Origin of the sequence: Thermus scotoductus DSM 8553 (assembly GCF_000381045.1) — a bacterium.
GTDB classification, from domain to species: Bacteria; Deinococcota; Deinococci; order Deinococcales; family Thermaceae; genus Thermus; species Thermus scotoductus.
In genome coordinates this window covers 1-53,682 of sequence record NZ_KB905738.1, presented here as the reverse complement: position 1 = coordinate 53,682, position 53,682 = coordinate 1, and the positions used below count along the sequence as shown (strand labels likewise).

At 65.3% G+C, this 53,682-nt stretch carries 56 protein-coding genes; 26 read left to right on the top strand and 30 right to left on the bottom strand.

What is annotated here, in order from left to right; genetic code table 11:
- Window positions 1–271: zinc ribbon domain-containing protein (locus F604_RS12600; RefSeq protein WP_026328991.1), on the top strand; the 271-nt coding region annotated here is incomplete at its 5' end.
- 12 nt (window positions 272–283) lie between these two features.
- Here F604_RS12600 and F604_RS0105340 read toward each other — a convergent pair.
- The 5 genes from F604_RS0105340 to truB all read right to left on the bottom strand — a co-directional run bounded on the left by F604_RS0105340 (window position 284) and on the right by truB (window position 5,115).
- The gene (locus F604_RS0105340) at window positions 284–1,102 is read right to left on the bottom strand and encodes a hypothetical protein (protein ID WP_019550741.1); all 819 of its coding nucleotides are present in this window, start codon (window positions 1,100–1,102) and stop codon (window positions 284–286) included.
- A 62-nt stretch (window positions 1,103–1,164) separates the two neighbouring features.
- A complete protein-coding gene (locus F604_RS0105335) occupies window positions 1,165–2,730 on the bottom strand; it encodes a DAK2 domain-containing protein (protein WP_019550740.1) in 1,566 nt (521 codons plus the stop codon).
- Window positions 2,723–3,064, bottom strand: coding sequence for an Asp23/Gls24 family envelope stress response protein (locus F604_RS0105330; RefSeq protein WP_019550739.1), 342 nt, complete (start codon window positions 3,062–3,064; stop codon window positions 2,723–2,725). Before F604_RS0105330 ends, F604_RS0105335 begins: the two co-directional genes overlap by 8 nt.
- A gap of 1 nt (window position 3,065) precedes the next feature.
- Window positions 3,066–4,175 (bottom strand): alanine dehydrogenase, encoded by a 1,110-nt coding sequence (ald, locus tag F604_RS0105325; RefSeq protein ID WP_015718118.1) that lies wholly within the window; start codon window positions 4,173–4,175, stop codon window positions 3,066–3,068.
- A 1-nt stretch (window position 4,176) separates the two neighbouring features.
- A complete protein-coding gene (gene truB, locus F604_RS0105320; protein ID WP_019550738.1) occupies window positions 4,177–5,115 on the bottom strand; it encodes a tRNA pseudouridine(55) synthase TruB in 939 nt (312 codons plus the stop codon).
- Between the two features lie 45 nt (window positions 5,116–5,160).
- Here truB and F604_RS0105315 point away from each other — a divergent pair, with 45 nt between their 5' ends.
- The 5 genes from F604_RS0105315 to F604_RS0105295 are packed head-to-tail and all read left to right on the top strand — an operon-like array spanning window position 5,161 to window position 9,103.
- Window positions 5,161–5,946, top strand: a complete 786-nt coding sequence (locus F604_RS0105315; RefSeq protein ID WP_019550737.1) for an enoyl-CoA hydratase/isomerase family protein — start codon at window positions 5,161–5,163, stop codon at window positions 5,944–5,946.
- A 1-nt stretch (window position 5,947) separates the two neighbouring features.
- Window positions 5,948–6,658 (top strand): pseudouridine synthase, encoded by a 711-nt coding sequence (locus F604_RS0105310; RefSeq protein WP_019550736.1) that lies wholly within the window; start codon window positions 5,948–5,950, stop codon window positions 6,656–6,658.
- 5 nt (window positions 6,659–6,663) lie between these two features.
- Window positions 6,664–7,200, top strand: a complete 537-nt coding sequence (gene hpt, locus F604_RS0105305) for a hypoxanthine phosphoribosyltransferase (RefSeq protein ID WP_019550735.1) — start codon at window positions 6,664–6,666, stop codon at window positions 7,198–7,200.
- Window positions 7,197–7,865: a queuosine precursor transporter gene (locus tag F604_RS0105300; protein WP_019550734.1), complete on the top strand. Its 669-nt coding sequence runs from the start codon at window positions 7,197–7,199 to the stop codon at window positions 7,863–7,865. The genes hpt and F604_RS0105300 overlap by 4 nt, the downstream gene beginning before the upstream one ends.
- 11 nt (window positions 7,866–7,876) lie before the next feature.
- Complete coding sequence (locus F604_RS0105295; RefSeq protein ID WP_019550733.1) at window positions 7,877–9,103, top strand: adenylosuccinate synthase; 1,227 nt, start codon at window positions 7,877–7,879, stop codon at window positions 9,101–9,103.
- 66 nt (window positions 9,104–9,169) lie between these two features.
- Here F604_RS0105295 and trpD read toward each other — a convergent pair whose 3' ends face one another.
- The 9 genes from trpD to F604_RS0105250 form a co-directional block, all read right to left on the bottom strand.
- Entirely contained in the window at window positions 9,170–10,159 is a 990-nt protein-coding gene (gene trpD, locus F604_RS0105290; protein WP_019550732.1) for an anthranilate phosphoribosyltransferase, read from the bottom strand.
- On the bottom strand, window positions 10,147–10,728 hold the full coding sequence (locus F604_RS0105285; RefSeq protein WP_019550731.1) for an anthranilate synthase component II: 582 nt from the start codon (window positions 10,726–10,728) through the stop codon (window positions 10,147–10,149). The genes trpD and F604_RS0105285 overlap by 13 nt, the downstream gene beginning before the upstream one ends.
- Window positions 10,725–12,113 (bottom strand): anthranilate synthase component I, encoded by a 1,389-nt coding sequence (gene trpE / locus F604_RS0105280; protein ID WP_019550730.1) that lies wholly within the window; start codon window positions 12,111–12,113, stop codon window positions 10,725–10,727. Before trpE ends, F604_RS0105285 begins: the two co-directional genes overlap by 4 nt.
- 160 nt (window positions 12,114–12,273) lie before the next feature.
- Window positions 12,274–13,824: an L-glutamate gamma-semialdehyde dehydrogenase gene (gene pruA, locus F604_RS0105275; protein WP_019550729.1), complete on the bottom strand. Its 1,551-nt coding sequence runs from the start codon at window positions 13,822–13,824 to the stop codon at window positions 12,274–12,276.
- A 13-nt stretch (window positions 13,825–13,837) separates the two neighbouring features.
- Window positions 13,838–14,761, bottom strand: a complete 924-nt coding sequence (locus tag F604_RS0105270; RefSeq protein WP_019550728.1) for a proline dehydrogenase — start codon at window positions 14,759–14,761, stop codon at window positions 13,838–13,840.
- The gene (locus F604_RS0105265; RefSeq protein ID WP_019550727.1) at window positions 14,758–15,420 is read right to left on the bottom strand and encodes a GntR family transcriptional regulator; all 663 of its coding nucleotides are present in this window, start codon (window positions 15,418–15,420) and stop codon (window positions 14,758–14,760) included. The genes F604_RS0105270 and F604_RS0105265 overlap by 4 nt, the downstream gene beginning before the upstream one ends.
- A gap of 76 nt (window positions 15,421–15,496) precedes the next feature.
- Window positions 15,497–16,309 carry a hypothetical protein gene (locus tag F604_RS0105260; protein WP_019550726.1) on the bottom strand — a complete coding sequence of 271 codons (813 nt, stop codon included), beginning with the start codon at window positions 16,307–16,309 and terminating at the stop codon, window positions 15,497–15,499.
- Window positions 16,275–16,997, bottom strand: a complete 723-nt coding sequence (locus F604_RS0105255; RefSeq protein ID WP_019550725.1) for a CsgG/HfaB family protein — start codon at window positions 16,995–16,997, stop codon at window positions 16,275–16,277. The genes F604_RS0105260 and F604_RS0105255 overlap by 35 nt, the downstream gene beginning before the upstream one ends.
- 126 nt (window positions 16,998–17,123) lie before the next feature.
- Window positions 17,124–18,023, bottom strand: a complete 900-nt coding sequence (locus F604_RS0105250; RefSeq protein WP_026328988.1) for a DUF4032 domain-containing protein — start codon at window positions 18,021–18,023, stop codon at window positions 17,124–17,126.
- A 108-nt stretch (window positions 18,024–18,131) separates the two neighbouring features.
- Between F604_RS0105250 and F604_RS0105245 the strand changes: the two genes are divergently transcribed.
- Together F604_RS0105245 and F604_RS0105240 are read left to right on the top strand one after the other, a co-directional pair.
- On the top strand, window positions 18,132–19,319 hold the full coding sequence (locus F604_RS0105245) for a glycine C-acetyltransferase (protein WP_019550723.1): 1,188 nt from the start codon (window positions 18,132–18,134) through the stop codon (window positions 19,317–19,319).
- A complete protein-coding gene (locus F604_RS0105240) occupies window positions 19,320–20,564 on the top strand; it encodes a TaqI-like C-terminal specificity domain-containing protein (protein WP_019550722.1) in 1,245 nt (414 codons plus the stop codon). It abuts the gene before it with no gap.
- On the opposite strand, the gene F604_RS0105235 is transcribed toward F604_RS0105240, so the two are convergent.
- Window positions 20,551–20,937: a hypothetical protein gene (locus F604_RS0105235; protein WP_026328987.1), complete on the bottom strand. Its 387-nt coding sequence runs from the start codon at window positions 20,935–20,937 to the stop codon at window positions 20,551–20,553. The two genes, F604_RS0105240 and F604_RS0105235, sit on opposite strands and share 14 nt — an antisense overlap.
- A 170-nt stretch (window positions 20,938–21,107) precedes the next feature.
- Here F604_RS0105235 and F604_RS0105230 point away from each other — a divergent pair, with 170 nt between their 5' ends.
- The 10 genes from F604_RS0105230 (at window position 21,108) to F604_RS0105185 (ending at window position 33,952) form a co-directional block, all read left to right on the top strand.
- On the top strand, window positions 21,108–23,015 hold the full coding sequence (locus F604_RS0105230; RefSeq protein WP_019550720.1) for a DNA topoisomerase subunit B: 1,908 nt from the start codon (window positions 21,108–21,110) through the stop codon (window positions 23,013–23,015).
- 48 nt (window positions 23,016–23,063) lie between these two features.
- Window positions 23,064–25,409, top strand: coding sequence for an ATP-dependent helicase HrpB (gene hrpB / locus F604_RS0105225; protein WP_019550719.1), 2,346 nt, complete (start codon window positions 23,064–23,066; stop codon window positions 25,407–25,409).
- A gap of 63 nt (window positions 25,410–25,472) precedes the next feature.
- A complete protein-coding gene (locus tag F604_RS0105220) occupies window positions 25,473–25,865 on the top strand; it encodes an SCP2 sterol-binding domain-containing protein (protein WP_019550718.1) in 393 nt (130 codons plus the stop codon).
- A complete protein-coding gene (locus tag F604_RS0105215; protein WP_019550717.1) occupies window positions 25,862–26,896 on the top strand; it encodes an alcohol dehydrogenase family protein in 1,035 nt (344 codons plus the stop codon). Before F604_RS0105220 ends, F604_RS0105215 begins: the two co-directional genes overlap by 4 nt.
- A gap of 324 nt (window positions 26,897–27,220) precedes the next feature.
- Window positions 27,221–27,655, top strand: coding sequence for a hypothetical protein (locus tag F604_RS0105210; protein WP_019550716.1), 435 nt, complete (start codon window positions 27,221–27,223; stop codon window positions 27,653–27,655).
- Between the two features lie 51 nt (window positions 27,656–27,706).
- Window positions 27,707–28,717, top strand: a complete 1,011-nt coding sequence (locus F604_RS0105205) for an LptF/LptG family permease (protein ID WP_019550715.1) — start codon at window positions 27,707–27,709, stop codon at window positions 28,715–28,717.
- Window positions 28,714–29,757: an LptF/LptG family permease gene (locus F604_RS0105200; protein WP_019550714.1), complete on the top strand. Its 1,044-nt coding sequence runs from the start codon at window positions 28,714–28,716 to the stop codon at window positions 29,755–29,757. Before F604_RS0105205 ends, F604_RS0105200 begins: the two co-directional genes overlap by 4 nt.
- Entirely contained in the window at window positions 29,754–32,267 is a 2,514-nt protein-coding gene (locus F604_RS0105195) for a hypothetical protein (protein WP_019550713.1), read from the top strand. Before F604_RS0105200 ends, F604_RS0105195 begins: the two co-directional genes overlap by 4 nt.
- On the top strand, window positions 32,264–33,265 hold the full coding sequence (locus tag F604_RS0105190) for a hypothetical protein (protein ID WP_019550712.1): 1,002 nt from the start codon (window positions 32,264–32,266) through the stop codon (window positions 33,263–33,265). The genes F604_RS0105195 and F604_RS0105190 overlap by 4 nt, the downstream gene beginning before the upstream one ends.
- 3 nt (window positions 33,266–33,268) lie before the next feature.
- Window positions 33,269–33,952 carry an SDR family oxidoreductase gene (locus F604_RS0105185; RefSeq protein ID WP_019550711.1) on the top strand — a complete coding sequence of 228 codons (684 nt, stop codon included), beginning with the start codon at window positions 33,269–33,271 and terminating at the stop codon, window positions 33,950–33,952.
- On the opposite strand, the gene F604_RS0105180 is transcribed toward F604_RS0105185, so the two are convergent.
- The 8 genes from F604_RS0105180 to trmB are packed head-to-tail and all read right to left on the bottom strand — an operon-like array spanning window position 33,873 to window position 40,084.
- On the bottom strand, window positions 33,873–34,208 hold the full coding sequence (locus F604_RS0105180) for a VanZ family protein (RefSeq protein WP_081624237.1): 336 nt from the start codon (window positions 34,206–34,208) through the stop codon (window positions 33,873–33,875). The two genes, F604_RS0105185 and F604_RS0105180, sit on opposite strands and share 80 nt — an antisense overlap.
- A 43-nt stretch (window positions 34,209–34,251) precedes the next feature.
- Window positions 34,252–34,653 carry a methylmalonyl-CoA epimerase gene (gene mce, locus F604_RS0105175; RefSeq protein WP_019550709.1) on the bottom strand — a complete coding sequence of 134 codons (402 nt, stop codon included), beginning with the start codon at window positions 34,651–34,653 and terminating at the stop codon, window positions 34,252–34,254.
- Between the two features lie 9 nt (window positions 34,654–34,662).
- Complete coding sequence (locus F604_RS0105170) at window positions 34,663–35,604, bottom strand: 4Fe-4S dicluster domain-containing protein (RefSeq protein ID WP_019550708.1); 942 nt, start codon at window positions 35,602–35,604, stop codon at window positions 34,663–34,665.
- Complete coding sequence (locus F604_RS0105165; RefSeq protein ID WP_019550707.1) at window positions 35,605–36,669, bottom strand: bifunctional 3-deoxy-7-phosphoheptulonate synthase/chorismate mutase; 1,065 nt, start codon at window positions 36,667–36,669, stop codon at window positions 35,605–35,607.
- Between the two features lie 33 nt (window positions 36,670–36,702).
- Complete coding sequence (gene tatC / locus F604_RS0105160; RefSeq protein ID WP_019550706.1) at window positions 36,703–37,446, bottom strand: twin-arginine translocase subunit TatC; 744 nt, start codon at window positions 37,444–37,446, stop codon at window positions 36,703–36,705.
- Window positions 37,443–37,694: a TatA/E family twin arginine-targeting protein translocase gene (locus F604_RS0105155; RefSeq protein ID WP_019550705.1), complete on the bottom strand. Its 252-nt coding sequence runs from the start codon at window positions 37,692–37,694 to the stop codon at window positions 37,443–37,445. Before F604_RS0105155 ends, tatC begins: the two co-directional genes overlap by 4 nt.
- Window positions 37,695–37,735: 41 nt before the next feature.
- Window positions 37,736–39,097, bottom strand: a complete 1,362-nt coding sequence (glmU, locus tag F604_RS0105150; RefSeq protein WP_019550704.1) for a bifunctional UDP-N-acetylglucosamine diphosphorylase/glucosamine-1-phosphate N-acetyltransferase GlmU — start codon at window positions 39,095–39,097, stop codon at window positions 37,736–37,738.
- A 21-nt stretch (window positions 39,098–39,118) separates the two neighbouring features.
- Window positions 39,119–40,084, bottom strand: a complete 966-nt coding sequence (trmB, locus tag F604_RS0105145; RefSeq protein ID WP_019550703.1) for a tRNA (guanosine(46)-N7)-methyltransferase TrmB — start codon at window positions 40,082–40,084, stop codon at window positions 39,119–39,121.
- A gap of 72 nt (window positions 40,085–40,156) precedes the next feature.
- Between trmB and F604_RS0105140 the strand changes: the two genes are divergently transcribed.
- Window positions 40,157–40,762: a DUF4388 domain-containing protein gene (locus F604_RS0105140; protein WP_019550702.1), complete on the top strand. Its 606-nt coding sequence runs from the start codon at window positions 40,157–40,159 to the stop codon at window positions 40,760–40,762.
- Window positions 40,759–41,733: a response regulator gene (locus tag F604_RS0105135; RefSeq protein ID WP_019550701.1), complete on the top strand. Its 975-nt coding sequence runs from the start codon at window positions 40,759–40,761 to the stop codon at window positions 41,731–41,733. The genes F604_RS0105140 and F604_RS0105135 overlap by 4 nt, the downstream gene beginning before the upstream one ends.
- Here F604_RS0105135 and F604_RS0105130 read toward each other — a convergent pair.
- From F604_RS0105130 to F604_RS0105120, 3 genes are read right to left on the bottom strand one after another with little or no spacing between them, the layout of a single operon-like run.
- Window positions 41,730–43,517 carry a menaquinone biosynthesis decarboxylase gene (locus F604_RS0105130; RefSeq protein WP_019550700.1) on the bottom strand — a complete coding sequence of 596 codons (1,788 nt, stop codon included), beginning with the start codon at window positions 43,515–43,517 and terminating at the stop codon, window positions 41,730–41,732. The two genes, F604_RS0105135 and F604_RS0105130, sit on opposite strands and share 4 nt — an antisense overlap.
- Before the next feature lie 42 nt (window positions 43,518–43,559).
- Window positions 43,560–43,889, bottom strand: a complete 330-nt coding sequence (locus tag F604_RS0105125; protein WP_026328985.1) for a YraN family protein — start codon at window positions 43,887–43,889, stop codon at window positions 43,560–43,562.
- Between the two features lie 26 nt (window positions 43,890–43,915).
- The gene (locus F604_RS0105120; RefSeq protein ID WP_019550699.1) at window positions 43,916–45,268 is read right to left on the bottom strand and encodes a PASTA domain-containing protein; all 1,353 of its coding nucleotides are present in this window, start codon (window positions 45,266–45,268) and stop codon (window positions 43,916–43,918) included.
- 61 nt (window positions 45,269–45,329) lie between these two features.
- Between F604_RS0105120 and F604_RS0105115 the strand changes: the two genes are divergently transcribed.
- Entirely contained in the window at window positions 45,330–45,872 is a 543-nt protein-coding gene (locus F604_RS0105115; protein ID WP_015718158.1) for an NAD(P)/FAD-dependent oxidoreductase, read from the top strand.
- Window positions 45,873–45,958: 86 nt separating this feature from the next.
- On the opposite strand, the gene F604_RS0105110 is transcribed toward F604_RS0105115, so the two are convergent.
- Both F604_RS0105110 and F604_RS0105105 read right to left on the bottom strand, forming a co-directional pair.
- Window positions 45,959–46,729: an SDR family NAD(P)-dependent oxidoreductase gene (locus tag F604_RS0105110; protein ID WP_015718159.1), complete on the bottom strand. Its 771-nt coding sequence runs from the start codon at window positions 46,727–46,729 to the stop codon at window positions 45,959–45,961.
- Window positions 46,730–46,733: 4 nt separating this feature from the next.
- A complete protein-coding gene (locus F604_RS0105105) occupies window positions 46,734–47,861 on the bottom strand; it encodes an alanyl-tRNA editing protein (RefSeq protein ID WP_019550698.1) in 1,128 nt (375 codons plus the stop codon).
- A gap of 19 nt (window positions 47,862–47,880) precedes the next feature.
- On the opposite strand from F604_RS0105105, the gene F604_RS0105100 reads away from it, so the two are divergent.
- Genes F604_RS0105100 through F604_RS0105085 form a run of 4 tightly spaced genes read left to right on the top strand, consistent with a single transcriptional unit; the run spans window position 47,881 to window position 50,487 of the window.
- The gene (locus F604_RS0105100; protein WP_019550697.1) at window positions 47,881–48,300 is read left to right on the top strand and encodes a HEPN domain-containing protein; all 420 of its coding nucleotides are present in this window, start codon (window positions 47,881–47,883) and stop codon (window positions 48,298–48,300) included.
- Window positions 48,281–48,610, top strand: coding sequence for a nucleotidyltransferase domain-containing protein (locus F604_RS0105095; protein WP_019550696.1), 330 nt, complete (start codon window positions 48,281–48,283; stop codon window positions 48,608–48,610). The genes F604_RS0105100 and F604_RS0105095 overlap by 20 nt, the downstream gene beginning before the upstream one ends.
- The gene (locus F604_RS0105090; protein WP_019550695.1) at window positions 48,607–49,323 is read left to right on the top strand and encodes a pseudouridine synthase; all 717 of its coding nucleotides are present in this window, start codon (window positions 48,607–48,609) and stop codon (window positions 49,321–49,323) included. The genes F604_RS0105095 and F604_RS0105090 overlap by 4 nt, the downstream gene beginning before the upstream one ends.
- A gap of 24 nt (window positions 49,324–49,347) precedes the next feature.
- Window positions 49,348–50,487 carry a VanW family protein gene (locus F604_RS0105085; protein ID WP_019550694.1) on the top strand — a complete coding sequence of 380 codons (1,140 nt, stop codon included), beginning with the start codon at window positions 49,348–49,350 and terminating at the stop codon, window positions 50,485–50,487.
- Here the strand turns inward: F604_RS0105085 and F604_RS0105080 are convergent.
- Window positions 50,429–50,689 (bottom strand): hypothetical protein, encoded by a 261-nt coding sequence (locus tag F604_RS0105080; protein ID WP_019550693.1) that lies wholly within the window; start codon window positions 50,687–50,689, stop codon window positions 50,429–50,431. The two genes, F604_RS0105085 and F604_RS0105080, sit on opposite strands and share 59 nt — an antisense overlap.
- A complete protein-coding gene (gene topA / locus F604_RS0105075; RefSeq protein ID WP_248644132.1) occupies window positions 50,689–53,196 on the bottom strand; it encodes a type I DNA topoisomerase in 2,508 nt (835 codons plus the stop codon). Before topA ends, F604_RS0105080 begins: the two co-directional genes overlap by 1 nt.
- 271 nt (window positions 53,197–53,467) lie before the next feature.
- Between topA and F604_RS0105070 the strand changes: the two genes are divergently transcribed.
- The coding region (locus tag F604_RS0105070) for a helix-turn-helix domain-containing protein (protein ID WP_019550691.1) at window positions 53,468–53,682 on the top strand (215 nt) is incomplete at its 3' end.

The following is a 53,682-nucleotide window of genomic DNA, read 5'->3' as shown; positions in this document are numbered from 1 at the left end:
TCTCGCAATCCTCGCCTACAAAGCGGAAGAAGCTGGTAGGCGAGTCATCAAGGTAGACCCCAAGTACACCAGCCAGGACTGCCCGGTGTGCGGCCATAGGGAGAAGAAGCCTCTCTGGGTGCGGGCGTACACCTGTCCCCAGTGTGGGGCGCTTCTCCACCGGGATGTGGCCGCTGCCCAAAACATCCTGGCTAGGGCCTGGACGGGGCCTTCGGGGGAGACCCCGCGTGCTTTCCCGCAGGGAAACACCCCGAGAAGCCCCGGACTTTAGTCCGGGGAGTCGTCACGGACAGGGGTTAGAGGAGATCTCCAGGCTGTACCGCCCGCTATTCTCCTCGTCAAACCCGGCCCGGGCCAGACCCCGGTCACGCACCACGAGAAGGGTGGCTGGGCTGATCTGGGCGCAATTCATCACGGGATCCAAGGTCAGGGGGTTGGGGTCTGCGGGGGAAAGGTAGAGGCGGGCCACCAGGTCCAAGGGACCGGAGTAGGTAAGGCGCAGGTACCCCGTGGCCGAGGCCACGTCATAGCGGTCAAACTCGCCCACGAACTCTATGGCCCCCTGCTTGGTCCCGGTGGTGAAGGCTTCCCCGTTTCCTGCAGGGTTGGGGGTAAAGGCGTCGGCGTACAGGGTCACCTGGTCCTCGCTTAAGGCGTAGTTTTCCACCCTTAGGTAAAAGACCTGGCCTTCCTGGCCCTTAAAGTTCAGGCGGTACCCGAGGTCGGTGGTGATCTGGGGCCGTAAGGAAAGGGGCGCAAGCTCCTGCCTGGCGGCAAACCAGTTCCGGGCCACGCTCACCGCCTGCACCACCCCCTGTTGGTCCAAAAGCACCAGGCGAAGCCGGGCCCTTAGTTGGAGATCGGCGGAAACCGCACTTACCCGCACCGCCCCATCCTGAGGAAGAACGATACGGTACACCCTCACCCCGGGGCGGAGCTCCCCACCGCTTTCCTGGGCAGGGGGAAGTTGGGCAATGACATCCCCTCCTACGGGCAGGTCCCCGCTCACCGGTGGAGCGCCTTGCAGGTTACAGGCCGTAAGCACCAAGGCCACAAGGCCGGCAAGAAAACCCCTGGCTATTCCTGGCCTATCCCACCACATAAATCCCCCTTCTCCTTAAGGATACCTAGGGAAAGGGGGAAGGAGCTTAGGCTTTCTTTAGGCTACTCCAAAACCCCCAGGTAGGCGTAGAGCTCGGGCCCGCCGGGAAGGATCTCCACCACGAGCCCCGGGAACTTCCTGGCCACTTCCTCGGCCTTTTCCTTGGGGGTGTTGGGACCCAGGAAAAGGGTGAGGATCTCCTTACCTTCCCCGGCCAGGCGGATAAGGCCCTCCAGCACCTCCTCGGGGGTTTCCCCCATGAGGACCAGCCTGCCATCTAGAAGCCCGATGGGCTTATCCTTCAGGACCTTTACCCCGTCCACCTCGGCGTCCCGGCTGGCCCAGGTGACCTCGAGGGTCACCGCCCCCTTCATGGCTTCCTCCATCTCCGGAAGAAGCTCCTCCGCTTCCACCTCGGGAAAGTAGCGCACGGCCGCCGCCAGGCCCTGGCCCAGGGTGCGGGTTTTGAGCACGTACACCTCTTTGCCTAGCTCCTTAGCGAGCTCCGCCGCCTTCTCCGCCGCCAGGAAGACGTTGGGGTTGTTGGGCAGGAGGATCACCTTGGGGCTGGCCACGCTCCTGATGGCGGAAAGCAGGTCCTCCACGCTGGGGTTTTGCGTCTGCCCTCCCGCCACCACCCGGGCCCCCAGGCTGCGGAAGACCCGACTCGGGCCATGCCCCAGGGCCACCACCACCAGGCCCGTGGGGGGAGGGGCTTCCTCCCCGGCCCCCGCCATGGCCAGGATCTCCGTGTGTTGCTCGGTCATGTCCTCCACCTTGGTGCGCACCATGCGGCCGAAGCGGGCCACGGTGGCCAGGAGGCCATCGGGGTCGTCGGTATGGATGTGCCCCTTCATATAGCCCTCGGCCCCCACCAGAAGCAGGGAATCCCCGAAAGGCGCCACCACCTCCCGGATCCGCTCTACGGGCACCTCCACCCCCTCCATGAGGAACTCGGTGCAGTAGCCAAACTCCTCGGTGGCGAAGGCGGTCTGGGCGTAGCGCTCCACCTTGGGGGGCTCGGGCAGGGGGAGCCTAAGGAGGTATCCCCGGATGCCTTCCAAAAAGCGCACGTACCCCGCACCCCCAGCGTCCACCACCCCCGCCTGCTTCAGCACGGGAAGGAGGTCCGGGGTCTTCTCCAGGGCCCTTTGGGCTGCACCAAGGGCATTTTCCAGGGTTTCCTCGAGGGTCTCCCCTTGGGCCCCTTCCCCAGCCGCCCGGGCCACGGTGAGGATGGTGCCCTCCACCGGCTTCATCACCGCCCTATAGCCGGTTTCCGCCCCCAGGCGCAGGGCCTCAGCCAGGGTGGGAGCATCCAGCACCTCCTTTTTGCGGAGGACCTCGCTGAACCCCTTCAGGATCTGGGAAAGGATCACCCCGCTGTTCCCCCGGGCTCCCAAAAGGCTCCCGTAGGCGATGGCCCGGGCCACCTCGGGCATCTTGGAGGTGTCGGCCAGATCCAGCTCCCGCCGGGCGGACTGGAGGGTGAGGTGCATGTTGGTGCCCGTATCCCCATCGGGGACGGGGTAGACGTTGAGGGCGTTGATCTCCTCCACGAACACGGAAAACCAGTCCGTGGCATAGCGGAAGGCCTCGGCCACTTCCTCCGGCCTTAGGCTACCCACGCCCCACCCCCACCACGTGCACCCGCACCTGGGAAAGCTCCACCCCGGCCAGTTTTTTGGCAGCAAAGGCTACCCGCTCCGCCAAGGACTCCACCACCGTGGGAATCCGGGTCCCCACCGCCACCACCACGTAGAAGTCCGCCGTGTACTTACCCGGGTTGGCAGGGTCCTGGCGCACCACCACGCCCTCGCTGGCCTCCTGCCGCCCCAGGATGCGCACCACCTGGTCCTTAAGCCCTGCCGGAGCCATCCCCACCACCCCCGGCACCTCATGGGCCGCCAGGGCCAGAAGGGAGGCCAAAGCCCTTTCGGTTACCGTCACCCGTCCTTGCATCCTACCTCCTTAGGGCCTCCTCCGGGGGAGTATAGGGCAGGCCGAAGGCCTCCGCCACCCCGGGATGGGTGAGAAGCCCTTGGTGGGTGTTCAAGCCCCTAAGAAGAGCGCCATCCTCCAGGAGGGCTTGAAGGCCCTTCTCCGCCAGCTTCAGCACGTAGGGGAGGGTCTGGTTGGTGAGGGCAAAGGTACTGGTCCTGGGCACCGCTCCCGGCATGTTGGCCACCCCGTAGTGCACCACCCCTTCCACCACATAGGTGGGCTCGGCGTGGGTGGTGGGGCGGATGGTCTCCACACATCCCCCTTGGTCCACGGCCACATCCACGATCACCGAGCCCTCCTTCATGAGGGGAAGCATATCCCGGGTGACCAGCTTGGGGGCCTTGGCCCCCGGCACCAAGACCGCCCCGATGAGGAGGTCGGCGTGCTGGATGCTCTTCTTGATGTTGGCCTCGGTGGCGGTGAGGGTGATGACCCGGCCCCCAAAGATATCGTCCAGATACTGGAGGCGCTTGTGGTTCACGTCCAGGATGGTCACCTGGGCCCCCATGCCCAAGGCGATCTTGGCGGCGTTGGTGCCCACGGTGCCACCCCCCAGGATGACCACGCTGGCCGGGGCCACCCCGGGAACCCCCCCGAGAAGTACCCCCCGCCCCCCGTGGGGCTTCTCCAGGAACTGGGCCCCCACCTGGGGGGCCATGCGCCCCGCCACCTCGCTCATGGGCACCAGGAGGGGCAGGGAGCCATCGGGAAGCTGCACGGTTTCGTAGGCTATCCCCGTGACCCCGCTTTGCAGCATGGCCTCGGTGAGAAGGCGGTCAGCGGCCAGGTGCAGATAGGTAAAGAGGATAAGCCCGGGGCGCAAAAAGGGATACTCCTCAGGGAGGGGCTCCTTCACCTTCACCACCATCTCCGCCCCCCAGGCCTCTTCCCGGCTCACCAGCTCGGCCCCCGCCCGCTCGTACTCGGCATCGGATAGGCCGGAGCCCACACCCGCCCCCCGCTCCACCAAGACGGTATGCCCCCGCTTGACCAGGCTTTCCACCCCACCTGGGGTCATGGCCACGCGGTTTTCCAGGGTCTTGATCTCTTTGGGTACGCCGATCACCATACTACGCCTCCTTGACAAAGACACGCCTTATCTTGAGCTTGAAGCCATCCCCCTCGGCGATGGCTAGAAGCCTTCTCCGGGAATCCACCAAGGCCACGTAGCCCAGGGCGGGAATGGGCAGCGGAACCCCCTCCAAAACGCGCCGGGCCTCGGTGTGGGAAAGCTCCACCACGGGAAAGGGCAGAATATCGGTTTCAGGGATGGCCTTTTCCGGGGAAAGCTCGGAAAGCTTCACCGCCCGTTCCAGCCCCACCTTGCCGATACGGGTGCGCACCAACCCCGAGAGAAAGGCCTTGGTTTTGAGCCTTTCCCCCAGGTCCCGGGCAAAGGCCCGCACATAGGTGCCGGGGCCCACCACCAGGCGGATCACCGCGGTGGGGTAAGGCCCCAAGGGCCTGGGAAGCTCCACCTTGCGCCCGCCCTTTTCCGCAAGCCGCCAGCCCTTGGCCGAAGGAGCGATGGGATGGGGTATGGGTTCAGGATCCAAGGCCAGGAGTTCCACCTCCAGGTACTTTACCGGCCTCGGGCCAAGCTCCAAGGGCTTCCCCTCCCGAGCGGCCTCGTAGGCCCTTTTCCCCCCCACCTTGATGGCGGAGTAGAGGGGAGGCACCTGCTCCTTGAGCTTCAAAAAGGAAGGGAGAACGCTTTCCAAGTCCTTGCGGTCAAAGCGCACCGGCGCTTCCTCGCTCACCGGCCCTTCCGCATCCAGGGTGGGAGTGGTGGCCCCGAAGGAAACCCAAGCGATGTACTCCTTGTCCTCCCCCGAGAGGAAGGGAACCAGCTTGGTGCTCTCGTCGGAAACCAGAAGGAGAAGGCCCGTGGCCAGGGGGTCCAGGGTTCCCGTATGCCCCACCCGGCGGGTACCAAGAAGGCGCCTCGCCTCCTCCACCGCATCATGGGAGGTGAGGTGGAGGGGCTTGTCCACCGCATAGAGGGCCATGCCTAGGGGATTGTATCACCACCCGCCAGGGGAAAGAATGGAGGCATGGACCTAGAAGGCCGTTACCCCAGCCTTTCCTTCACCTGGCCCCGGCCCGGGGTGCTGGAGATCACCCTAAAAGGGGAAAAGCTTAACGCCTTGGGCCCCGAAGCCCACCGGGACCTGGCCCGCATCTGGCAGGATTTAAGGGAGCTGGAAGGGATAAGGGCGGTTCTCCTAAGGGGCGAGGGTGGGGTCTTCTCCGCCGGGGGTTCCTTCGCCCTCATCGAGGAAATGCGCTCCTCCCACCAAGCCTTGATGCGGGTCTTTTGGGAGGCGAGGGAGCTGGTGCTCGGGCCCATGGACTTCCCCAGGCCGGTGGTGGCCGCGGTGGAGGGGGTGGCGGTGGGAGCGGGGCTGGCCTTGGCTCTGGCCAGCGACGTGGTGGTGGTGGGCAAGAAGGCCAGGCTTCTGGACGGTCACCTTAGGCTTGGGGTGGCAGCCGGGGACCATGCGGTCCTCCTGTGGCCCCTCCTGGTGGGCATGGCCAAGGCCAAGTACCACCTCTTCCTGAACGAGCCCCTGACGGGAGAGGAGGCGGAAAGGCTGGGCCTCGTGGCCTTGGCTGTGGAGGACGGAAGAGTTTACGAAAAGGCCCTCGAGGTGGCCACGCGCCTGGCCGAAGGCCCTAAGGAGGCCCTAAGCCTCACCAAGCACGCCCTGAACAACTGGTTCCGCACCTTCGTGCCCCACTTTGAGGTGTCCTTGGCCCTGGAGTTTTTGGGGTTCCAAGGAGAAGCATTGGAAGAAGGGCTACGGGCGCTTAAGGAAAAGCGCAAACCCCAGTTCTAGCATGGAGAAACCCCTGCGCCTACAGGCCTTCCTGGCCCGCGCCGGCGTGGGAAGCCGCAGGAAGGCGGAGGAGCTTATCCGCCAAGGCCGGGTGCGGGTGAACGGAAAGGTGGCCGTCTTGGGGCAAAAGGTGAACCCGGGGGACGTGGTGGAGGTGGACGGGAAACCCGTGGAACCCCCCCGGGAAAGGATCGTCCTCGCCCTCCACAAGCCCAGGGGCTACACCACCACCCGCCATGACCCCCACGCCCAAAAGACGGTCTATGACCTTCTGCCCAGTATCCCGGGCCTGCACCCCATAGGCCGCCTGGACCGGGACTCGGAGGGGCTCCTCCTCCTCACCAACGACGGCCACCTGACCCTCCGCCTCACCCACCCCCGCTACGGGGTCAAGAAGGTCTACCGGGTCTATACCGAAAGGGGCACCCTACCCCTGGCCATTTGTCAGCGGCTTTTAGAGGGAGTGGACCTCGAGGATGGCCCTGCCCGGGCCCTGGCCTGCCGGCCAGCTCCCGGGGGTGCCCTCCTCACCCTGGCGGAGGGCCGGAAGCGGGAGGTACGAAGGATGTTGAAGGCCGTGGGCTACCCGGTGAAGAGGCTCATCAGGCTCCAGGTGGGACCCATCTACCTGGGCCACCTACCCCCGGGGAAGTGGCGGCGACTTTCGCCAAGGGAGGTGGAAGCCCTTTTACGGGAAACCCCGGTAGAATAAGGGCCATGTTCACTGCGGGGAACGGACCCGTGCAAATCCCAGCCGAGGCCATAGAGAAGCGGGTAAAAGAGCTGGGAGCCCAGATCGCCCAGGACTACCAGGGGAAAACCCCCCATCTGATCTGCGTGTTGAACGGGGCCTTCATCTTCATGGCCGACTTGGTCAGGGCTATCCCCCTGCCCCTGACCCTGGACTTCATCGCCATCAGCTCCTACGGGAACGCCTTCAAGTCTAGCGGCGAGGTGGAGCTCCTTAAGGACCTCCGCCTCCCCATCCATGGCCGGGATGTGATCGTGGTGGAGGACATCGTGGACACCGGGCTCACCCTCTCCTACCTCCTGGATTACCTCGAGGCCCGCAAACCCGCCTCGGTGCGGGTGGCCGCCCTCCTCTCCAAGCCCAGCCGGCGCCAGGTGGAGGTGCCCATCCACTACCTGGGCTTTGAGATCGAGGACGCCTACGTCTACGGCTACGGCCTGGACCGGGCCCAGTTTGACCGCAACCTGCCCTTCATCACCTCCATCCGCCCGGAGGAAGAATGAAGTACCTGGACCTGATCGCCGTTCTCTTCGCCGCCGTGCTTTTGGTTTCCAACGTGGCCTCCACCAAGCTGGTGGTGCTGGGGCCCTTCACCTTTGACGGCGGCACCCTGCTTTTCCCCTTGGCCTACATCTTCGGGGACGTGCTCACCGAGGTCTACGGCTACCGCCGTAGCCGCCGGGTTATTTGGCTTGGCTTTTTCGCCCTCCTCCTCGCCACCCTCACCTTCCAGGGGGTAGCCGCCCTCCCCGCCCCCAAGGATGAGGAAAGCCAGCGCTTCGCTCAGGCCTTCGGCCTCCTTCTGGGCCTTACCCCCAGGATCGTCCTGGGAAGCCTCCTGGCCTACTTCGTGGGGGAGTTCGCCAACGCCTACGTCCTGGCCAAGCTTAAGGTGAAGACGGAAGGGCGCTTTTTCTGGCTAAGGGCCCTCACCTCCACCCTGGTGGGCCAGGGGTTGGACACCGGCATCTTCCTCCTGGTGGCCTTCTACGGGGTCTTTCCCAAAGAGGTGCTCCTTGCGGTCTTCCTCTCCAACTACGTGTTCAAGGTGGGGGTGGAGGCCCTCATGCTCCCCATCACCTACGGGGTGGTGGGCTTCCTTAAGCGGGTGGAAGGGCTTGACGTCTACGACCGGGACACGGACTTCAATCCCTTCCGCTTGGCGTAAGCTTTAAGGGGATGCCGGGAGTCGCCATCATAGGAGCCCAGTGGGGGGACGAGGGCAAGGGTAAGGTGGTGGATGCCCTCGCTCAGGAAGCCGATTACGTGATCCGCTACCAAGGCGGGGCCAACGCGGGCCACACGGTGGTGGCGGAGGGGCGGGTCTTCAAGCTGAACCTCTTGCCCTCAGGGGTCATCCATCCCCATGCGGTGAACATCCTGGGGGACGGGATGGTCATAGATCCCTTCCGCTTCCAGGAGGAGCTTGCGGCCCTGAGAAAGGAGGGGTTTAACCCTCAGGTGCTGGTTTCGGAACGGGCCCACCTGGTCCTTCCCCACCACAAGCACGTGGAAAGCCGCCATAACTTCGTGGGCACCACCGGCCGGGGCATCGGCCCCGCCTACTCCGACCGGGCCAGGAGGGTGGGGATAAGGGCCGGGGACCTCTTAAAGGAGGAGGCGTTAAGGGAACGGGTGCGCCGCCTCCTTTTGGAAAAACCCAACTCCACCCGGGAAGCGGGCTGGGACACGGAGGAAAAGGCCCTGGCCGACCTTTACCGGATGCGGGAGGTCCTGGCCCCCTTCGTGGCGGACACCGGAAGCCTCTTGCGGGAGGCCCTGAAGCGGGGCAAGCGCCTTCTCTTTGAGGGGGCCCAGGCCACCCTCCTGGACCTCAACTACGGCACCTACCCCTACGTGACCAGCTCCCACCCCACGGTGGGAGGCATCCTGGTGGGCACAGGGCTAAACCACAAGGCCATCACCAAGGTCTACGGGGTGGCCAAGGCCTACGCCACCCGGGTGGGGGAAGGCCCTTTCCCCACGGAGCTTCAGGGGGAGCTGGCCCATTATTTAAGGGAAAGGGGCGGGGAATACGGCACCACCACGGGCAGGCCCAGGCGGGTGGGCTGGCTGGACCTGGTGGCCCTCAAGTACGCCTGTGAGGTGAACGGCTTTGACGGCCTGGCCATCACCAAGCTGGATGTGCTTTCCGGCCTGGAAAAGGTGAAGGTGGCGGTGGAGTACCTGGATGGGGCCCGGCCCGGGGAGGCGAGCCCTGAGGCCGTGCGCTACCTGGAGCTGGAGGGCTGGGGGGACCTTTCCGGGGTGCGAAGCCGGGAGGACCTTCCCCCCTCCTTAAGGCGCTACCTGGAGCTTATTGAGGAATACACCGGGGTGCCCGTGGTCCTCTTCTCCACAAGCCCAAGACGGGAGGACACCTTCGGGGCGGTGAGCTGGGTCTAAGGCCACCCCAACCCACCCTGGCCTTCGCCAGGGTGGGAGGCCCTGGCAGATCCCGTCTCCAGGGCCCTACCCCCTTAAGAAGGCCACGTACCGCTCCAAAAGCCCGTAGGCCTCCCCGGAGGCCAGGACCTCCTGGGCCAGGCGCACCCCCTCCCGCAGGGTGGCCGCCTTGCCCGCCGCGTAGAAGCCCGCCCCCGCCGCCAGGGCCACCCCTTGGGCGTGAGGGCCTTTCTCCTCCCCCCTTAGGATCCTTTTGGCCAGCTCGGCGTTCTCCACTGGGGAGCCGCCCTTTAGGGCCTCGAGGGGATACGCCTCCAGCCCCACCTCCTCGGGGACCAGGGTGTAGGCTCCCTTCCCCACCTCCACCACCTGGTTCTCCCCCAGGATGAGCTCGTCCGCCCCCTCCCCATGGACCACCAGCCCCTTGGCCCCCAGGTGCCCCAGGGCCTCGGCCATGGGGGCAAGCCACCGGGGGCTGAAAACCCCAAGGACATACCGGTCGGCCCCCGCAGGGTTGGTGAGGGGGCCAAGCAGGTTGAAAACCGTGCGAATACCCAGCTCGGCCCTCACGGGGGCCACGTGGCGCATGGCGGGGTGGAAAACCCGGGCGAAGAGGAAACCAAAGCCCAGCGCCTCAATGGCCTCCCCCACCCGCTCAGGGGAAGCCTCCAGGTTCACCCCCAGGGCCTCGAGGAGATCCGCCGAGCCCGCCCTTGAGCTGGCCGCCCGGTTTCCGTGCTTGGCCACCGCCACCCCTCCCGCCGCCGCCACCAGGGCACCCAGGGTGGAGAGGTTCAAAAGCCCCTTGTGGTCCCCCCCGGTGCCCACGATGTCCAAAAGCGGCCTGCGGCTTACGGGAATGCGCCGGGCCGCTTCCCGCATGGCCCGGGCCATGGCGGCGATCTCCGAGGGGGTCTCCCCCCTCAGGGCCATGGCGGTGAGCACCCCCGCCACCTGCACGGGGGAAAGCTCCCCGGCCATCATGGCCTGCATGAGGCCGTGGGCCTCCTCCTCGGTGAGCACCTCCCCCAAAAGCGCCTTCTTCACTGCCTCCATGGGTCCTCCAGAAAGTTCTTAAGGATGATCTTACCCGCTTCCGTCAGGTAGCTTTCCGGGTGGAACTGCACCCCGTGGGTGGGGTACTGGCGGTGGCGGAAGCCCATCACCGTTCTCTTTCCCGCCTCTTCCACCCAGGCGTTCACCAAGAGGTCTTCCGGCACCTCCTCCACCACCAGGGAGTGGTAGCGGGTGGCGGGGAAGGGGTTGGGAAGACCCCGGAAGATGCCGGTGCCGTCGTGGTGGATCTCGCTCACCTTTCCGTGCATGATCACCGGGGCGGGCACCACCTTGCCTCCGAAGGCCATGCCGATGGCCTGGTGGCCCAGGCAGACCCCCAGGATGGGGTAGCGGGGGGCGTAGCGGCCGATCAAGGGCAGGGAAAGCCCCGCCTCCAAGGGGGTGCAGGGACCCGGGCTTATGAGGATGCGGTCAGGGTCCAGGGCCTCCACCTCCTCGAGGGCGAACCGGTCGTTCCGCCAAACCACGGGGCTTGCCCCAAGCTCCCCCAGGTACTGCACCAGGTTGTAGGTGAAGCTATCGTAGTTGTCGATCACCAAAACCTTCATAGCCCCTCCTCCGCCATCTCCACCGCCTTCAAAAGGGCCTTCGCCTTGTTCCAGCACTCCTCGTACTCCTTTTCCGGCACCGAGTCCGCCACAATGCCCGCCCCCGCCTGCACGTGCATCCACCCACCCGCGATCACAAAGGTACGCAGGGTCAAGGCCACGTCCATGGCCCCATCGTAGGCCAGATAGCCAAAGCTTCCCCCATAGGGCCCCCGGCGGTGGGGCTCCAGCTCTTCGATGATCTCCATGGCCCGGATCTTGGGGGCTCCCGAAACCGTGCCCATGGGGAGGACGCTGGCCAAGGCATCCAAGGGGGTCTTGCCCTCCGCCAACATCCCTTCCACCGTGGACACCAGGTGCATCACATGGGAGTAGTACTCTACGTGCAAGGGCTCCAGGACCCGCACCGTGCCGAAGGCGGAAACCCGGCCGATGTCGTTGCGGGAAAGGTCCAGGAGCATCACGTGCTCGGCCCTTTCCTTCTCGTCCTTTAGAAGCTCCTCCGCAAGCCTTCTATCCTCCTCCTCGTCCCTCCCCCGGGGCCGGGTGCCGGCGATGGGCCTGGTGACCACCTTGCGGCCATCGGAGCGGAGGAGGCTTTCGGGGCTCGCCGAAACCAAGACCACCTCCCCCAGGTCCAGGTAGCCCATGTAAGGGCTAGGGTTCACGCTCCTCAGGGCCCGGTATAGGGCAAAGGGATGCACGGTAAGAGGGGAGGAAAGCCGTAGGGAGAGGACCACCTGGAAGATGTCCCCAGCGCGGATGTACTCCAAGGCCCTTTCCACCGCCCTTAAGTACTCCTCCCGGCTCATGTCGGGCTCAAAGCGGGCCCTCCCCCCCGGCCTCTCCCCCGGCACCCCTGGCAGGGGACCCTTAAGCTTTTTCTCGGCCCAAAGAAGGCGGGCTTCGGCCTCCTCGAGGTCCCGCCCCGGGGCCACCAGGTGCAGGAGGTTTTTCAAGTGGTCAAAGACCGCCACCACCTCGGGCTCCACGAAGAGGAGGTCGGGGAGGCCCAGGTCGTCGGGCTTTAAGGAGGGCAGGCGCTCGTAGGAGCGGATGAGGTCGTAGGCGGCGTACCCCACCACCCCCCCGAAGAAGGGGGGAAGGTCAGGGTGGCGCTCCAAGGGGGCCCGGACCGCCTGGTAAAGGGTACGCAAGGGGTCTTGGGTCTCCACCCGTTCCCCGTTTATGGTGAAGATTCCATCCTTTAAGCGGAAGGTGCGCCGGGCCCCCACCCCGATGATGGAAAAGCGGCTTTGCCTTCCCCGCTCCACCGACTCCAGAAGAAAGCTCACCGGGGCCTTCTCCGAAAGCTTCAGGTAAGCGGTCACCGGGGTTTCCAGGTCCGCCAAGAGGGTTTTGCGAAAAGGCCTTATGGTTTCCATGCCGCTCCTTACAAAAACCCCGGGGCCTAGCCCCGGGGAAACACGCCCATCCGCCCCCGGGGACCTAACCGGGCCACCAAAGGGCGGGAAGCGGGCTCATGTTCCCAGAATAGCCCAAGCCCCCCCTGGCGTCCAGGGGGAGCCGGGCCTCAAGGAAGCCTCAGAACCTTTCGGCCACCGTCTTCATCTGCAGGAAGTGCAGGAGGTAATCGGGCCCCCCGGCCTTGGTGTCGGTGCCGGAAAGGTTGAAGCCGCCAAAGGGCTGCACGCCCACCAGGGCCCCGGTGATCTTGCGGTTGAAGTAGAGGTTTCCCACGTGGAACTCCCGCCTGGCCCGCTCCAGGTGCTCCCGCTTGCGGGAGTAAACCCCACCCGTGAGGCCGTAGACGGTGTTGTTGGCCACCTCGAGGGCCTCCCCGAAGTCCTTTACCCGGATCACGGAAAGCACGGGGCCGAAGATCTCCTCCTGGGCGATTTTGGCCGTGGGGGACACCTCGGTGAAGATGGTGGGAGCGATGAAGTAGCCCTCCCCTTCCAGGCGCTCTCCCCCAAGGACCAGCTGGCCTTCCCCCTTGCCGATCTCGATGTAGGAAAGGATCTTCTCCTCCTGGGCCTTGCTGGCCACGGGGCCCAGGTCGGGGTTCTCCTCGGCCGGGCCCACCACCAGGCGCTCGGCCCGCTTCAGAACCCTTTCCATCAAGGGCTCAAAGGCCTTCTCCGTGACGATGAGCCGGCTTGCCGCCGAGCACTTTTGGCCCTGGAAGCCGTAGGCGGAGATGAGGATGCCCTCGGTGGCCGCGTCCAGATCCGCGGTTTCGTCCACGATGATGGCGTCCTTGCCACCGAGCTCCAGGAATACCCGCTTGATCCAGCGCTGGCCCGGGGCCAGCTTGGCGGCGGCCTGGTTGATCCAAAGCCCCACCTCGAGGCTCCCGGTGAAGTTGATGAACCGGGTCCTGGGATGCTCCACCAGATAGGCCCCCACCTCGCTTCCCTTGCCGGGCAGGAAGTTCACCACCCCTGGGGGGAAGCCTGCCTCGTGGAGGATCTCAAAGACCTTGGCGGCGATGACCACCGTGTCCTCCGCGGGCTTGGCCACCACGGTGTTCCCCACCGCCACGGGCCCAGCCAGCATGCCGGTGAAGATGGCGATGGGAAAGTTCCAGGGGGCGATGACCACCCCAGCCCCCAAGGGTATGTAAAAGCTTTCGTTATCCTCCCCGGGGTAGGGCACCACCTCCACGGAAGGGTACTTGTACTTGAGGGCCTGGCGGGCGTAGTACTCCAGGAAGTCGATGGCCTCGGCCACCTCGGCGCTGGCCTCCAGCCAGTTCTTGCCGATCTCGTAGACCAAGGTGGCCTCCAGCTCCCGCCGCCTCCGCTTCATGAGGGCCGCCGCCTTTAGGAGGAGGCGGCTCCGGTCCTCCTGGGGCCAGTCCTTCCAGGTTTTAAAGGCCCGCCAGGCAGCCTCCAAGGCCGCCTCCGCCTCGGCCACCCCCGCCTTGGCGGTACTCCCCACCACCTCGCTGGGGGCCGAGGGGTTTAGGGACTGGATCTTCTCCTGGGTATCCACCCAGGCCCCATCGATGTAGAGGCCATAATGGCGGCCAAACTCGGCCCTAACCCGCCTTAAGGCCTCCCGCATCTCCCGCTTGGCCTCCTCCGTCTGAAAGGTCTCTATGGGTTGGTTGCGAAAAGGTTCCACCGTCATGCCACACCTCCTTTTAGCCCCCCAAGAGGCTTCGCAACACTAAAAACAGGTTTTCGGGCCGTTCGGCGATGCGCCGGCTTAGGTAGGGGTACCAGTGGGTGCCGTAGGGCACGTAGGCACGCACGGTGTACCCCTCCTCCGCCAGGCGCCTTTGCTCCTCGGGGCGGACCCCGTAGAGGAACTGGAACTCAAACCGGTCCTTGGGCACGCCCATGGCCCCGGTGTATCGCTTTACCTCAGCGATGAGCCTGGGATCGTGGGTGGCGAAGGCCACGTAAAGCCCTTCCTTCAGGGCTAGCTTCCCCAGGTGCAAAAACTCGGCGTCGATGAGGCGCTTATCCTGGAAGGCCACCTCCTTGGGCTCCCGGTAGGCTCCCTTCACCAGGCGCAGGTTGGGCCGGTAAGGCAATAGCTCCCAGAAATCCTTTTCCGTGCGGAACAGGTAGCTTTGCAAAACCACCCCCACCCCGCTGAAGCCCTCCTCCCGCAAGGCCTTGTAGATGCGCAGGGTGGCCTCCACCCGGGGAGAGTCCTCCATGTCTATCCGCACGAAGACCCCCTTGGGCTCCGCCTCCCTAAGCATTTCCCGAAGAAGTTCCAAAGTCAGGGCCTCGGAGAGGTCCAGCCCAAGCTGGGTAAGCTTTAAGGACACGTATTTGGGCCAGGGGCGCCCGGCCACCGCCCGGATGAGCTCCAGGATCCCCTTCTGGAAAGCGCGGGCCTCCTCCTCGCTTCTCACCATTTCTCCCAGGAGGTCCAAGATGGCGTGGACTCCCTGGGCCTCGAGTCTTTCCGCTACCACGAGGGCTTCTTCCAAGGTCTCCCCCGCCACATAGCGCCGCACCAAGCTCCTGGCCCGGGTCTTGATGAGGGCCTCCACCTTGGGGTTCCCGGCCACGGAAAGCACCGCCTGCCGATAGAACAAATCCAGGTTCATATCCCTCCTTTCCTAAGCCTGACCGCCACCAGGTCGCGGAACCGGTACACGTGGGCCTCCACCGCTCTTTTGGCCCCTTCGGGGTCCCGCCTCCTCAGGGCCTCGAGGATGGCCTGGTGCTCCTTGCGGGTGGCCTCCTCCTGGGAAAGGGTGGGCAGGGTGCTCCGGACCAGGGCCAGGCTGGAAAGGAGGTCCTCGTAGAGGCGGTAGAGGGTCTTGTTCCCGGAAAGCCGCACCAAGGCCCGGTGGAACTCCAAGTCCCGGCGCATCTGCTCGGGGTAGTCCTCAGGGGGAGCTTCGTCAATGGCTTCAAGGCGGGCCTCGAGGTCGGCAAGCTCCCAAGGGGTGGCCCTAAGGGCTGCCTCCCGTGCCGCCTCCCCTTCCAGAAGGGCCCGCACCCCGTAGACCTCCTCCACCTCCTCCGGGCTGAAGATCCGCACCCTGGCCCCCCGGCCCGGCACCAGCTCCACCAGGCCCTCCTCGGCAAGGCGCATGAGGGTTTCCCGCACGGGGGTGCGGGAAACCCCGAGCTCTTGGGCCAAAAGGGGCTCGGAAAGCCTTTCCCCCGGGGCGAAACGCCCGGAGAGGAGGAGGTCTTTAAGGTGGCCGTAGACCGCCTCGCGCACCTGGTTGGGTCGGCGGAAGCCCAGGGTCTGCATCCTGTATACAGAGTAAGGACGATCCAGGGCCAAAATCAAGGGCGGGGAAACCCCCGCCCCTCAAAATCCATCCCCCTCAGCGTACCCGGGCCTCTATGGCAAAGCCGCTCACCTCCGTAATCTCTAAGGGGAGGAGCTGAAGGCTTTCTAGAAGCGCTGCCAGCTCGTCCACGGACCCTTGGAAGACCACCTCGGCCTCGAGGACGCCGTTGGCGAAGCTTTTACGCTCAGCCGAGACCACACCCTTCTGAGCTCCAAGCTCCCTTAGGAGCACGGAAGCATCGGTGAAGCCCTTAAGGCCAGTTACCGTCAAGCGAACCACGGGGCTGGCTCCCGAAGCGGAAAAGTTTTGCTTGCGCAATTCCTGCCCCACCTGTCTGCCCAGGTTGCGCAGGGCCGCAAAAGCCGCTTCCCGCTCGGAGGTACCGGTCCCTGTCTGGGACGGACTCCAACTGCCCACCACTTGGCCTGTACTGGCCATCACCAGCCGCACGTCCGCCGTAGCCTTGTAGGTGTAGAAGGTGGCCACGTTGGTCTGAGTGGCAAGGACGCGGGAGGTGAAGACCCGGCTTACCACCAAGGCGTCAGCCTTAAAGTTGGTGGCCAAGGTGATGGCCGCCAAGGCGTCCCCCTGCACCAGGCGGGTGAGAAGCTGCCGGTCCGCCACCCTTTGCACCTGGGCGGCGTCCAGCACCCGAAAGCCCCCCTGCAAGAGTTCTTCCCGTAAAGCCGCCTCGTAAAGACCCGCCTCCTCATCCCACCAATGCTCACCTTGGCTCACAAGGACGAGGGTTTTGGGCCCTTGGCCCAAGGCCATCCCCAAAATCAGGGTGGCCAGAAGGAGAAAAAGGCGCCTAAGGCTGCTGGTAAGGTTTTCCGTCCGGCGCATACTTGAAGTAGCTCCTGGGTGTACGCTTAATGATCTCCTCCACCGCCTTAGAGGTCATCACAGCCAAGGCTTTGCCCATGGGGGTCTTCTCGTACTGCTTCAACCCCCCCCCAAGGGCAGCGCCCGGACCCAAGATCCCCAGGAGACCCCCGTAATCCACATCCGTGGCCTCGCCCTCCACGCGGAAAGCGGAAACGATAGCGCCGCTTTGGGCGTCCACGATCCGCATGTCCACCGCAACGTACGAGCGTTTCTGTCCACCACCGAAGGCACCCAAGAGGCCCCCCAGAATACCACCACCACCCCCCCGGGTACCGCCCGCATCGGGCTCAAAAGCGGTTATGGAACCCACCACCAAAAGCTCAGCCCCCTGCAAGTTGAGGGGTTTGCCCCCGAGGTAGGCTTCTTGTTGAATTTGCGCAAGCACCGAGCGGTCGTAGAGAATGAAGTGGTTGGTGTTGATCAGGGCGGTCATCAAGAGCTCTGAGATGGAAGCCCCAACGCCCGGAGGGCACTGGGCTGCCGCGCAGATGAAGTTGGCCACCACCGCTTTGGCCCGTGGCCCCGTGTAGTTGGCATAGGGATTTTCGCCCTCCAAGCCTGAAGAAGTCTTGGTGGTGACGCTGGGAGCGCAAGCCGCTAAAACCGCCAATAAAACCACACCAAGAAGGCCAAGGCCTTTTCTCATAGGGTTCACCTCACTCCTAGGCACCTAGGATAATTTCTAGGCACCTACTTTAGGATTTTAGTGCTCTCGTAAGGAACGGTCAAGTACAGATGAACAACCATCAAGACATGCCAGGGCTAAGCTTGCCTATTTACCCCACCGAGCCCTTAGCCACGCCTTGAGCCCACCCCCCATCCGCTTCCACCAGGGCCCAAACCGGGCCTCGTACGAGCGGGCGGCCTCCTCGGGGCCAAGGTCCGCCCCCAGTTCCTGGGCCAGGAAGTAGCGGTGGTCCATCACCCATAGGTAGAGGTCGGCCTCGGTGCGGCCGGGAAATTCCCGCAGCAAACCCAGGCGGCGGATGGCCTCCACGGTGGGCTTGTAGAGGTTCTCGTACCAGTCCACCACCGCCTCCTCCCAGGGGATCTCCCGGTTCTCCTCGAGGCCCTTGAAATACTGCCGTGTGGCGATATGGTCCAGGAGGAGATCGTACCGGCCCAGGGTGGTGAAGCGGATCTCCTCCACCTGAGGAATGAGCTCTTTAAGCCGGGTCTTCTCCAAGAAGTGGGCGTACTCCCCCTTGAGGATGAGGTCCTTTAGCGTGTCCGAAGCCTCCACGGGCACCGGGACCTCCAGGGCGATGACGTAGGCATCGATGAACCTCTGCCCCGTGGCCCTGGCCAGGGCCACCCGGTGGTTCCCGTCCTTGACGAAGTAGGCCTCCCCCACTTGGTAGACCTCTATGGGGGGAAGCTCCACCCCCTCCAGCTGCAGGACCCGGAGACGCTTCCAACGCTCCAGGGTGTGGGGGGTCTTGGGAAGGAAGCGGTGGTCAAAGTCCTCGTAGCGGTCCACGGAACCCACCACCTTGGCCACCTCAATGGTGCGTAGGCCCAGGGGGTGCTCCCCTTTGGGCCTCAGGGCAAGGACCTGGTGAAAGGGCAGGAGCAGGTTGGGCTCGCCCTTGAGGCGGTGGAGGAGCTCGTGAAGGGCAGCGCGCCATTCCAGGCGCTCTGCCTCGGCTTGGGCCTGCACATGGGGTCTCATGGAAACGCTACCACCCCCTTCTTAGGGTAGACCACACCGGTCAGAAGATGGTAAGGGGGTGAACACGCGCCCCTGGACAAGGGGAAGCCGAGGGGGTTAGATAGGACCATGGGCTTGGACCTAAGGACCCGCGTGCAGGAAGAGCTGGAACGGCTTAAGCAAGAGGGCCTCTATATCCGCCCCAGGGTCCTCGAGGCTCCCCAGGAACCCGTAACCCGGGTGGAGGGACGGGAGGTGGTGAACCTCGCCTCCAACAACTACCTCGGCTTCGCCAACCACCCCTACCTGAAGGAGAAAGCCCGCCAGTACCTGGAAAGGTGGGGGGCAGGTAGCGGCGCCGTGCGCACCATCGCCGGCACCTTCACCTACCATCTGGAACTGGAGGAGGCCCTGGCCCGCTTCAAGGGCACGGAAAGCGCCTTGGTCCTGCAATCGGGTTTCACCGCCAACCAGGGGGTGCTGGGGGCCCTCCTCAAGGAGGGGGACGTGGTCTTCTCCGACGAGCTGAACCACGCCAGCATCATTGATGGCCTCCGCCTCACCAAGGCCACCCGTTTGGTCTTTCGCCACGCCGACGTGGCCCACCTGGAGGAACTCCTGAAGGCCCACGACACCGAAGGCCTCAAACTCATCGTCACCGACGGGGTCTTCTCCATGGACGGGGACATCGCCCCCTTGGACCGCATCGTGCCCTTGGCCAAGAAGTACGGGGCGGTGGTCTACGTGGACGATGCCCACGGCTCCGGCGTCCTGGGGGAAAAGGGCAAGGGCACGGTGCACCACTTCGGCTTCCACCAGGACCCCGACGTGATCCAGGTGGCCACCCTCTCCAAGGCCTGGGCGGTGGTGGGGGGATATGCCGCCGGGGCGTTAGAGCTCAAGGACCTCCTCATCAACAAGGCCCGGCCCTTCCTCTTCTCCACCAGCCACCCCCCGGCGGTGGTGGGGGCTTTGCTGGGTGCCTTAGAGCTCATCGAGAAGGAGCCCGAGCGGGTGGAAAGGCTTTGGGAAAACACCCGCTACTTCAAGCAGGAGCTTGCCCGCATGGGCTACGACACCCTAGGAAGCCAGACCCCCATCACCCCGGTACTCTTCGGGGAGGCCCCCTTGGCCTTTGAAGCGAGCCGCCTCCTCCTGGAAGAAGGGGTCTTCGCTGTGGGCATTGGCTTTCCCACGGTGCCCAGGGGGAAAGCCCGAATCCGCAACATCGTCACCGCCGCCCACACCAAGGAGATGCTGGACAAGGCCCTCGAGGCCTACGCGAGGGTGGGGCGTAGGCTCGGTATACTCCGATAAATGCTCTTCCCTCCTTCCCTGCCCCAAGACGCCTCCGAGCGGAGCCTAGGCCGGGTGGCCACCCCCCCGGAGGTGGTCCGTTTCATGGTTTCCCTGGCGGAGGCCCCCAAGGGGGGGAGGATCCTCGAGCCCGCCTCAGCCCACGCCCCCTTCCTGCGGGCCTTCCGAGAGGCGCACGGCTCAGGCTACCGCTTCCATGCGGTAGAGGTGGACCCCCTGGCCTTGGACCCGCCCCCCTGGGCCGAAAGCCACCTGGCGGACTTCCTCCTCTGGGAGCCCCACGAGACCTTCCACCTCATCCTGGGGAATCCTCCCTACGGGGCCCTGGGGGCGGGAGCCCGGCTGGACCCAAAGCGGCGGAGGCTTTACCGAAGTCGCTTCGCCACCTGGCACGGGCGCTACAACCTCTACGGGGCCTTCCTGGAGAAGGGGGTGAGGCTCTTAGCCCCTTCGGGGATGCTGGTCTATGTGATCCCCGCGGGGTGGATGGTCCTTTCGGAGTTCCATAAGCTCAGGGCCTTCCTGGCCCGGGAGGGGGAGACGGAGGTCTACTACCTGGGCCGGGCCTTCCCCGGGGTCAAGGTGGTGGCCGCGGTGGTCCGGTTCAGGAAGGGGGGAAGGGGCTTAAAGCTCTACGATGCGGAAGGCCCCCTCTTCCATAGCCCCGTCCTCCTTCTGGAAGACCCCGCCTGGCAGGGGGAGATGATCCGCTTCCCCGACCCCAAGGCCCTGGAGATGGAGAGCAAGGGGGTGCCCCTGGGGGCGCTTTTCCTCCCCCACTTCGCCGCCCGGAGCCCGGAGATCCGATCCCACCCCCTCACCCGCACCGCCCCGGGTCCCGGCCTGGTGCCGGTGCTCACCGGGAGGAACCTGAAGCCTTCGCGCATTGACTACGAAACCCCCCATTCCGGCCTCTACTTCCCCAAGGAGGCCGTAGGGCTCCTCAAGCCCTTCTACGCCATCCCCCACCTGGTAGTGGCCCACACCAAGGGGACCAAGGTGGTGGCCGCCTGGGACGAGAGGGCCTACCCCTGGCGGGAGGAGTTCCACCTTTTGCCCAAGGCAGGGGTGAGGGTGGACCCGGAAGGCCTGGTGTCTTACCTGAATGGCCTCGAGGTCCAGGCCTACTACCGGGGGCTTTACCGGGAGGTGGTGCCCCATCTCACCCGGGAGATGCTCTTGCGGATTCCAGTGCCCAGGGATTTGGCCTTGAACCAGGTCCCCTTTGCCGCTAGCGCCCGGTGAAGTAAACGCGAAGGACAAGCCCCACGGCAAAGAGGAGGCCCAAGGCCACAAAGAGTTCTGGGCGCTTGGGAGGGTCCTTCAGGCCTTTGTAGAACCACCCTCCCGGCTCGAGGCCCCCCAGGTAGTGAAGCCCCGCCGCCAGAAGGAGACCGTAAAGGAGGTGCAGGCCATCCTTGGGCCTGAGGCCCGCCAGGAAAAGGGCAAACCCCAGGGCCACCTGAAGGATGGCCACCCAAGCCACCCCCCGCAAGGCCCGAAAGAAGCCCCCGGGCAGGGGCCGAAAAAACCCCTGCAAGCCCACCAAGGCCAAGGCGGGCACCGCCAGGAGGAGCAAAGCCCCCAAGGAGGCATGCAGGAAAAGCAAAACCGGCATGGGGCCATGATAAGGCACCCCAAAGCGGTTCATTTGGGGTAGGGGCCCCAAAGCGGAGGGCATCCCGGACATTATTGGTAATATTACCAATCTCCTCCCCGGGAACACGCGCCCTCTTGGCCCATCCTTAAGGGAAAAGTGCCGCATTCCTTCTGTGGTATACTAAGGGGGTGAGTTACGACGCTTCCGCCATTAAGGTACTCAAAGGCCTAGAGGGGGTACGCCACCGCCCCGCCATGTACATCGGGGGCACGGGGGTGGAGGGGTACCACCACCTCTTCAAGGAAATCCTGGACAACGCCGTGGACGAGGCCCTGGCGGGCTACGCCACGGAGATCGTCACCACCCTCAATCCCGATGGCTCCCTCACCGTGGAGGACAACGGCCGGGGCATCCCCGTGGACCTGATGCCCGAGGAGGGCAAGCCCGCGGTGGAGGTGATCTACACCACCCTGCACTCCGGCGGCAAGTTTGACAGCAGCGCCTACAAGGTCTCAGGGGGCCTCCACGGGGTAGGGGCCAGCGTGGTGAACGCCCTTTCCGAGTGGACGGTGGTGGAGGTGTTCCGGGAGGGAAAGCACCACCGGATCGCCTTCAGCCGGGGCGAGGTCACCGAACCCCTTGCCCTGGTGGGGCCCGCTCCCAAGGGCAAGACCGGCACCCGGGTTACCTTCAAGCCCGATCCCCTCATCTTCGGGAACCAGGCCTTTGACCCCAGCAAGATCAGGGCCCGCCTGCGGGAGGTGAGCTACCTGGTGGCGGGGCTCAAGCTGGTCTTCAAGGACCTCATCCACGGGCGGGAGGACGTCTACCTGGACAAAGGGGGGGTGGCCTCCTTCGCCAAGGCCCTGGCGGAAGGGGAGGAGCTTCTTTACGAAAAGCCCTTCCTCCTCAAGGGGCAGGAGGGGGAGGTGGAGGTGGAGGTGGGCCTCATCCACACCAAGGGGTACAACGCCGAGATCCTCACCTACGCCAACATGATCCCCACCCGGGACGGCGGTACCCACCTCACCGCCTTTAAGAGCGCCTACAGCCGGGCCCTGAACCAGTACGCCAAGAAGGCGGGCCTAAACAAGGAAAAAGGCCCCCAGCCCACCGGGGACGACCTGCTGGAGGGGCTTTATGCCGTGGTGAGCGTAAAGCTACCCCAACCCCAGTTTGAGGGCCAGACCAAGGGAAAGCTTTTAAACCCCGAGGCGGGGAGCGCCGTAAGCCAGGTGGTCTACGAGAAGTTTTTGGAGATCCTCGAGGAGAACCCCCGCATCGCCAAGACCATCTACGAGAAGGCCCTGCGGGCCGCCCAAGCCCGGGAGGCTGCCCGGAAGGCCCGGGAGCTGGTGCGAAGGCAAAACCCCCTGGAGTCCGACGACCTTCCCGGGAAGCTGGCCGACTGCCAGACGGAAAACCCGGAGGAAGCGGAGCTTTTCATCGTGGAGGGGGATTCGGCCGGGGGAAGCGCCAAGCAGGGCCGCGACCGGCGCTTCCAGGCCATCCTGCCCCTTAGGGGCAAGATCCTCAACGTGGAAAAGGCGGGGCTTTCCAAGGCCCTGAAAAACGCCGAGGTGCGGGCCATGGTGGCGGCCATCGGGGTGGGGATCGGGGGTACGGGCGACGAAGCCCACTTTGACCTCGAGGGCCTCCGCTACCACAAGATCATCATCATGACCGACGCCGACGTGGACGGAAGCCACATCCGCACCCTCCTCCTCACCTTCTTCTACCGCTACATGAGGCCCCTGATTGAAAGGGGGCACGTGTACATCGCCCAGCCGCCCCTTTACCGCCTGCAGGTGGGGAAAAAGGTGGAGTACCTCTACTCCGACGAGGAGCTTGCCGCCCGCCTGAAGGAGCTAGAGGGGAAAAGCTACGAGGTGCAGCGCTTTAAGGGTCTCGGGGAGATGAACCCCGAGCAGCTTTGGGAAACCACCATGAACCCGGAGAAGCGGGTTTTGAAGAAGGTGGAGCTCCAGGACGCCCTCGAGGCCAGCGAGCTCTTCGAGAAGCTCATGGGACAGGAAGTAGCCCCCAGGAGGGAGTTCATCGAGGAGCACGCCCGCTACGCAGAGCTGGACATCTGACGATGAGGGAAGAGTCCCTGGCTCCTTAGCCGAGACCCATTCCGCTCCATGCCCTACCCGCCCGACCACCCCGGGGATTGGCTGGAGGAAGCCACGGCCCTCCTCCTTCAGGAAGGCCGCCTTCTGCTGAAGGCCTACCCTGGGGCCGGAAAGAGCACCCTCTTCCCTCTCCGGCTCTTAAAGGCCTTGCCGGGCAGGATCCTCCTCTTTGAACCCCGGCGGGTGGCGGCCCGGGCCGTGGCGGCCAGGCTTGCGGAAAACCTGGGGGAGCCCCTGGGGAAAACCGTGGGCTACCGTGTGCGGCTGGAGGGCAAGGAAAGCCAGGAAACCCGCCTTTTGGTGATGACGGAGGGCCTGCTTCTCCGTCATCTCCTGGAAAGCCCCCACCTTCCTGGGGTTTCGGCGGTACTCCTGGACGAGGCCCACGAGCGCCATCTAGAGAGCGATCTGGCCCTAGCCCTACTCCTTCGGGTCCAGGCCACCCTAAGGCCCGACCTCAAGATCGCCTTGCTTTCCGCCACCCCCGACGAGGCCTTGGCCGCCTTAGCAGGAAGGGTCCTCGAGGTGGAGGGGGAAAGCCACCCGGTGGAGGTCTTTCACCTGGAAAGACCCTGGGAAGGCCCGCTGGAACCCCTGGCTGCCCGCTATGCCCGCAAGGCCTTTCTGGAGGGAGAAGGGGATGTCCTGGTCTTCCTTCCGGGGAAAGGGGAGATAGAGCGCACGCAAAGGCTTCTTTCGGATCTTCCCGCCTTCCCCCTCCACGGGGGGTTACCCCTCCAGGAACAGGCCGCCCTGCTCCGGCCTGGACCCAGGAAGATCGTCCTGGCCACGGATGTGGCGGAAACCAGCCTCACCCTTCCCCAGGTGCGTGCCGTGGTGGACTCCGGCCTGGCCAGAAAACCCCGCTTTGACCCCAGAACCGGCCTCACCCGCCTGGCCCTGGTGCGCATCCCCGAGGAATCCGCTAGGCAACGGGCGGGCCGGGCCGGACGCACCGGACCCGGGCGGGTTTACCGGCTTTACCCCAAAGGCCCCTTTCCCCCCAAAAGGCCGGAGATCCTGGAGGCCGACCTTTCCCGGGCCCTCCTGGTGGCTCTGGCCCTGGGCGAGAAGCTGGAAGACCTCCCCCTGCCCACCAAGCCTCCCCGAGGGGCCTTGCAAAGCGCCTGGAACCTCCTGGAACTCCTGGGAGCGGTCCAAGGGAATGGGCTAAGCCCCCTGGGAAGGCGGATCCTCTCCCTCCCCACCCACCCCCGCCTGGCCCGCATGGTGCTGGAAGCGGAAAGGCTGGGCCTTCTCCCCCTGGCCGCCGATCTCCTGGCCCTCCTGGAGGAGCGAAATCCCCTGGAGGGGGAGCCGGACCTGATGCTCCATTTAGAAGGCCTCCTCGAGGCCCGGAGGGAAAGGCGGGGTGCCTTTTTGGCCCACGAGCAGGTTTCCGCCCTCTGGCGGGGACGCTTTGGCCTGCTCTTTCCCGAGAGCAACTCCCCTGGCACGATAAAACCCCAGCAAAGCCTTCCGGCTCCGGAAGAAGTGGGCCAGCTCCTCCTGGCCGCCTATCCCGACCGGGTGGCCAAGCGGGTAGCCCCAAAGCGGTACAAGCTCTCCTCCGGGCCCCTTATCCAGCTATCCGGTGACGGCCCCGCCTACTTGGTGGCCCCCTGGGCCGACCTGGGCCCCCAGGGAGGAAGGGTTCTTCTTTACGCCCCCCTGGCCGAGGAGGCTCTCTTCAAGCGGGCCGAACTGGTCCTTTGGACCGGATGGGAGGAAGGAAGGCTCCGGGGCTATCTGGAGCAGCGCTACGGTACCCTGGTGCTGGAACGGGTGGCGGTGGACCCAGGCCCCCCCACGGCCAAGCACCTCGAGGAGGCCTTAAACGGCCAGCTACCCCTCCCCGAGGAGGCCCGGCAGGTCCTCCTGCGCCTCTCCTTCCTCCGAGCCCACGGGATAGAGGTGCCCGAACTCTCGGAGCAAGCCTTGCTTCGCGATCTTTCCTGGCTCCTCCCCTGGACCCAGGGGGTGCGGAAGGTGGAAGACCTCCTGGCCCTGCCCTGGAAGGAGATCCTTTTAAGCCTCCTGGGGGACAAGCGGGAGCTTCTGGAGAGGCTGGCGCCGGAAAGCCTAGCCCTGCCCTCGGGCAAGCGCAGGCGCCTCACCTACCGGGAAGGGGCCCCACCCCTTCTTTCCCTGCGCATCCAGGAAGCCTTTGGCCTTCGGGAAACCCCCAGGGTGCTGGAAGGCCGGGTAGCGGTGGCGGTGGAGCTCCTTTCCCCCGCGGGCCGTCCAGTCCAGGTGACCCAGGACCTAAAAAGCTTCTGGGAAAACCGCTACCCCGAGGTGCGCCGGGAACTCATGCGCCGCTACCCCAAACACGCCTGGCCGGAGACTCCCTGAAACAACCCCTACCCAAGGTTTGGGGGCTAGGTTTATACTCGGTTTAAGCAAAGGGGGGAAGCCATGGAGCTTTTCCAGGAAGCTTGGGCCCAAGCCTACTGCCGGAAGCTGAACGAAAGCGAGGCCTACAGGAAGGCCGCCGCCACCTGGGAAGGAAGCCTGGCCCTGGCGGTGCGCCCTGACCCCGCCCTGGGGTTCCCCAAGGGAGCGGCTGTGGTGCTGGACCTGTGGCACGGGGCGTGCCGGGGGGTGCAGGTGGTGGAGGGAGAGGCCGAGGCCGACTTCGTCATAGAGGCCGACTTGGCCACCTGGCAGGAGGTGTTGGAGGGCCGCCTCGAGCCCCTCACCGCCTTAATGCGGGGCCTTTTGGAACTGAAAAGGGGAAGCATCGCCGCCTTGGCCCCTTACGCCCAGGCGGCCCAGGAGCTGGTCAAGGTAGCCCGGGAGGTGGCATGAAAGCCCTCGTCTACCACGGGCCCTTCCAGGTGGCGGTGGAAGAGGTGCCGGAGCCCAAGCTGGAGGCGGAAACCGACGCCATCGTCCAAGTGGAACTGGCCGCCATCTGTGGCTCGGACCTGCACATCTACCACGGCAAGATCGCCGGGGTGCTGCCGGGCACTGTCTTGGGCCATGAGTTCGTGGGGCGGATTGTGGAAAAGGGCCCCCTGGTCCCCTTCCCCCTAGGGGAAAGGGTGGTGGGGAGCTTCCAGGTGGCCTGCGGGGACTGCCCGGCCTGCCGTAAGGGGCAGTACTTCGCCTGCCTGAAAGGAGGGGTCTTTGGCTTCGGCTTGGCCCTGGGCAACCTCCAGGGAGCCCAGGCGGAAAGGGTTCGGGTTCCCTTCGCCCGGCAAAGCCTTTTTGCCATCGGGGGCCTGCCCGCGGAGGAAGCCATCCTGGCGGGGGATATCCTCACCACCGCCTACGGGGGCGTAAGGCCCTTCCTCTCTCCTGGGATGAGCGTGGCGGTGGTGGGCTCGGGGCCCGTGGGCCTCATGGCCCAGATGGTGGCCCATGCTCTGGGCGCTGGACAAGTCTACGCCATAGACCCGGAGGAAACCCGCCTGGAAAAGGCCGCGGCCCTGGGAAGCCTGCCCGTCAACCCCAAGGCGGAAGACCCCGTGGCCCGGGTGCGCAAGGAAACCCAGGGCTTGGGGGTGGATCTGGTGGTGGAGGCGGTGGGCGGGGATGGGGAGGCCTTGAAGCTGGCCCTCCGCCTGGCGGGGCCCGGGGGCATCGTGTCCAGCCTCGGGGTGCCCACCGCCGAGGAGCTGGAATACCCTTGGCTGGCCGCTTTCAGCCGGGGCATCACCTTGAAAAGCACCTTGGCCAACATCCCCCGCTGGATCGAGGAGGTTCTGGCCCTGCAACGGGCGGGAAGGCTTAAGGGCAGCTGGGTGTTCAGCCACCGCCTGCCCCTCGAGGAAGCCCCTGAGGGCTACCGCCTCTTCCACGAGCGGCAGGCCACCAAGGTGGCCCTGGTGCCCTAAAACAAAACCGCCGCCCGCAGGCGGCTTCTTCCTCTGACGGGCCATCCCCACGCGTGTGGGGACTACCTCTATTCTAGCCTACTGCTTTATTATACCACGGCTTACCGGTATGTAAAGGGGTATGCAGCAAAACCCGTCCCCAACAGGGCAGAAGACCCCCAATCACCCTTCCTCATGACCCCAAGGCCAGGGAGTCTAGGGAGCCTTTGGAGTTCCCCTGGAAGGAATCCGTATTAGGGCACAGGCCAGGACAATGTAACCTCGCTCCCGGCCCTCCCCGAAAACTGGGGCTAACCTCGAGGCAAGGCAAAGGAGGTAAAGGCCATGGCCCGGTATCTGGTGGTGGCCCATCGCACGGCCAAAAGCCCCGAGCTGGCCGAGCTTCGGAGCCAAGACCCCGTGGACAAGGGCCCCGAAGGGGCTAGGTTGGCTAGGGAGTCCCGCTTTGTCCTTCTGGTACCCGCCGTCCCCCCGGCGGGCTGGGTCTACGAGGAAGGCGAGATCCAAAGGCGGGCCAAGGAGGAGGCGGAGGCCGCCAAGGCGGCCCTCGAGGCCCAAGGAATCGCCATAGAGGAGGCCAAGCCCGGGGATGTCTCCCCCATCCTGGCCCTGGAGGAGGAGCTCATGGCCCATCCCGGGGAGTACCAGGCCATCGTCCTGGCCACCCTGCCCCCGGGGCTTTCCCGCTGGCTCCGCCTGGACGTGCACAGCCAGGCGGAGCGCTTCGGCCTGCCCGTGATCCACGTGATCGCCCACTGAGCTCCCGCCTCCTGCGCTTGTTTCTCATCCTGGCCCCGTATACTCGGCCTGGTGCTGGGCCGGTATGTCCTCAAGGAGGTCCTGATCCCCTACCTGGTGGGGGTCCTGCTTTTCGCGGCCCTCCTCACCTTTGACCTCCTCTCCAGCCTCTCCGGGGTGCTCCTAAGCCGGGGAGCCGGCGTGGAGGCCATCCTAAAGCTCATCCTCTACCGCCTGCCCTGGACCCTGAGCCTGGCCCTTCCCCTGGGCCTGGTCTTCGCCATCTTGGTGGGTCTTGCCCGCCTCATCCGCCAATCGGAGCTGAAGGCCGCTTACGCCGCAGGCGTACCCCCCTGGGCCCTTTTGAAACCCCTGGCGCTTCTGGCCCTTCTGGTTAGCCTCTTCAACCTCGTCAACCTGGCCGAGCTTCGCCCCCGGGCCCTCGAGGCCTACGACCAGCACCTGGCCCGGCTCCTCTACGGGGAAGGAGGCCTAAGCGGGGTGTTGCGCAAGCAGCTTTACGCCGCGGAGGGCCTTGGGGTCTACTACGCGGAGGAGGTACGGCCCGAGGTGGGGCAAAACCGCCTCTACGGCATCCGGGTGGTGGACGAAAGGGGCCGGATCTATAGCGGCCAGGAAGGAGTCTGGGACAAGGAGGGGTGGCACTTCCGAGGGTACGTCCTGGAGGGAGGAAAGCCTAAGCCCTTTGCCGGCACCCTTCCCTTCCCCACCCAGTTCCGCCCCAAGGAAAGCCTGGGCTCCCGCGATCCCTACGACTCCACCACCCTGCGGGAGCTTTGGGAAAGGAGCCAGGTGGAGCCCAGTGCCCGCTTCGCCCTGTACCGCCGGCTTTCGGATGCCCTCGGGGGCTTCTTCCTGGGCTTGGTGGCAGCTGCCTTGGGGCTTTCCTTCCGGGAGGCCGCCTGGGCCTTCCTCAGCATCGTCCTCCTCATCTTCGGCTACTACGTGCTCTGGACCCTGAGCGCCCAGCTCGCCCGCTACGACGTGAACCCCCTCCTGGCCTTCCTCCCCAACGCCTTCTTCGCCGCCTTGGCCCTTTACCTCACCTGGAGGCTCAGATGAAGACCCTGGACCGCTACCTCCTGCGCGAGGTCCTGGCCCACTTCAGCCTGGGGCTTGCGGTCATCGTCCTTCTCTTCCTGGCCGGGGCGGTCTACGAGGTCCTGGCCCCTTTGGTGGCCAAGGGTGCGGATCCCTACACCCTTCTCCTCTACCTCTTCTACCGCACCCCCGAGGCCCTAGTGCGGGGAGCCCCCGTGGCCTACCTCTTCGCTCTACTCTTCCTCCTCTCCCGCCTGGGCGAGGACTCGGAGCTCAAGGCCCTCCTGGCCCTGGGGATAAGGCGGGAACGCGTGCTTTTACCCCTTTTGGGCCTCGGGGCGCTCCTGGCCCTTTTGGGCTTCCTTTTGGGGGAAAGCCTGGTGCCCAAAGCCCTGGCCCAAGGGCAGGACCTCCTTCGCAGGCAGGTGCTGGAACGGCCCAGGGCCCTTCTCACCCCGGGCACCACCTTCCAGGACGCCAAGGGCAGGGTGGTCTACGTGGGGGAGGTGGCCGGGGATAGAATCGGGAAACTTAGAATCCTCTCGCGGGAGGAGGTGGTCTTGGCGGAGGAAGGAAGGTTCCAAGGAGGGGTCTTGCGGGTGGAAAGGGGCCTAAGGATCACCTACGAAGGGGATAGGCCGAGGACCGTAACCCGCTTCCAAAGCGGGGAGCTGGTCCTCAAGGACCTAACCTTTGAGCCCTGGCAAAACCCCGCCAACCGCATGACCCTATGGGAGCTTAAAAGGGAGGTGGAGAGGCTTAGGCAGGCGGGGGTGAAGGCGGGCCTCGAGGCCACCACCTACTACCGCCGCTACGCCGAGCCGGCGGCCAGCCTGGTCTTCGCCCTCTTCGCCACGGGCCTCGCCTTCTACCTCCTTGGGGGAAGCCGGAGCCTGGGGCTTGTGGGGGTGGCGGTCCTCACCTTCTTCTACTACGCCACCTGGAGCGTGGGGCGGATCATGGGGGAGCAAAACGCCTTGGATCCCATTTTGGCCGCCTGGGGGCCCAACCTGTTCTACGGGATCCTGGGCCTCCTCCTCTTCCTGGGAGGGCGGAGGTGAGCCGGCCCTGGCCTGGGGCTATCCGAAAAGCCACTTTTGGGCTGGCCGCGGTCCTGCTCCTCTTCTCCCTGGCCCTGGCCCAGGAGAAGGTGTTGAGGATCCTGGAGGCGGAAAAGCTGGAGCTAAGGCAGGAAGGAGGGGAGGAGGTCTACGTGCTCACGGGAAACCCCGTGCGCCTGGAGCGGGACGGGGAGGCCATCGAGGCGGGAAGGGCCACCTACTTTCGCACCCGTAAGCTCCTTTTCCTCTCGGAAGGGGTGCGCTACCGGGACCGGGAGGGAAGGCTTGTGGAGGCGGAGGAACTTCAGATAGACCTCTCCGACGAAAGCTTTGACGCCCTCGAGGTGCGCATCGAGGCCAAGGACCTCCTGCTCACCGGCCCCCTTTGCCAGCGGGTGGCAGGGGCCATCCTCCTGGAAAACGGCTACGCCACCCCTTGCGCCTCGTGCGGCCAGGAGGTACCCGACTACGCCTTCCGCGCCCGGGAGATCGTCCTGTACCCAGGGGACCGGGTGGTGGCCCGGGGGGTGGTGGTGCTGGTGCAGGAGAAACCGGTTCTGGAGCTTCCCGTCCTCCTCCTCTTCCTCTCCGAGCGCCGGCCCCGGTTCGAGGTGGGCCAGGACGAAGGGGGCTTTTACCTGAAGGCCGCTTTGCCTTACGTGGCCGACTTCGGCCTGGGATTCACCCTCCTCTCCTACTACCAGGGCCGGGGCTACGGCTTCGGCTTTGACCACTACGGCACCGGGGAGGCCAAGGAGCGCTACTTTTTCCTCCACACTCCCCCGGACACCTTCCAGTACCGGGGGGAGTACGCCCTAAAGCGGCAGGGGTTTTCCCTCAGCGCCCTGGTGGAGCGGGACGATACCCGGGACAAGATCTCCCGCTTCCGCCTGGAAGCCCTTCTCCCCGGCATCCCTACCCCCCAGGACTGGCGGTATGCCCTAAGGCTTGAGGGCTTCCTGGACCACGACCCCGCCACCCCACCCCCCCGCACCCTCCAGCGCCTGCCCGAGGTGGAGGCCCAAAGCCCTGTGTTCCGGGAAGGTCCTTTTAGCCTGCAGGCAAGCTTCGTCCTGGGCCGCTACCTGGCGGAGACCAACCCCCTAAACCGCTCCACCCGGGCCCTCGGGCCCTATGCCGAGGCGGGAAGAGCCCTCCTTTCCCATAGCGAAAGCCTTTCCCTCTCCCCCTGGCCCGGGGCCACCTTCCGGGCCGAGAACCGCTTCCGGGGGTTTTACTACACCACACAAAACCCCGATGGGGAGCGCGAGCGGCAGGTGGACTGGACCACCTCGGCCAGCCTGCGGCAAAGCCTGGGGGGATTCAGCGTGGAGGTGGGCTATGCCCGAAGCGTCCAGGAGGGGGAAACCCCCTTTCGCTTTGACGCCCTACCCCAAAGGCGAAGCCACCAGGCCACCTTGGCCCTGGGTTTCCAGGAAAGACCCCTTTCCTTGAGCCTGAAGGCGGGCAGGAACCTGGAGGAGGAAAGGTACCTCCCCCTGGAGGCCCAGGTCCTCCTGCAGGACCAAGGCTACAGCCTCACGGTGGGGCACAAGCGGGGCCTCGAGGGGGAAGGCCCCTTGGAAACCCGCCTCGAGGCGGGCTTCACCCCTTATCCCCTCTCCCTCAAAGCTAGCCTCCGCTTCGACCACCCGAAGGCCCTCTTTGACCCCCTCCTCCTGCAAGCAGGCTATGCCCTTCCCGGAGGAAGCCTCAACCTCACCCACCGTCACGACCTGAACGGCAAGGGAGCCCTCACCACCGACCTCACCTATGCCCTGCGGGAGGGAGTTACAGCCTACACCCTGCAAGGCCGGCGGGACTGGGAGGTGGACACCCTGGCCCTGCAAGGCCAGGCCATCCTCGGTCCGGAAAGCCTCTCCTTGCGGACCACCCTGGATCCCAAGGCCCTGGGCTACGCCCTGGGCTACCGCTTTGGGGCCGTTCCGGGACCCCTATTGGACCTGGAGCTTTCCGGACGGTACCAGGAGGGCTTCCGGGCCACCAACCTGCGCCTGGGCTTGACCCAGGCCCTCCCCGAGGTGGGCTTCCGCCTAAACGCCAACCTGCACCTGCCCGAGGTGGAGGATAAGGACATCTACCTCAAGGACGCCACCTTCAGCGGCGGCATGGAGCTTTGGAAGCCCGTGCCCGCGGACGAGGCGGGGGAAGGAGCCATCCCCGGGCTTTCCCTCTCGGGAAGCCTCACCTACACCCGAAGGCCGCAAACCCCCGAGGGCTACGGCCTGGCCTTACGCAGCTTCGGACCCACCCTCACCTTCCTGGGCAGGGAAAACACCAAGCTCCACCTGGCGGCCCTTCTCACGCAAAACCTTCCCGGAGAACCCTTAAAACCCCGCTTCATCCTGGTCCTGGACCGGTGTTGCTGGGCCATGCGCTTCACCCTGGACGCCGCCAAGGGGAGCGTGGGCCTGGCCTTCCTCTACGGGGGACAGGCGGCAGGGCTTCTCCTTTCCGAGGAGGGCGTGAAGTTGGGAGGTGGCCGGTGAAAAAGCTTTGGCCCCTATCCCTAGCCCTCTTGGCCCTTGCCTTAAGCGCCTGCACGGGAAGCCAGGAGCCTCCCCTGCCCGCCCTGGTGGCCATGGGAGGGGAGGGGGAGGTGCGCTTCTTCCGGGCCCGGGACCTCCAGGCGGGCGCGGCAAGCCCCGTGGCCACCTGGTCTACCCCAGGCCTTCAGGACCTGGCCAACTCCAACGCCTTTCGAAGGCTTTACCTTCTCTTCCCGGACCGCCTCGAGGCCTACTCCACCCAGGGCTTTAGCGAAAACGGAGCACCCCAGGCCTCCCCCACCACGGCCAACCTCCCACCCGGGGTGGACTGCACAGGGGGGTATCTCCGCCTTGGCCAAAACCGGCTTTTGGCCCACTGTCCAAACGCCACCCGGGCCTTCCTCTGGAGCCTGGATGCCTCAGGGAATCTGGAAGAAGCGGACCTCACGGGCCTTCCCTCCGGGGTACGCCTGGCCCTTTTCCCCCAAGGGGGGCAGGAACTCCTGGCCTATATGAGCCGGCAAGCCCTGGGCTACCGTCCTGCCCTGAATCCCACCGGCACCCCCAGCCTGGAGAAATCCCTGGACCCCCAGGCGGACCAAGGACCCTATGACCTTCAGCCGGACCGCCTTCAGGGACGGCTTCTCGGGCTTGCCGCCACCCTGGCCGAGGTACGGCTTTACACCCTGGAAGGCGAGTCCCTCTCAAGCCGCAAGGTTCTGGCGGATTTTCCCCGGCCTAGCCGCCTGGCCCTGGATCCCGTGGGGGGAGGGGTGGCCTATGGGCAAGGATTCCAGGTGCTCTTTCCCCGGGAGTCCCCCGTGCAGCGGCAGTTCCACACCTATACAGCCGGGCTCGTGGGCCAGGATGGCTACCTTTACCTGGTCCAGGGGCAGGCCCTGGAGGTCTACGATCTGGTACCCTCCCCGCCCCTTTTCCTGCGGAGCCTGAACCTGGGCTTCAGTCCCACCACCTTGGCCTTCATCCCGGTAGAATGAGGCATGCTCCAAGGTAAAGCCTTCTTGGTCACGGGGGCCGGGGGGGCCTTGGCCCGGGCGGTGATCCCCGCCCTGCACCGCGCCGGGGCCCGGCTTTTCCTCTCCGACCCCCGGGAGGAACGGATGGCGGAACGGGCCCGGGCCTACGGGGCCAAGACCTTTGTGGCCGACCTCACCCGGCTGGAGGAGGCCGAGGCCTTGGCCCGCTTCGTGGAGCGGGAGGCTCCCCTTTTCGGGGTGGTGCACACCGTGGGCGGGTTCGCCGCCGGGCGCTTTTTGGACTCGGACCCCGGGCTTTACGACTGGCTTCTGGACCTGAACCTGCGCACCACCTTCAACCTCCTCAAGGCCACCCTGCCCTACCTGGAGGCTCGAGGCGAGGGGTTTTTCGCCGCCATCGCCGCCGGCCCCGCCTGGACGGGGGCCGGCCCAGGAAAAGCCCTCTACACCATGGCCAAGACCGCCTTGGCCAGCCTCATCCGCTCCCTCCAGGGGGAGGTGCAGGGAGTGCGCTTCCTCCTCGTCTACCCCATGGGTACCCTGGACACCGAGGCCAACCGGAAGGCCATGCCGGAGGCCGACCCCAGCCGCTGGATCGCCCCGGAACTCATCGCCGAGGCCATCCTCCTGGCCGCCTCCGCCAAGGGCGGAAGGCTCCTGGAGCTCCCCATCTACCCCCCCACCTAGCCCCCAGACAAGCTCCTAGAAAGTCCGCCACAAGGTCCCAGCCGAAGGCCTCCCGTCCGGGAACCCAGCTTTGGTGCCACTCGTCCACCACCCCGTAGAGGGCGGCCAGGAGGAGGGCGGGACGGAAATCCCCGAAGGCCACCCCCAGGAGGAAGCCCAAAAGCCCGTAGGCCAGGAAATGGGCACCCTTGTCCCAGGGATGGGGCAGGCCCATCCCGGTGGCGGGCTGGTCCGAAAGCCACCAGAGTAGCCCCATCTCCCCCAGGGCGAGGAGGGCCGGCACCCAGCGGAACCCTGGCCTACGCACCCTCCGTCTCCACCAGTTCCCAAAGCACCCCGAGGCCAAAGCCGGGGTGGAGGAAGGCCACCCGGTGCCCGCCAAAACCCGGCCGGGGGACCTCGTCGATGAGCCTGGCTCCCACCCCCTTCAGCCGGGCAAGCTCCTCCTCAATCCGGGAGGTGGCAAAGGCCAGGTGATGAAGCCCAGGGCCCCGCTTGGCCAGAAAGCGCCCCACCGGGGTATCCGGCCCCAAGGGGGCGAGGAGCTCCAGAAGGGTCTCCCCTTCCCCCCGGAGCAGGGCCACCCGCACCCCCTGGGAGGCCACCTCCCCTTCCGCCACCACGCCAAAGCCCAAAAGCCCGTAACGGGCCTTGGCCTCCTCTAAGTCCTCCACCGCAATGCCCACGTGGTGCAGCCGCATGGGAGGATTCTACAGGTCGTACCAGGGGGGCTTCCCCCGGTAAAGCTCCAGCTCCTGGAAAAGCTCCTCCTTACCCGCCTCCTCGAGGCGGATCACCTGGGGCGGGCAGCTTTCCACACAGGCCCCACAGCCCGTGCAGGCCTCCACCTTGAGCCTGAGGACATACTCCTCCCCCTCCCGCACCCTATAGACCGCCTCCGTGGGGCAGACGTTGGTGCACACCGGGCAAAGGGTGCATCCCTCCTCCACCAGGATCCTGGGCCAGCGCACCTCGGAAGCCCGCCTGGCCGCCAAAAGGCGCAGGCGAAGCTCCGCCGGCATACCCTTTTCCTCCTCCGGGGCAGGAAGGGGAAGCTCCGGCACCAGGTCGGCGGCGGTGCGCTTGGCGCTTCCCAAAAGGGCCTGGAAGAGCTCCCGCCGCCCCACCTTCTCCCCGGGAAGCTCCCCTTGCAGGACCTCCACCTCCACAGGGTGGTAGCGCTGGGCCTCCTCCACCATCCTTTCCAGGTGCTCGGGCACCGCAGGCCCCCCGATCCTACAGGAGGCGCAATCCCCCCGGGCCAAGACCACCTTCCCGAAACGGCTACCCGCCTCCGCCAAAAGCCCCGGGGTCAGGCGGCCCAGGCACAACACCTCCTCCCCCTTGCCCTCGGCCTTGGAGCAACGGATCTGCCCCTTGCCCCGGATCAGGGCCTCCTGGATGCCTCCCAAGGGATACTCCAGGGCCACCCCAGGGCAGACCCCCGTGCAGAGGCCGCACCCGGTGCAGAGCACCTCGTCCAGCTCCACCCGGAAGCTTTCCAGGCGCACCGCTCCCTTGGGGCAGGCCTGGTAGCAGCGGTCGCACCCCCCCACGCTGTTCTTGTAGAGGAGACAACGAGCCTCCGTGTAGCGGGGCCTGGGGTCCGTGGCCTTGAGGAAGGCGTTCAGAAGGTTATCCAAGAAGCCCATTCACGCCCCTAGAAGGTCCTCTATGGCCTTAAGGAATTCCTCAAACTGACGGAAGTCCATCTGCTGCTGGTTGTCGGAAAGGGCCACCTTGGGGTTGGGGTGGACCTCCACGTGCACCCCATCCGCCCCCACCGCCAAGGCCGCCCGGGCCAGGGGAGCAAGAAGATCCGTGCGCCCGGCGGCGTGGGTCACATCCACCACTACAGGCAGGTGGGTTTCCTGCTTGGCCAAGGCCACGGCGGAGAGGTCCAGGGTGTTCCGCGTCCAGCGCTCAAAGGTGCGGATTCCCCTTTCCGCCAGGATGACCTGCTCATTGCCCTGGCTCAGGATGTACTCGGCGGCATAGAACCACTCCTCCATGGTGGCGGAAAGCCCCCTCTTGAGAAGGACGGGCTTACCCGAGCGCCCCACCTCCTTGAGGAGGGCGAAGTTCTGCATGTTCCGGGCCCCGATTTGGAGGATATCCGCGTATTCCGCCACCACCTCCACGTCCCGGGTATCCATGACCTCGGTGACGAAAACCATGCCAAAAGCTTCCGCCGCCTTGCGGCCAAGCTTCAGCCCCTCCACCCCCAGGCCCTGGAAGCCATAGGGGCTGGTCCTGGGCTTGAAGGCCCCGCCCCTTAGGACCTTGACTCCCTTGGCGGAAAGGAAGCGGGCGGTTTCCATCATCTGCTCCTCGGACTCGATGGAGCAGGGTCCGGCGATGAGGAGGGGCTTCTCCCCGAAGACCACCTCCCCCACCCGCACCCGGGTGGGCTCGGGCTTGTATTTGCGGGAATAGAGGAACTTCTTCTGGTCCTCCCGCTCCTCGAGGTCCAGGCTGGCCTTGAAGATCTCCTTGAAAAGCTTTCGGATGGTTTCCGGGGGAAAGGGACCGGGGTTTTCCGCGGTGAGGTAGGAAAGCATCTCCTCCTCTCGCTTGGGGTCGTAGTGGGGCAGGCCGAGCTCGGTCTGGATGCGGCCGATCTCCTGCACCAGCCTTCCCCGTTCGGAAAGAAGGCGCAGGATTTCCCGGTTAACCCGGTCCACCTCCTTACGCAGGGCCAGGATGCGCTCGTCCATGGGCTATTCTATGGGGCAAAGCCCCTTAGGGTGTCAAGCGGCTTCTTCCTTGGGCCTGGCCCGCTCCGCCACCCTGGCCACCAGCACGGAGATCCAGTAAAGGACCAATAGGGGACCGGTAACGATGGCCAAGGACACCACGTCCACCGTGGGGGTGATGAGGGCCGCCAGGGTGAGGAGCAGGACCACGGCGATCCGCCAGTTGCGGGCCAGGAAGGTGGAGGAAAGGATCCCCAGGCGGGCCAAGAGGTAGCTCACCACCGGCATCTCAAAGACCAGGCCCATGACCCCCATCATCATGAGGACCTGGCCCATGTAGCGGCCGATGGAGATCTGCGGGGTGATGACCTCACCCAAAAAGCCCAGGAGGAAGGGTATGGCGAAGGGCAAAAAGCCGTAGTAGGCGAAGAGGGCCCCCAAGGCGAAGCTAAACCCAGCCCCCAGCAAGAAGGGCACCGCCAGCCGCTTCTCGTGCTCGTAAAGCCCAGGAGCGATGAAGGCCCAGACCTGGTAGACGATGAAGGGCAGGGCCAACACCAGCCCCCCGAAGGCCGCCACCTTCAAGGAGACCAAAAAGGGCTCGGTGATGTCCAAGACGATGAGGTTCACCTGGATGTGGTTCTGCTGGGCCGCCAGGTCCAGGGGCCGCTTCAGCCACTCCAGAAGCTGGACCCTAAAACTCCAGGCCACCCCCGTACCCACCACCCAGGTCAACAAGGACCAGAGGATGCGGGACCTGAGCTCTTCTAAGTGTTCAACCAGGGGTGCTTCCTTCAAGCCTTACGCTCCTCTTGGGGTTCGGAAACCGCCGGGGCCTTGCTGGAAGCCTCGGAAACCGGCTTCGGCTTCGGCTCTTCCCTTACGTCCACGGTCTTTTCCAGCTCCTCCCGGATCTCCTGGGCCCCCCGCTTGAACTCCCGGATGCTCTGGCCCAGGGAACGGCCGAGCTCGGGGAGTTTCTTGGGCCCGAAGATGAGGAGGGCCACCACCAGGATCACCAGGATTTCCGGCATGCCCAGGTTCATACCCCCCAGTTTACCACCCGGGCTGAAAGGAAGGTGAAACCCTAGTCCCCCTCCAGCTTGCGCCGGGCGTAGCCCTCGAGGTTCCGCTGCCTCTCCCGCGCCACAGCCAGTGCATCCTCGGGCACATCGTGGGTGATCACGCTCCCCGCCCCCACCATGGCCCCATCCCCCACCCGCACCGGGGCCACCAGCACGCTGTTGGAACCGATGAAGGCTCCCTTGCCGATGAAGGTTCTGTGCTTGCGCTTGCCATCGTAGTTGGCGGTGATGACCCCGGCCCCGATGTTGGTGCCCTCCCCCACCTCGGCATCCCCCAAATAGGCCAGGTGCCCCACCTTGACCCCGGGGTGGAGGAGGCTATTCTTCACCTCCACGAAGTTGCCCACGTGGACCCCCTCCCTGAGAACGGCCCCGGGGCGTAGCCGGGCAAAGGGCCCGGCGTCGGCTCCCCTACCGATCACCGCCCCCTGGGCCACGGTGTGGGCCAATACCCGGGCCCCCGGTTCCAAGAGGGTGTCTTCCAAAACAGCGTAAGGCCCCACCTCCGCCCCCTCGCCGATCTGGGTCTTTCCCTTAAGCACCACCCCTGGCCAGAGGGTCACGTCCGGGGCCAGCTCCACGCTGGCCTCTAGGTAGATGCTCTCGGGAAGGATCATCCGCACTCCCTTTCGCATCCACTCCCGGCGCAAGGCCGAAAGGAGCACTCCCTCCACCCGGGCGAGTTCCTCCCGGGTGTTCACCCCCAAGGCTTCCTCCACCACGCCCTTCACCGCCACCACCCTCCGCCCCCTGGCCCGGTAGATGGCGATGAGGTCGGGGAGGTAGTACTCCCGGGCGGCGTTTTCGTTTCGCACCTCCTTGAGGGCCTGGAAGAGGAAGCCGTCAAAGGCATAGGCCCCGGCGTTCACCTCCCGGATGGCCTTGACCTCAGGGGAGGCATCCTTCTCCTCCACGCTGCCCAAGACCTCCTCCCCCCGGCGCAGGATGCGGCCGTAGCCGGTGGGGTCAGAAAGCTCCACGGTGAGGAGGGCCATCCCCGCTCCCTCCTCCACCCTTTCCAGAAGGTCCCTTAGGGTTTCCGGGCGAAGAAGGGGCGTATCCCCCTGGGTAACCAGGGTGGGGCCAGGAAAGTCCTTTAACAAGGCCTCCGCCTGCAAAAGGGCGTGGGCGGTTCCCAGCTGCTCTTCCTGCACCGCCACCTCCACCGGATAGGCCTTTAGGACCTCCATCACCTGCTCGGCTCCATGCCCCACCACCACCACCAGCCTTTGGGGTTCCAGGGCCAGGGCCGTGTCCACCGCATAGGCCAGCATGGGCTTGCCCAGGAGGGGATGGAGTACCTTGGGCAGGCGGGATTTCATGCGGGTCCCCTGCCCGGCGGCCAGGATCACATGGGCGTGCATAGGGCTATTTTAGGGCGTGGGCTAGGTGTGGTCCTGGACCACCTCGAGGCCCACCCCCCCGAGCTCCCGCACCAGGACCCGCACCGCCTCCTTCACCCCCTCGGTGATGAGGGGGCTACCGAAGCGGCTAACCCCTGCGTAGAGTCCGTGGGCACTCCTCCTCACCTCCAGAAGCAAATCCTGGGTGAGGTCTTCTTCCTCCACGTGGGTGAGCACGTAAAACCCTTCCTCCCCCCGGGCCACCTCCAGAAAGACCGCCACCCCCCCGGGGATGGCCACGGGAGCCTTGGCAAGGGTAAGCTCCTTGGGCAGTTCCCCCCTTAACAGCGCATGGGCCACCTCGTACCTCCTTATGGGCGGCCAAGGCGTGGGATCCGCAAGGCGTGTTTGCCCTTCGGGCAAAGCAACGGCCACCTTGGTGAAGACCGCATGGAAAAAAGTGCGGCCTGCCGCCTTCCACTTGAGGGCGTACTTGGTGCGCAGGTGGGCCTCAGGCGGATCCCTAACCTCCACCCGGTAAAGCCCGGTTTTTGCCGCCTCCTCCAGGGCGAAGCGAAAGTACTCCTCGTGGTCGGTGGTGAGGAGGAGGTCCCCACCCTCCACGAGCCTTGTGGAAAGCTTGCGAAAAAAGTCCTCCCGCAAAAGCCTTTTTGCCTGGTGCCGCTTCTTGGGCCAGGGATCGGGGAAGTTGACGATGACCCGCCTTAAGCTTCCCGGCGGCACCAGGTTCCTCAGGGCGAAGGGGCCTTGCCCGTGGTAAAGGCGCACGTTTCCTATGCCCTCGCGCTTCAGGCGCCTATAGGCCCTCAGGACGCTGGCCGCCGAGACCTCAGCCCCCAGGATGAGCCATTCCGGATGGGCCTTGGCAAGCTCCGCGGTGAAGCGCCCGTCGCCAAAGCCCACCTCGAGGACCAAGGGCCCTTCCCGACCAAACAGATCCGCTACCCGAGGGGGCCAAACGGGGAGTAGGGCAGGCCGCACCAGCACAAGGGGGGATTATACGGTTTTTTCAAAGCCTTTTCACAGGGTCCCTCTAGGGTAAAAGCAGGAGGTTGGGTTATGGCCTTATTTGGAAGCTTAGATTCCTTACCCCTAGAGGAGCTCCTCCAGCTCCTTGCCCAGAAGGAAGGGGCCCTGGAGATCTGGAACCTAAAGGATATTCCCCCCACCGTTATTTACCTTAAACCCGGGTTCATCCGCTCCATAGACCAAAACGGCAAGCCCCTGGAGCCTTTGGCGGCCAAGGCTCTCTTGCAAACCTTGATCCAGAACCGGCAAGGAAGCTTTGAGTTCTTCCCCGGGGCAAAGCCCAAACACAAATACCGCTTGAACTGGTCCCTGGAAAAAGTGCTACTGAGCACCATCGCCCTCCAGGACGAGTTAGAGCGCTACCGGCCCCTTCTCCCCGACCCCCGGGCGGTCTTCAAGGTCACCCCTATGGCGAAGAAGAGCCTTCCCCAAGAAAGCTTTTTGAGGAAGGTTCTGCCCTATCTGCAAAAAGGGGTCTCTGCGGAAACCTTGACCAAAGCCCTGAAAATGCCCCTGGACCTGGTGCGTTTTTACCTCTTTCGCCTGGAACGAAAGGGCTTGGTAGAGCGCACGGGCAAGATAGAAGGGGTTCGGCCAGGCCTCTTAGGGCTGTTTCTTAAGGGGATGGGGCTATGAAGCGCGCCGCGACACGCCCCCCAAGGCGGGTTCTGTTGGTGGACGACGAACCCATCCAGCGCCTCCTCCTCATGCGGGCCTTGGAGCCTTTAGGTGTGGAGGTCCAGGAGGCGAGAAACGGGCAAGAGGCCTTGGACCTCCTTCGGGATAGCCTCCCCCATGTGGTGCTCACCGACCTGCACATGCCCATCATGGACGGCCTCGAGCTCACCCGCAGGGTAAAGGCCCTGGACCCCTTGCTCCCCGTCATCCTCCTCACCGCCGACGGGGACAGGGAAGTGCGGCTTAAAGGCATTGAGGCCGGGGCCGACGATTTCCTGAACCGCCCCGTGGACCTCACCGAGCTAAGGCTCCGGGTTAAGGGACACCTGGAAAGGCGCTGGCTACAGGAAAAGCTAGAGGACCTGGAAAGAACGCTTTTAGCCTTGGTGCGGGCGGTGGAGGTGAAGGATGCCTACACCGCTGGCCACGGGGAAAGGGTGGCCCAGTATACTTGTTGGACGGCGGAGGAGTTGGGGGCCACAGCAGAGGAACTAGAGGAGCTACATATGGGAGCCTTGCTCCACGATATAGGCAAGATCGGCATCCCCGACCACATCCTGAGGGGAGACTACCCCCTCACGGAAAACGAGTGGCGCCTTATAAAGCAACACCCGGTCAAGGGCGACGAGATCATCCAGCCCCTAAGGGCTTACCCCCGCTTGCGCCCCTACATACGTTGGCACCATGAAAAGCTGGACGGCTCCGGCTACCCCGATGGCCTCACCGAGGTTCCCCTTCTGGTCCAGGCCCTCAGTGCCGCCGACATCTACGACGCCCTCACCAGCGTGCGCACCTACCGGAAGTCCTTGCGCCCCGAGGAAGCCTTGGAGGTGCTGGAGGAGGAAGCCCGGAAGGGTCGCCTGCATCGGGAGGTGGTGCGGGCCCTGAAAAGCGGTCTTCTGCGCAACCGGGCCCTGCGGGCGGTTTAAAGGCCGTATTCCTCCCAGCGGGAATCCACCAGGGCCTTAATGCGAGGGTCCATGCGGATGCGCTCGGGCCAGACCCGGTCAAAACCCTCTTCGGAAAACTTGCGGGTGCCGTCCAGCACCAAAACCGGCCCCTCCACCCCTGGCATCACCCGGGCGTCCCGCTCGGGGTCTATGTTATTGAGAACAGCCCAAAGAACCTCTTCAGGGGTAAGGAGAACATCGTGGTCCGCCAGGAGAAGAAGGCGGATGCCGGTGCTTTGCGGGGCCTTAAGGAGCCGTTCCGCCAAGGCCCAGGCCTGGCCCGGGCGCTCCTTGCGCAAGGCCACCCCCCAGATCCCCGGCCACTGACGTTGCGCCACCACCTCCGGTTCATGGGGCAGTTCCTGGTGCGCCCGGGGTGTAAAGGGTCCCTCCCCCCCTTCCTCAGGAAGCTTCCGGGTACCATCCAGGATAAGCTTCCCCCCAAAGGCGAAACCCCTCGAGCTATGGTCCAGAACATCCATAGGCCCCCGGAGGAGAAGGGTATCCCGCCCGGGCAGGGCATGCTTAAGGGCTTCCAAAAGGGTTTGAAACCCCGGCCTCACCGGAACATCCCCGTCCACGGCCACGATCACCTTGGCGAACATCATCTGCCCAAGCCCCAGCATCCCGTAGGCCACCTTGTAGGCCTGGCCCGGATAGGCCTTGCGCAAGGCCACGTTCACCCAGTTGTGGGCCACCCCTTCCGGGGGCATGTGGTAGTCCACCACCTCGGGAAGGATGAGGCGCAAAGGCGGCAGGAAAAGGCGCTCGGAAGCCTCGATAAGGTAGGCGTCCTCCATGGGAGGTACCCCCACGATGGTGGCGGGGTAGATGGCCCTTTTCCGGTGGGTAATGGCGGTCACGTGGAAGCGGGGATAGAGATCCACGGGGGTGTAGAAGCCCGTGTGGTCCCCAAAGGGACCCTCCTCCACCAGGGGCTCTTCCGGGTCAATGTAGCCCTCCAGCACGAACTCCGCCTCGGCGGGGACAGGAAGGTCCACGGTGACACCCCGGGTGAGCTCCAGGGGTGCACCCCGCAGGAATCCCGCCAGGTGGAACTCGCTTACCCCGGGAAGAGGGGGCAAAGGGGCGGTGGCGGCGTAGGTGAGGATGGGATCCCCCCCCAGGGCCACGGCCACCTCCAGCTTTTTCCCCAGCTTCCTGGCCTTTTCCAGGTGCTGGCGGCCCACCTTGTGGAGCTGCCAGTGCATGGCCGTGCTCCTTTTGTCCAGAACCTGCATGCGGTACATGCCCACGTTGAGCTCTCCGGTCTCCGGATCCTTGGTGATCACCAGGGGCAGGGTGAGGAAGGGCCCTCCGTCCAAGGGCCAGCACTTCAGGATGGGAAGGCGGAAGAGGTCCACTGCCTCTCCCTTCAGGATCACCTCCTGCACCGGGGCCCTCCCCACCCACCTGGGGAAGAACCCTCTAAGAAGGGGAAGCTTGGGAAGAAGGCCCATGAGGGCGGAGATCCCCCCCCTTCCCGGCTTCAACTCCAGCAAGCGGGCCACCTTCTCAGAAAGCTCGTCCAGGTCCCGAACCCCCAGGGCGAAGGCGGTGCGCTCCCGGGTGCCGAAAAGGCCGATGGCCACAGGGAAATCCTTCCCCACCACCGTTTCAAAGAGGAGCGCAGGACCCCCCGCCTTCACCATGCGGTCGGCGATCTCGGTGATCTCCAGTTCGCTGGAAACGGGCACCCTTATGCGCTTAAGCTCCCCCCGCTTCTCCAGGGCCAGGAGATAGGCCTCGAGGTTCCTAAACACCCCCAAGCTTACCCAAAGGGGAAAAGCCGTGAGGATTGCCGCCTACACTTCCAACACCAGGTGCTCTATCCGGTGGGCCCTCGGGGTCCCGTGGACCAGGATGGCCTCGAGCCTCACCGGGAGATCATCCCGACCCAGGAGATAGCGGGCGCTTTTCAGCAGGCGCTCCACTTTCCTAGGGGTAATGGCCTCCAAAGGACTTCCAAACGCCCCTGAGCTCCTTTGCTTGACCTCCACCAGCACGTAAATCCCGTCCTGTTCCAGAAACAGGTCCACCTCCCCAAAGGGGGTGCGGCGGTTGCGGCCAAGAAGCCGGTAGCCCCGCTCAAGAAGGTAGGCGAGCGCCAGGTCCTCGGCCCAGCCTCCTTTCACGCCTTCCTCCCCAATCCAGGGAAACCTCAGGGGGCCCACTCCTGGAAGAGCTCCCCGTCCAGGTAAAGGCGGAAGTGGGCCTCCCCCACCGCTTCGTAGGTACCCGAAACCCTCAGGCCCTCACGGCCTTCCCCCTCGTAAACCAGGTGCTCCCCCCGGTCGTCCACCAGCACCAGGCGCACCTGGCGTCCTTCCACCTCCGGGGGCAGGTTCAGGGCCAGGGTCACGGTACGGGCCTCGGGCTTAGGGGCAGGCAGAGGGCTCAAAGCCCCCACCCGCACCTCTCCCCTCGCCGCCACCCTCAGGCGCACCCCGCTTCCTGGCGGCATGGGGGTGCCGGGGGCGGGCTCCTGGGCCAGCACCGTGCCGGGCGGAGCCCCGGAGGGCACCTCCTCCACCTGGACCTGCAGGCCCATGGCGTTCAGGAGGAAAAGCGCCTCCTTCTGGCTTAAACCCGTGAGCTGGGGAAGGGGCACCGTGGGACCCAGGGAAGCACCCCGGGAAACCAGAAGCCGCACCGGGGCCCCAGGAGGCAGGGGGGTGCCAGGAGGTGGGTCGCTGGCCAGGACCGTGCCCAGGGGCTCGGGGCTTTCCACCTGGGCCACCCCAGCCAGGCGGTAGCCCAGCTCGGAGAGCCGGGCTTCCGCCTCCTCCTGGCGAAGTCCCTTGAGCTCGGGCAGAGGGTTCAGCCGGGCCTGGTTAAGGGTGAGGCGCACGGTGCGCCCCGCCCTAAGGCGGGTTCCCGGTGGAGGCTCCTGGGCCAGCACCACCTCCTTGGGCTTGGCCGGGTCGTTTCCCTCCACCACCTCCAGCCTGAGCTCCATATCCTTCAAAAGGAGAAAGGCCTCCCGGGCGGTTTTGCCCACCAGGTTCGGCACAGCGTACTCCGGAGGGTTGAAGTAGCGGTAAACCCCTTGGGAAAAAAGCCATAGCCCCAGGAGGAAGAGGAGAAGGCCCGGGGCTACCCCTAGAAGGAAGCCCGGCTGGAGGCGGGAAGGACCCCGGGCCAAGGCCCGCCGGCTAGACCCCAGGGGCCAGGGGGAAAGATAGGCCACCCCTTCCTCGGCCATGGCCAGATGCTCCGGGCCAAAACCCAAGGGAGCCAGGGCCTCGAGGGCAGCCCGGGGCGGAGCCTTACGGGCCAGGGGACGTTCGGGAAAAAAGGCGTAGTAGCGCCCGGGCTTGGCGGAAACCGCCGCCTCCACAAGCCCGAGCTCCTCTAGGCGTTTGATGGCCGCCCGGTACCGGTAAAAGCGCTCCTTGTCCTCGGGGGTGCGCACCTGGAAAAAGAAAACCACCCCGCCCTCCACCCGATAAAGGGTGATCCCCTCCTTCTCCTCGAGGGTCTCCAGCACCGGGTAGCGGTCGTCCAAGATCATGCGCCGCCGATTATACCTTGCCTTCTCTCCTCCGTTCCCGACCCATATACTCTAAAAAGGTATGTGGGACGTTCTCGTGGTAGGCGGCGGCCCCTCGGGTCTTTCCGCGGCCCTTTTCCTCGCCAGGGCCGGGCTTAAGGTCCTGGTGCTGGACGGGGGCCATTCCAAGATCGCCCAGGTAAGCCGGGTCCCCAACTACCCTGGCCTGCTGGACGAACCCTCGGGCAAGGAGCTTCTAGAGAGGCTAAAAGAGCACGCCCGCCGCTACGGGGCAGAGATCCAAAGGGGCGTAGTCAAGGGAGTGCGGGACCTGGGAGGGGTCTTTGAAGTGGAAACCGAGGAGGGCGTGGTGGAAGCGGAAAGGCTTCTCCTTTGCACCCACAAAGACCCCACCCTGCCCTCCCTCCTGGGCCTTACCCGCAAGGGAGTCCACATAGAAACCGACGAGGCTGGCCGTACCAGCTATCCCAGGGTCTACGCCGCTGGGGTGGCCCGGGGCAAGGTGCCGGGACACGCCATCGTGAGCGCAGGGGACGGAGCCTACGTGGCCATCCACTTGATCTCCGACCTGCGGGGAGAGCCCTACAAGGACCACGCCACGTGATGCCCTTTTTCGCCATATCGGTAAAAGTCTAAATAGCACGGGCCAGGGATTGGCCCCCACCCTGGCAAAACCAGGGTGGGGCGGCGCTACACTGGCCTACCCGCCATCATGAAGCTGGCCGTCATCCCCCCGTCCACCACCAGAATGGCCCCGGTGATGAAGCTGGCCTTCTCCGAGGCCAGGAAAAGCACTGCCTCCGCCACTTCCTCAGGCTGGCCCAGCCTCCTCAGGGCGTGAAGATCCTCCCAGTCCCGGCGGGTCCTCTCCGGGTCCTCGGAAAGAGCGATGGCCTCCAGTACCGCCTCCGTGGCAATGGCCCCCGGGGCCACGGCGTTCACCCGGATGCCCAAGGGAGCCAGGTCCAGGGCCAGGGAACGGGTGAGGTTGACCAGCCCTCCCTTGGAGGCGTTGTAAGCGGCGTTTTCCTGCTCGGCGAAAAGCGCCTGGACACTGGCCACGTTCACGATGGCCCCCCCGCCCACCTTGGCCATCTCCCTGGCCGCCAGGGCGGAGAGGTGCATGGGAGCGGTGAGGTTCACCTCCAGAACCCTTCGCCACTCGGGGAGCTTCACGGTCAGGGCCGACCCTGGGGCGCTGATGGCTGCGTTATTGACCAGTACGTCCACCCGCCCCAGGGCATGGGCTGCCTCCTCCACGAAGCGCACCCGGTCCCTTTCCTCGGCCAGGTCCGCCTGCACGAAGAAGCCTCCGATCTCCTCCGCCACCCCCCGCCCCACGGGATGCAGATCGCAAAGGGCCACCAGGGCCCCTTCCCGGGCGAAGGCCCGGGCGATGGCCCGGCCGATACCCCGGGCCGCTCCCGTCACCAGGATTCCCTTTCCCTCAAAAAGCCCCATGGCCTTAGCTTACGAGGCTTGGATCCAAGGCCGCGGCCACCTTTTCCTTGGGCAGGCTTCCCTGGACCACCTCCTTTCCCCCGCCCTTGGCCCCAAGGGCCTTAAGCCTTTCCAAAACCTCCTGCCGGCCGGGGCCCAGGGCGGCGAAGCGACCCTCGGGGGAAAGGAGCAAAAAGGTCTTCTCGCTCCAGGAAAGAAGCCTCTTGGCCAGGTCCCCCAGGACGGGAGCCGGCACCAGGAGCACCCGCTCCTCGAGGGCCCGGGGCAGGAGGGCCTCCACCAAAGCCTCCTTAAGCTCCAGGTTCTCGCCCTTTAGGGCGTACACCTCTTCCTGAAGCCGACGCACCGGTTTTTCCAGCTCCAGGGGGCTGGTGGAGAAGGAAAGGGCCAGGCGGGAAAGCAGGGCGTGCTTGGCATGGTAGTCCTCCAAAGCCTCCCACCCCGCCATGAAGTACACCCGGCTTCCCCCCTTGTACCGCTCCCACTTCAGGACCTTGATGGGGCCCGCCTGGGCACTGGTCCTCAGGTGGGTGCCCCCGCAGGCCGCCAGGTCAAAGTCCCCGATCCGCACCAGGCGCACCTGGCCCTGAACCTTGGGAGGCCGCCTTAAAGGGTAACGGGCAAGCTCCTCCTCAGAAACCCAAAAGGCCTCTATGGGGTAGTCCGCGTACACGGCGAAGTTGGCCAGGGCCTCCGCCTCCTGGAGCTTGGCCTCCTCCACTTCCTCCTCGAGGTCCACGGTGGAAACCGGGCTATCCAGGCTCACGGCGATGGTGTGGTACCCCCCGGCCCTGAGGAGGGCCTGGGAAAGAATGTGCTGGGCGGTGTGGCGCTGCATGTGGCGAAACCGCCGGTTCCAGTCAATCTCTCCCTCCACCTCCGCTCCCTCGGGGATAGGGCCGTCCACACGGTGCACCACATCCCCGAAGGCCTTGGCCTCCTCGTACACGTGCAATACCCGCACCTCGCCAAACCCTCCCCTTAAGACCCCGGTATCCGCGGGCTGCCCCCCGGACTCCGGGTAAAAGAGGGTTTCGGAAAGCACGGCATGGTGGCCCTGCTCGTCGCTCCAAGCCCGCACCACCCGGGCCTGGAAGCGGGTGGCGTAGCTGTCCTCCTGGTAAAGCCTCATGCCCTTTAGAATAAAGAGGATGGCACCCCTGGACTGGGAGGAATGGGCAAGATGGTACGCGCAAGCCCAGCATACCCTGGCCTCTGGGAAGCGGGACCTGGAGGAAGGGGACTACGACTGGGCCAGCTTTAAGGCCCACCAGGCAGGGGAATACGCCCTTAAGGGCCTGCTACGGGGACTAGGACAGCCCGCCTTTGGTCACGCCCTGATCCGCCTGCTCCAGGCGCTGAAGGAAGCGGGCCATGAGGTCCCCGAAGCCTTGGAAGAAAAGGCGCGCACCTTAGACGCCCATTACATTCCCGCCCGCTATCCCGATGCCTACCCCGAAGGAAGCCCCTACGAGTACTACACGCGGGCCCGGGCTGAGGAGGCCCTAAGGGCAGCCGAGGGCGTTCTGAAATGGGCAGAGGAGGTTTGGCGTGGCCTCGGAAGCCCTTAGGCTGCGAATGGCCGCCTGGGAGGCCCTCCTGGAAGAGGCCCAAGCCTACGCCACAAGGGTGCGGGAAACCCTGGGAGAGGCCCGGGTTTACCTTTATGGCTCGGTAGCCCGGGGTAGCTTCAACCTGGAAAGCGACATAGACCTCCTGGTGGTCTCCCCCCATCTGCCGAAAGACCCCTTAGAGCGCTTCCTCTTCCTCCAAGGCCTCAACCCCGGGCGGGTGGAGGCCAAGGGCCTAACCCCGGAGGAGTTCGCCCAGGCCATGGCCAAGGGGGCCCTGTGGTGGCTGGAAGGAGCCTTGGAGCTATGAGGGGGGAAAGGCTCGACAAGCTCCTGGCCCGCCTGGGCCTGGGAAGCCGTAAGGAGGTGGCCCGCCTGGTGCGAAGCGGCCAGGTACAGGTGGAAGGCCAGGTGGTCAGGGACCCAGCCTTTCACGTGCCCCCAGGTGCCCGCCTCGAGGTGGACGGTGAACTCCTTGTCTTGCGGTGCCACCACCACATCCTCCTGCACAAGCCGGCGGGGTACGTGACCAGCCGGAGGGAAGGCCCTTCGGTCTACGCTCTCCTGGAAGGCTTTCCCACCCGGGACCTCTCCCCGGTGGGCCGCCTGGACAAGGACACGGAAGGGCTTCTCCTCTTCACCACCGACGGCGAGCTTCTCCACCGCCTCACCCATCCCCGGCACAAGGTGGAAAAGCGCTACCTGGTCCATCTGGAACGCCCCGCCACAAGGGAGGACCAGGAGGCCTTTAGAGAGGGCCTGGTTCTAGAGGGCACGCGGCTTCTTCCCGCGGAGCTCTCCTGGGACCAAGACCCCACCCGGGTGGAGCTGGTCCTGAGGGAAGGGCGCTTTCACCAGGTAAAGCGCATGTTCCAGGCTCGAGGGAACCGTGTCCTCTACCTGAAGCGGCTCTCCCTGGGCCCCCTCACCCTAGGGGACCTCCCCGTAGGACAGGCCCGCTACCTCTCCCAAGAGGAGGAGGAAGCCCTGTACCGGGTGGTGGGGCTTTTCACAGACCTTTAACAGAACACGTGATAGATTGCCCCCATGCTTCGGCGATTCGCCTGGACGCTGGCCCTGGGCCTTGCCCTGGCCCAGGGTAGCACCACCCCTGATTCCTCCCCTATCACCGCCATCCTGGTCCTGGAAGAGGACGTCATTGAAGATGGTCAGATTCTCAGCTATGTAGGTAGCCAACCCTATCCTGTGGCCACGGAGAAGGAGCTGAGAGTCCTCATCAAAAAGCTGGCCCGTGAACCCAAAAGGCCCCGCTTCGTCCTGCAGGATGGGCGCTGGCGGGGGGTGGAGAAAAAGGGGCTCGCTTTTGACGAGGCCGAGGTTTTGGCCGCCTATCGCGAGGCTCTGGCCAACGGGCGCAAAAGCTTCCGCCTGCCCGTGCGCTACCTCCCGCCCACCCCAAGCCTCAAGGACCTCTACGCCCTGGGAATCCGGGAGCACCTGGCCACCGGGGAAACGGACTTCCGGGGTTCCAGCCGGGAGCGTGCCCACAACCTGCTCCTTGCCTCCAGCAAGCTGGACGGCCTCTTGATCCCCCCGGGCACCTTCTCCTTCAATCAAGCCCTGGGGCCCATCACCGAGGAAGAGGGATACAAGGAAGCCTTCGTCATCGTAGGGGACCGCACGGAGCAGGGGGTGGGGGGCGGGGTCTGCCAGGTTTCCACCACCTTGTTCCGGGCGTTTTTCCTGGCCGGGCTACCCATAAAGGAGCGCCACGCCCACAGTTACCAGGTGGCCTACTACAAACCCACGGGCCTGGACGCCGCGGTGATCCAACCCTACAAGGACCTCAAGGTGGTGAACGACACCCCGGGGCACATCCTGGTGCAGCGCTCCGTGGTGGGCACCCGGCTCCGCTTTCACCTCTTCGGCACCAAGGACCGGGAAGTGCGCTGGGAAGGCCCCTTCATCTCCGATAGGAAGCCTCCCTTACCCCCCCGGGAGATCCCGGCCCCCTCCTTGCCCCCTGGCGTGCGCAAACAGGTGGACTTCGCCGCCGAGGGGGCCAGGGTAGAGGTGAGGCGCACCGTGCGCTACCGGGACGGCCGGGTGCTGGAGAACAAAGTGGTGAGCGTGTACAGGCCCTGGGGTGCCGTGTACCTGGTAGGGCCTACCCCACCTCCAGAAGCACCACCCGCTCCACCGGCACAAGGCGGTGGGGCTCCGTAACCCGGGCGGCCTCCCCCCTTTTCAGGTGCAGATACTGGCCTTGGGGCAGGTCAATGACCAACTCCCCTTCCAGAACCAGGTAAAAGGCCATATCCTGGCGTTCTTCTTCCCCCACCAGGGTATAACCCCGCACCGGCACGCCGGGCACCTCCACCTTCCCCTCCCGGGCCAGGCGCAGGAGGTGGAGCTTGAAGCTTTCCATCAGGTAACCGCCTCCTTCCTGGCGCGGCCCTTCTTCATGCGTAGCTTGAAGATGGCCCGCTGGGCCAGCTTGGCCGCTTCCGGGGAAAGGACTTCCCCAAGGGCCAAGGCCTCCGCCGCCTGGCGCTCTTCCGGGGTGAGTTCCCCAAGGAAGGGTTTCAGCTCCTCCCAGTCCTTGGGGGGTTTGGGTGGGGAAGGTTCCTGAACCTTCGCCTTGGCCTTCGCCCCAGTGCGGCTTTCTCCTGCCCTAGCGGCCTTGCGGCGGGAGGACCTCCTGCCCCTGGAAGCCAACTCCCCTGACGAGGAGGCAGCCCGGCTGGAAGCTTTGGGGGGAGGAACCAGCTTGGGGTCGTGAACCGGGCAGGCAGGGTTCATGCAGGCTCCTTCCCCCTTCTTCACCAAAGGCCAGCCGCAGGAGGGGCAGGTCTGGTCCAGAAGGGGATAGAAGGAAAGGAAATCGCAGGCGTTGTTCTCGCACTTGTAGTAGGGCTTACCGCGGCGGCTTCGCTTCTCGAGGACCTGGCTTCCGCACTTGGGGCAAGTATGCCCCGTGGGCTCGCCATCGTCCCGGGTGTAATCGCACTCGGGGTAGCCGGAGCAGGCGATGAAGCTGCCATACCGGCCCTCCTTGCGCACCAGGGGTCTTCCGCACTTGGGGCAAGCCTCCCCGATGGGCTCGGCCTCCTTTCTCCTCTCCAAAGGCTCAGTGTAGGTGCACTCCGGGTAGCCCGTGCACCCCAGAAACTGGCCGAACCGGCTTACCTTTAGCTCCAAAGGCCTCCCGCACCGGGGACAGGTCTTCTTGGGCACCTGGGAAAGCTCCCCCAGAAAGGGCTCGTAGAACTCCCAAACCACCTTGGGCCAGGGGGCTTTCCCCTCCTCCACCTGGTCCAGGCGGTCCTCCATGCGGGCGGTGAACTCGTAGGCCACCACCTGAGGGAAGCGCTCCTTGAGGTAGTGGGTCACCTGGCGGCCCAGGGGAGTGGGCAGCAGGGTGCGCCCCTTGCGCACCATGTACCCCCGCTTTTCCAGGGTTTCCAGGGTGGGGGCATAGGTGGAGGGACGCCCGATGCCAAGCTCCTCCATGGTCTTCACCAGGGTGGCGTCCGTGTACCGGGGCGGGGGCTCGGTAAAGTGCTGCTGGGCCTTGACCTCCAAAAGCTCTGCCCCTGTGCCCTCCGCCACCAGGGGCAAGGGGGGTTCCGCCTCCACCTCTTGGCCCTCATTTACCGCCTGCGCCACCCCCCCTTCATCCCCCCGCCCCCAGGCCTTCAGGTACCCCTCAAACTTAAGCACCGAGCCCGAGGCGCGGAAGGTGAAACGGGGCTTCTCCCCCTCATCTTTGAGAAGCACCACCGTCTGGTCGTAGAGGGCATCCCGCATCTGGCTGGCGACAAAGCGCCGCCAAATGAGGTCGTAAAGGCGATACTCCTCGTCGGAAAGGTACTTCCTCACGCTATCGGGAGTGCGCCGCACGTCGGTGGGGCGGATGGCCTCGTGGGCGTCCTGCACCCCCTCCTTGCGGTTCCGGTAAACCCTGGGGCCTTCCGGCAGGTACTCGAGGCCAAAGATCCTTTGAATGACCTCCCGGGCCGCTTGCAAGGCCTCCGGGGAAACCCGCACCGAGTCGGTGCGCATGTAGGTGATGAGGCCCACCGTCCCCTCGGGAAGGTCCACGCCCTCGTAGAGGCGCTGGGCGATGCGCATGGTGCGGCTTGCGGTGTAGCCCAGGCGGCTGCTGGCCGCCTGCTGCAGGGTGGAGGTGGTGAAAGGAGGCGGGGGGGATTTGCGGCGCTCCCTGGTTTCCACCTGGACCACGCGGTAGGACCGCCCCTTGACCTCCTCGGCCAAGGCCTTGGCCTGGGCCTCGTTCGCCAGGTGGAGCTTCCCCTCCTTCTCCCCCTGGCCGGCCCATAGCCGCTTGCCCTCCACCTCATAGAGGCTTGCGGGAAGGGTTCGGTCCTGGCCCAGGGCGAAAACCCCCTCCAGGGTCCAGTACTCCTCCGGGCGGAAGGCCTCGATCTCCTCCTCCCGCTCCACTAAAAGCCGCAGGGCCACGCTCTGGACCCTTCCCGCGGAGAGGGCCCGCTTGCGGAACTCCAGGGAAAGAAGAGGAGAGAGGTTATAGCCCACCAGACGATCCAGGACCCTCCGGGCCTGCTGGGCATCCACCAGGTTCTGGTCTATGGGCCTCGGGTTTTGCACCGCCTGCCGCACCACCCTGGGGGTGATCTCGTGGAACTCCACCCTTAGAGGCTCTTTGGGGTCATAGCCCAGAAGCCTCGCCACGTGCCAGCCGATGGCCTCCCCTTCCCGGTCAGGGTCAGTGGCGATGAGAAGGCGCTTTCCCTTAGCCGCCCGCTTTAGAGCCTCCAACACGGGCTTTTTGTCCTTTTTCACCTCGTAAGTGGGGGCGAAGTCCCGCTCCACATCCACCCCGAGCTCTCGTTCCGGCAGGTCGGCCACGTGCCCCAAACTCGCCCGCACCTCATAGCCGGGCCCCAGCATCTTTTGAATGCTCCTGGCCTTGGCGGGGGATTCCACCACCACCAGGGTGGATGCCTCTAGGGGCCTGCCCTGGAAGAGGGACCCTGTTGGGTCAGCCAAAGAGCTACTGCGAGATGCATCGGGTCCCTCCACTGAACCCTTCTGACCACGGCGGTTTTTCGCTTGAGCCTTATGGGGCCTGTCTCTAGGCGGCATCGCCCCCTATTTATGGGCCTCTTGCCTCGCTTGTCAAGGCTTGACCCTTTAAGTGCCAACCCCTTATCATGTCAACATGGCAGCCCCTCTTCAGATCCAGCTGACCCCTGAGGAGGACCGGCTCCTGCTGGAACTCTCCCTGGACCCGAAGACCCACAAGAAAACCCGCCTCTGGGCCGCCATGGTCCGCCTGGCCGCCGAGGGCTGGACCGCCCCAAGAATCGCCCGCCACTTCCACAAAGACCGCTCCACCGTCTACCTCGTCCTCAGGCGCTTCCTGGAACAGGGCCT

What these genes read in the sequence shown, in the direction of transcription:
- F604_RS0105340 (WP_019550741.1), bottom strand. Translation starts at nt 1,102, where the DNA reads ATGTGGTGGGATAGGCCAGGAATAGCCAGGGGTTTTCTTGCCGGCCTT.
- F604_RS0105330 (WP_019550739.1), bottom strand. Translation starts at nt 3,064, where the DNA reads ATGCAAGGACGGGTGACGGTAACCGAAAGGGCTTTGGCCTCCCTTCTG.
- ald (WP_015718118.1), bottom strand. Translation starts at nt 4,175, where the DNA reads ATGGTGATCGGCGTACCCAAAGAGATCAAGACCCTGGAAAACCGCGTG.
- truB (WP_019550738.1), bottom strand. Translation starts at nt 5,115, where the DNA reads ATGGCCCTCTATGCGGTGGACAAGCCCCTCCACCTCACCTCCCATGAT.
- F604_RS0105315 (WP_019550737.1), top strand. Translation starts at nt 5,161, where the DNA reads ATGGACCTAGAAGGCCGTTACCCCAGCCTTTCCTTCACCTGGCCCCGG.
- F604_RS0105310 (WP_019550736.1), top strand. Translation starts at nt 5,948, where the DNA reads ATGGAGAAACCCCTGCGCCTACAGGCCTTCCTGGCCCGCGCCGGCGTG.
- hpt (WP_019550735.1), top strand. Translation starts at nt 6,664, where the DNA reads ATGTTCACTGCGGGGAACGGACCCGTGCAAATCCCAGCCGAGGCCATA.
- F604_RS0105300 (WP_019550734.1), top strand. Translation starts at nt 7,197, where the DNA reads ATGAAGTACCTGGACCTGATCGCCGTTCTCTTCGCCGCCGTGCTTTTG.
- F604_RS0105295 (WP_019550733.1), top strand. Translation starts at nt 7,877, where the DNA reads ATGCCGGGAGTCGCCATCATAGGAGCCCAGTGGGGGGACGAGGGCAAG.
- trpD (WP_019550732.1), bottom strand. Translation starts at nt 10,159, where the DNA reads ATGGAGGCAGTGAAGAAGGCGCTTTTGGGGGAGGTGCTCACCGAGGAG.
- F604_RS0105285 (WP_019550731.1), bottom strand. Translation starts at nt 10,728, where the DNA reads ATGAAGGTTTTGGTGATCGACAACTACGATAGCTTCACCTACAACCTG.
- trpE (WP_019550730.1), bottom strand. Translation starts at nt 12,113, where the DNA reads ATGGAAACCATAAGGCCTTTTCGCAAAACCCTCTTGGCGGACCTGGAA.
- pruA (WP_019550729.1), bottom strand. Translation starts at nt 13,824, where the DNA reads ATGACGGTGGAACCTTTTCGCAACCAACCCATAGAGACCTTTCAGACG.
- F604_RS0105270 (WP_019550728.1), bottom strand. Translation starts at nt 14,761, where the DNA reads ATGAACCTGGATTTGTTCTATCGGCAGGCGGTGCTTTCCGTGGCCGGG.
- F604_RS0105265 (WP_019550727.1), bottom strand. Translation starts at nt 15,420, where the DNA reads ATGCAGACCCTGGGCTTCCGCCGACCCAACCAGGTGCGCGAGGCGGTC.
- F604_RS0105260 (WP_019550726.1), bottom strand. Translation starts at nt 16,309, where the DNA reads ATGCGCCGGACGGAAAACCTTACCAGCAGCCTTAGGCGCCTTTTTCTC.
- F604_RS0105255 (WP_019550725.1), bottom strand. Translation starts at nt 16,997, where the DNA reads ATGAGAAAAGGCCTTGGCCTTCTTGGTGTGGTTTTATTGGCGGTTTTA.
- F604_RS0105250 (WP_026328988.1), bottom strand. Translation starts at nt 18,023, where the DNA reads ATGAGACCCCATGTGCAGGCCCAAGCCGAGGCAGAGCGCCTGGAATGG.
- F604_RS0105245 (WP_019550723.1), top strand. Translation starts at nt 18,132, where the DNA reads ATGGGCTTGGACCTAAGGACCCGCGTGCAGGAAGAGCTGGAACGGCTT.
- F604_RS0105240 (WP_019550722.1), top strand. Translation starts at nt 19,320, where the DNA reads ATGCTCTTCCCTCCTTCCCTGCCCCAAGACGCCTCCGAGCGGAGCCTA.
- F604_RS0105235 (WP_026328987.1), bottom strand. Translation starts at nt 20,937, where the DNA reads ATGCCGGTTTTGCTTTTCCTGCATGCCTCCTTGGGGGCTTTGCTCCTC.
- hrpB (WP_019550719.1), top strand. Translation starts at nt 23,064, where the DNA reads ATGCCCTACCCGCCCGACCACCCCGGGGATTGGCTGGAGGAAGCCACG.
- F604_RS0105220 (WP_019550718.1), top strand. Translation starts at nt 25,473, where the DNA reads ATGGAGCTTTTCCAGGAAGCTTGGGCCCAAGCCTACTGCCGGAAGCTG.
- F604_RS0105215 (WP_019550717.1), top strand. Translation starts at nt 25,862, where the DNA reads ATGAAAGCCCTCGTCTACCACGGGCCCTTCCAGGTGGCGGTGGAAGAG.
- F604_RS0105210 (WP_019550716.1), top strand. Translation starts at nt 27,221, where the DNA reads ATGGCCCGGTATCTGGTGGTGGCCCATCGCACGGCCAAAAGCCCCGAG.
- F604_RS0105200 (WP_019550714.1), top strand. Translation starts at nt 28,714, where the DNA reads ATGAAGACCCTGGACCGCTACCTCCTGCGCGAGGTCCTGGCCCACTTC.
- F604_RS0105185 (WP_019550711.1), top strand. Translation starts at nt 33,269, where the DNA reads ATGCTCCAAGGTAAAGCCTTCTTGGTCACGGGGGCCGGGGGGGCCTTG.
- F604_RS0105180 (WP_081624237.1), bottom strand. Translation starts at nt 34,208, where the DNA reads ATGGGGCTACTCTGGTGGCTTTCGGACCAGCCCGCCACCGGGATGGGC.
- mce (WP_019550709.1), bottom strand. Translation starts at nt 34,653, where the DNA reads ATGCGGCTGCACCACGTGGGCATTGCGGTGGAGGACTTAGAGGAGGCC.
- F604_RS0105170 (WP_019550708.1), bottom strand. Translation starts at nt 35,604, where the DNA reads ATGGGCTTCTTGGATAACCTTCTGAACGCCTTCCTCAAGGCCACGGAC.
- F604_RS0105165 (WP_019550707.1), bottom strand. Translation starts at nt 36,669, where the DNA reads ATGGACGAGCGCATCCTGGCCCTGCGTAAGGAGGTGGACCGGGTTAAC.
- F604_RS0105155 (WP_019550705.1), bottom strand. Translation starts at nt 37,694, where the DNA reads ATGAACCTGGGCATGCCGGAAATCCTGGTGATCCTGGTGGTGGCCCTC.
- glmU (WP_019550704.1), bottom strand. Translation starts at nt 39,097, where the DNA reads ATGCACGCCCATGTGATCCTGGCCGCCGGGCAGGGGACCCGCATGAAA.
- F604_RS0105140 (WP_019550702.1), top strand. Translation starts at nt 40,157, where the DNA reads ATGGCCTTATTTGGAAGCTTAGATTCCTTACCCCTAGAGGAGCTCCTC.
- F604_RS0105135 (WP_019550701.1), top strand. Translation starts at nt 40,759, where the DNA reads ATGAAGCGCGCCGCGACACGCCCCCCAAGGCGGGTTCTGTTGGTGGAC.
- F604_RS0105120 (WP_019550699.1), bottom strand. Translation starts at nt 45,268, where the DNA reads ATGATCTTGGACGACCGCTACCCGGTGCTGGAGACCCTCGAGGAGAAG.
- F604_RS0105115 (WP_015718158.1), top strand. Translation starts at nt 45,330, where the DNA reads ATGTGGGACGTTCTCGTGGTAGGCGGCGGCCCCTCGGGTCTTTCCGCG.
- F604_RS0105110 (WP_015718159.1), bottom strand. Translation starts at nt 46,729, where the DNA reads ATGGGGCTTTTTGAGGGAAAGGGAATCCTGGTGACGGGAGCGGCCCGG.
- F604_RS0105105 (WP_019550698.1), bottom strand. Translation starts at nt 47,861, where the DNA reads ATGAGGCTTTACCAGGAGGACAGCTACGCCACCCGCTTCCAGGCCCGG.
- F604_RS0105100 (WP_019550697.1), top strand. Translation starts at nt 47,881, where the DNA reads ATGGCACCCCTGGACTGGGAGGAATGGGCAAGATGGTACGCGCAAGCC.
- F604_RS0105090 (WP_019550695.1), top strand. Translation starts at nt 48,607, where the DNA reads ATGAGGGGGGAAAGGCTCGACAAGCTCCTGGCCCGCCTGGGCCTGGGA.
- F604_RS0105085 (WP_019550694.1), top strand. Translation starts at nt 49,348, where the DNA reads ATGCTTCGGCGATTCGCCTGGACGCTGGCCCTGGGCCTTGCCCTGGCC.
- F604_RS0105080 (WP_019550693.1), bottom strand. Translation starts at nt 50,689, where the DNA reads ATGGAAAGCTTCAAGCTCCACCTCCTGCGCCTGGCCCGGGAGGGGAAG.
- topA (WP_248644132.1), bottom strand. Translation starts at nt 53,196, where the DNA reads ATGCTGGGGCCCGGCTATGAGGTGCGGGCGAGTTTGGGGCACGTGGCC.